Source organism: Krasilnikoviella flava (assembly GCF_900167525.1).
GTDB classification, from domain to species: Bacteria; Actinomycetota; Actinomycetes; order Actinomycetales; family Cellulomonadaceae; genus Isoptericola; species Isoptericola flavus.
In genome coordinates this window covers 284,297-341,807 of the sequence record NZ_FUZQ01000003.1, presented here as the reverse complement: position 1 = coordinate 341,807, position 57,511 = coordinate 284,297, and the positions used below count along the sequence as shown (strand labels likewise).

At 73.0% G+C, this 57,511-nt stretch carries 49 protein-coding genes (2 of these 49 cut by a window edge); 30 read left to right on the top strand and 19 right to left on the bottom strand.

What is annotated here, in order from left to right:
- The 4 genes from B5Y66_RS09540 to B5Y66_RS09525 form a co-directional block, all read left to right on the top strand.
- Positions 1-452, top strand: partial view of a basic amino acid/polyamine antiporter gene (locus B5Y66_RS09540; protein WP_079573851.1) — the 3' end only. 1,009 nt of this gene lie to the left of the window's left edge; only the last 452 of its 1,461 coding nucleotides appear in the window; its start codon lies off the left edge, out of view; it ends in the stop codon at positions 450-452.
- A 55-nt stretch (positions 453-507) separates the two neighbouring features.
- Complete coding sequence (locus tag B5Y66_RS09535; protein ID WP_079573849.1) at positions 508-1,770, top strand: arginine deiminase; 1,263 nt, start codon at positions 508-510, stop codon at positions 1,768-1,770.
- A 107-nt stretch (positions 1,771-1,877) separates the two neighbouring features.
- A complete protein-coding gene (locus B5Y66_RS09530) occupies positions 1,878-2,735 on the top strand; it encodes a cation transporter (protein ID WP_176168836.1) in 858 nt (285 codons plus the stop codon).
- 319 nt (positions 2,736-3,054) lie between these two features.
- A complete protein-coding gene (locus B5Y66_RS09525) occupies positions 3,055-3,522 on the top strand; it encodes a DUF2255 family protein (RefSeq protein WP_176168835.1) in 468 nt (155 codons plus the stop codon).
- Here the strand turns inward: B5Y66_RS09525 and B5Y66_RS09520 are convergent.
- Together B5Y66_RS09520 and B5Y66_RS09515 are read right to left on the bottom strand one after the other, a co-directional pair.
- Entirely contained in the window at positions 3,519-4,217 is a 699-nt protein-coding gene (locus B5Y66_RS09520) for an ABC transporter ATP-binding protein (protein WP_079573843.1), read from the bottom strand. The genes B5Y66_RS09525 and B5Y66_RS09520 overlap by 4 nt on opposite strands.
- A 20-nt stretch (positions 4,218-4,237) precedes the next feature.
- The gene (locus B5Y66_RS09515; RefSeq protein ID WP_079573841.1) at positions 4,238-5,326 is read right to left on the bottom strand and encodes an ABC transporter permease; all 1,089 of its coding nucleotides are present in this window, start codon (positions 5,324-5,326) and stop codon (positions 4,238-4,240) included.
- A 172-nt stretch (positions 5,327-5,498) separates the two neighbouring features.
- Here B5Y66_RS09515 and B5Y66_RS09510 point away from each other — a divergent pair, with 172 nt between their 5' ends.
- The 5 genes from B5Y66_RS09510 to B5Y66_RS09490 all read left to right on the top strand — a co-directional run bounded on the left by B5Y66_RS09510 (position 5,499) and on the right by B5Y66_RS09490 (position 9,670).
- Entirely contained in the window at positions 5,499-6,740 is a 1,242-nt protein-coding gene (locus B5Y66_RS09510) for a sensor histidine kinase (protein ID WP_245807025.1), read from the top strand.
- Positions 6,737-7,372, top strand: a complete 636-nt coding sequence (locus B5Y66_RS09505; protein WP_079573836.1) for a LuxR C-terminal-related transcriptional regulator — start codon at positions 6,737-6,739, stop codon at positions 7,370-7,372. Before B5Y66_RS09510 ends, B5Y66_RS09505 begins: the two co-directional genes overlap by 4 nt.
- A gap of 92 nt (positions 7,373-7,464) precedes the next feature.
- Complete coding sequence (locus B5Y66_RS09500; protein ID WP_079573834.1) at positions 7,465-8,505, top strand: S66 family peptidase; 1,041 nt, start codon at positions 7,465-7,467, stop codon at positions 8,503-8,505.
- 34 nt (positions 8,506-8,539) lie between these two features.
- Positions 8,540-9,196 (top strand): glutamine amidotransferase-related protein, encoded by a 657-nt coding sequence (locus tag B5Y66_RS09495; RefSeq protein ID WP_079573832.1) that lies wholly within the window; start codon positions 8,540-8,542, stop codon positions 9,194-9,196.
- A 78-nt stretch (positions 9,197-9,274) separates the two neighbouring features.
- Positions 9,275-9,670 (top strand): nuclear transport factor 2 family protein, encoded by a 396-nt coding sequence (locus B5Y66_RS09490; RefSeq protein WP_079573829.1) that lies wholly within the window; start codon positions 9,275-9,277, stop codon positions 9,668-9,670.
- A 4-nt stretch (positions 9,671-9,674) separates the two neighbouring features.
- Here the strand turns inward: B5Y66_RS09490 and B5Y66_RS09485 are convergent, their stop codons facing one another.
- A complete protein-coding gene (locus B5Y66_RS09485; protein ID WP_079573827.1) occupies positions 9,675-10,481 on the bottom strand; it encodes an isocitrate lyase/PEP mutase family protein in 807 nt (268 codons plus the stop codon).
- A 76-nt stretch (positions 10,482-10,557) separates the two neighbouring features.
- On the opposite strand from B5Y66_RS09485, the gene B5Y66_RS09480 reads away from it, so the two are divergent.
- Genes B5Y66_RS09480 through B5Y66_RS09470 form a run of 3 tightly spaced genes read left to right on the top strand, consistent with a single transcriptional unit; the run spans position 10,558 to position 11,972 of the window.
- Positions 10,558-10,920 carry a YidH family protein gene (locus B5Y66_RS09480; RefSeq protein ID WP_079573825.1) on the top strand — a complete coding sequence of 121 codons (363 nt, stop codon included), beginning with the start codon at positions 10,558-10,560 and terminating at the stop codon, positions 10,918-10,920.
- A 15-nt stretch (positions 10,921-10,935) separates the two neighbouring features.
- Positions 10,936-11,286: a DUF202 domain-containing protein gene (locus B5Y66_RS09475; protein WP_079573823.1), complete on the top strand. Its 351-nt coding sequence runs from the start codon at positions 10,936-10,938 to the stop codon at positions 11,284-11,286.
- Between the two features lie 23 nt (positions 11,287-11,309).
- A complete protein-coding gene (locus B5Y66_RS09470) occupies positions 11,310-11,972 on the top strand; it encodes a Pr6Pr family membrane protein (RefSeq protein ID WP_176168834.1) in 663 nt (220 codons plus the stop codon).
- Here B5Y66_RS09470 and B5Y66_RS09465 read toward each other — a convergent pair.
- The 3 genes from B5Y66_RS09465 to B5Y66_RS09455 all read right to left on the bottom strand — a co-directional run bounded on the left by B5Y66_RS09465 (position 11,962) and on the right by B5Y66_RS09455 (position 16,116).
- Positions 11,962-13,851 (bottom strand): alkyl/aryl-sulfatase, encoded by a 1,890-nt coding sequence (locus B5Y66_RS09465; RefSeq protein WP_079573821.1) that lies wholly within the window; start codon positions 13,849-13,851, stop codon positions 11,962-11,964. The genes B5Y66_RS09470 and B5Y66_RS09465 overlap by 11 nt on opposite strands.
- 44 nt (positions 13,852-13,895) lie before the next feature.
- Positions 13,896-15,560, bottom strand: coding sequence for a SulP family inorganic anion transporter (locus B5Y66_RS09460; protein WP_217700768.1), 1,665 nt, complete (start codon positions 15,558-15,560; stop codon positions 13,896-13,898).
- A gap of 109 nt (positions 15,561-15,669) precedes the next feature.
- Complete coding sequence (locus B5Y66_RS09455; RefSeq protein WP_079573819.1) at positions 15,670-16,116, bottom strand: Mce/MlaD family protein; 447 nt, start codon at positions 16,114-16,116, stop codon at positions 15,670-15,672.
- Positions 16,117-16,315: 199 nt separating this feature from the next.
- Between B5Y66_RS09455 and B5Y66_RS09450 the strand changes: the two genes are divergently transcribed.
- On the top strand, positions 16,316-25,129 hold the full coding sequence (locus tag B5Y66_RS09450; protein WP_139820817.1) for a DUF5979 domain-containing protein: 8,814 nt from the start codon (positions 16,316-16,318) through the stop codon (positions 25,127-25,129).
- Positions 25,130-25,260: 131 nt separating this feature from the next.
- On the top strand, positions 25,261-25,536 hold the full coding sequence (locus tag B5Y66_RS09445; protein WP_079573815.1) for a transglycosylase: 276 nt from the start codon (positions 25,261-25,263) through the stop codon (positions 25,534-25,536).
- A 7-nt stretch (positions 25,537-25,543) separates the two neighbouring features.
- Here B5Y66_RS09445 and B5Y66_RS09440 read toward each other — a convergent pair whose 3' ends face one another.
- Positions 25,544-26,623, bottom strand: a complete 1,080-nt coding sequence (locus tag B5Y66_RS09440) for an AI-2E family transporter (protein ID WP_176168833.1) — start codon at positions 26,621-26,623, stop codon at positions 25,544-25,546.
- Positions 26,624-26,718: 95 nt separating this feature from the next.
- Positions 26,719-27,138: a hypothetical protein gene (locus B5Y66_RS09435; RefSeq protein WP_079573811.1), complete on the bottom strand. Its 420-nt coding sequence runs from the start codon at positions 27,136-27,138 to the stop codon at positions 26,719-26,721.
- 177 nt (positions 27,139-27,315) lie between these two features.
- Between B5Y66_RS09435 and B5Y66_RS09430 the strand changes: the two genes are divergently transcribed.
- Positions 27,316-28,314: a LacI family DNA-binding transcriptional regulator gene (locus B5Y66_RS09430; RefSeq protein ID WP_139820816.1), complete on the top strand. Its 999-nt coding sequence runs from the start codon at positions 27,316-27,318 to the stop codon at positions 28,312-28,314.
- Between the two features lie 203 nt (positions 28,315-28,517).
- Positions 28,518-31,511 (top strand): fibronectin type III domain-containing protein, encoded by a 2,994-nt coding sequence (locus B5Y66_RS09425; RefSeq protein ID WP_217700767.1) that lies wholly within the window; start codon positions 28,518-28,520, stop codon positions 31,509-31,511.
- A 31-nt stretch (positions 31,512-31,542) separates the two neighbouring features.
- Here B5Y66_RS09425 and B5Y66_RS09420 read toward each other — a convergent pair whose 3' ends face one another.
- From B5Y66_RS09420 to B5Y66_RS09410, 3 genes are read right to left on the bottom strand one after another with little or no spacing between them, the layout of a single operon-like run.
- Complete coding sequence (locus B5Y66_RS09420) at positions 31,543-33,696, bottom strand: hypothetical protein (RefSeq protein WP_079573807.1); 2,154 nt, start codon at positions 33,694-33,696, stop codon at positions 31,543-31,545.
- A gap of 12 nt (positions 33,697-33,708) precedes the next feature.
- A complete protein-coding gene (locus tag B5Y66_RS09415; protein WP_079573805.1) occupies positions 33,709-35,709 on the bottom strand; it encodes a DUF6807 family protein in 2,001 nt (666 codons plus the stop codon).
- On the bottom strand, positions 35,706-36,971 hold the full coding sequence (locus tag B5Y66_RS09410) for an ABC transporter substrate-binding protein (protein ID WP_176168832.1): 1,266 nt from the start codon (positions 36,969-36,971) through the stop codon (positions 35,706-35,708). Before B5Y66_RS09410 ends, B5Y66_RS09415 begins: the two co-directional genes overlap by 4 nt.
- Before the next feature lie 266 nt (positions 36,972-37,237).
- On the opposite strand from B5Y66_RS09410, the gene B5Y66_RS09405 reads away from it, so the two are divergent.
- The gene (locus tag B5Y66_RS09405) at positions 37,238-38,182 is read left to right on the top strand and encodes a carbohydrate ABC transporter permease (protein WP_079573801.1); all 945 of its coding nucleotides are present in this window, start codon (positions 37,238-37,240) and stop codon (positions 38,180-38,182) included.
- A gap of 136 nt (positions 38,183-38,318) precedes the next feature.
- On the top strand, positions 38,319-39,089 hold the full coding sequence (locus B5Y66_RS09400; RefSeq protein ID WP_407656383.1) for a carbohydrate ABC transporter permease: 771 nt from the start codon (positions 38,319-38,321) through the stop codon (positions 39,087-39,089).
- A gap of 46 nt (positions 39,090-39,135) precedes the next feature.
- Here the strand turns inward: B5Y66_RS09400 and B5Y66_RS09395 are convergent, their stop codons facing one another.
- Entirely contained in the window at positions 39,136-41,268 is a 2,133-nt protein-coding gene (locus tag B5Y66_RS09395) for a bifunctional lysylphosphatidylglycerol flippase/synthetase MprF (protein ID WP_176168831.1), read from the bottom strand.
- Positions 41,269-41,366: 98 nt separating this feature from the next.
- Here B5Y66_RS09395 and B5Y66_RS09390 point away from each other — a divergent pair, with 98 nt between their 5' ends.
- From B5Y66_RS09390 to B5Y66_RS09380, 3 genes are all read left to right on the top strand, one after another.
- Positions 41,367-42,125, top strand: a complete 759-nt coding sequence (locus tag B5Y66_RS09390) for a GH25 family lysozyme (RefSeq protein ID WP_245807024.1) — start codon at positions 41,367-41,369, stop codon at positions 42,123-42,125.
- Between the two features lie 27 nt (positions 42,126-42,152).
- Positions 42,153-42,563 (top strand): nitroreductase/quinone reductase family protein, encoded by a 411-nt coding sequence (locus B5Y66_RS09385; RefSeq protein WP_079573793.1) that lies wholly within the window; start codon positions 42,153-42,155, stop codon positions 42,561-42,563.
- 88 nt (positions 42,564-42,651) lie between these two features.
- Positions 42,652-44,142 (top strand): mannitol dehydrogenase family protein, encoded by a 1,491-nt coding sequence (locus tag B5Y66_RS09380; RefSeq protein ID WP_079573791.1) that lies wholly within the window; start codon positions 42,652-42,654, stop codon positions 44,140-44,142.
- A 33-nt stretch (positions 44,143-44,175) separates the two neighbouring features.
- On the opposite strand, the gene B5Y66_RS09375 is transcribed toward B5Y66_RS09380, so the two are convergent.
- The gene (locus tag B5Y66_RS09375; RefSeq protein ID WP_079573789.1) at positions 44,176-45,285 is read right to left on the bottom strand and encodes a YihY/virulence factor BrkB family protein; all 1,110 of its coding nucleotides are present in this window, start codon (positions 45,283-45,285) and stop codon (positions 44,176-44,178) included.
- Positions 45,286-45,344: 59 nt separating this feature from the next.
- On the bottom strand, positions 45,345-46,292 hold the full coding sequence (locus B5Y66_RS09370; protein WP_079573787.1) for a sugar-binding transcriptional regulator: 948 nt from the start codon (positions 46,290-46,292) through the stop codon (positions 45,345-45,347).
- 179 nt (positions 46,293-46,471) lie between these two features.
- On the opposite strand from B5Y66_RS09370, the gene B5Y66_RS09365 reads away from it, so the two are divergent.
- Genes B5Y66_RS09365 through B5Y66_RS09350 form a run of 4 tightly spaced genes read left to right on the top strand, consistent with a single transcriptional unit; the run spans position 46,472 to position 50,228 of the window.
- Entirely contained in the window at positions 46,472-47,869 is a 1,398-nt protein-coding gene (locus B5Y66_RS09365) for an ABC transporter substrate-binding protein (protein ID WP_079573785.1), read from the top strand.
- Positions 47,866-48,819, top strand: a complete 954-nt coding sequence (locus B5Y66_RS09360) for a carbohydrate ABC transporter permease (RefSeq protein WP_079573783.1) — start codon at positions 47,866-47,868, stop codon at positions 48,817-48,819. Before B5Y66_RS09365 ends, B5Y66_RS09360 begins: the two co-directional genes overlap by 4 nt.
- A 2-nt stretch (positions 48,820-48,821) precedes the next feature.
- Complete coding sequence (locus B5Y66_RS09355; RefSeq protein ID WP_079573782.1) at positions 48,822-49,697, top strand: carbohydrate ABC transporter permease; 876 nt, start codon at positions 48,822-48,824, stop codon at positions 49,695-49,697.
- Between the two features lie 15 nt (positions 49,698-49,712).
- Entirely contained in the window at positions 49,713-50,228 is a 516-nt protein-coding gene (locus B5Y66_RS09350) for an LURP-one-related/scramblase family protein (protein WP_079573780.1), read from the top strand.
- A gap of 7 nt (positions 50,229-50,235) precedes the next feature.
- On the opposite strand, the gene B5Y66_RS09345 is transcribed toward B5Y66_RS09350, so the two are convergent.
- Entirely contained in the window at positions 50,236-50,976 is a 741-nt protein-coding gene (locus B5Y66_RS09345; RefSeq protein ID WP_079573778.1) for a GbsR/MarR family transcriptional regulator, read from the bottom strand.
- A 230-nt stretch (positions 50,977-51,206) separates the two neighbouring features.
- Here B5Y66_RS09345 and B5Y66_RS09340 point away from each other — a divergent pair, with 230 nt between their 5' ends.
- Positions 51,207-51,872 carry a DUF4097 family beta strand repeat-containing protein gene (locus tag B5Y66_RS09340; RefSeq protein ID WP_079573776.1) on the top strand — a complete coding sequence of 222 codons (666 nt, stop codon included), beginning with the start codon at positions 51,207-51,209 and terminating at the stop codon, positions 51,870-51,872.
- Between the two features lie 71 nt (positions 51,873-51,943).
- Positions 51,944-52,438 carry a pyridoxamine 5'-phosphate oxidase family protein gene (locus B5Y66_RS09335; RefSeq protein ID WP_079573774.1) on the top strand — a complete coding sequence of 165 codons (495 nt, stop codon included), beginning with the start codon at positions 51,944-51,946 and terminating at the stop codon, positions 52,436-52,438.
- 7 nt (positions 52,439-52,445) lie between these two features.
- On the opposite strand, the gene B5Y66_RS09330 is transcribed toward B5Y66_RS09335, so the two are convergent.
- Entirely contained in the window at positions 52,446-53,558 is a 1,113-nt protein-coding gene (locus B5Y66_RS09330; RefSeq protein WP_139820815.1) for an RDD family protein, read from the bottom strand.
- A 59-nt stretch (positions 53,559-53,617) separates the two neighbouring features.
- Complete coding sequence (locus B5Y66_RS09325) at positions 53,618-54,763, bottom strand: PEP/pyruvate-binding domain-containing protein (protein WP_245807023.1); 1,146 nt, start codon at positions 54,761-54,763, stop codon at positions 53,618-53,620.
- 61 nt (positions 54,764-54,824) lie between these two features.
- Between B5Y66_RS09325 and B5Y66_RS09320 the strand changes: the two genes are divergently transcribed.
- Positions 54,825-55,232, top strand: coding sequence for a hypothetical protein (locus B5Y66_RS09320; protein WP_079573770.1), 408 nt, complete (start codon positions 54,825-54,827; stop codon positions 55,230-55,232).
- The gene (locus tag B5Y66_RS09315; RefSeq protein WP_079573768.1) at positions 55,229-55,891 is read left to right on the top strand and encodes a transcriptional regulator; all 663 of its coding nucleotides are present in this window, start codon (positions 55,229-55,231) and stop codon (positions 55,889-55,891) included. The genes B5Y66_RS09320 and B5Y66_RS09315 overlap by 4 nt, the downstream gene beginning before the upstream one ends.
- A 26-nt stretch (positions 55,892-55,917) precedes the next feature.
- On the opposite strand, the gene B5Y66_RS09310 is transcribed toward B5Y66_RS09315, so the two are convergent.
- Both B5Y66_RS09310 and B5Y66_RS09305 read right to left on the bottom strand, forming a co-directional pair.
- The gene (locus B5Y66_RS09310; RefSeq protein ID WP_079573766.1) at positions 55,918-56,310 is read right to left on the bottom strand and encodes a YunG family protein; all 393 of its coding nucleotides are present in this window, start codon (positions 56,308-56,310) and stop codon (positions 55,918-55,920) included.
- Positions 56,311-56,364: 54 nt separating this feature from the next.
- Entirely contained in the window at positions 56,365-56,811 is a 447-nt protein-coding gene (locus B5Y66_RS09305) for a MarR family winged helix-turn-helix transcriptional regulator (protein ID WP_079573764.1), read from the bottom strand.
- A 182-nt stretch (positions 56,812-56,993) separates the two neighbouring features.
- Between B5Y66_RS09305 and B5Y66_RS09300 the strand changes: the two genes are divergently transcribed.
- A protein-coding gene (locus B5Y66_RS09300) for an MFS transporter (RefSeq protein WP_079573762.1) crosses the window boundary here: on the top strand, positions 56,994-57,511 show its 5' portion. Its footprint extends 676 nt past the window's final position; only the first 518 of its 1,194 coding nucleotides appear in the window; it begins with the start codon at positions 56,994-56,996; its stop codon lies off the right edge, out of view.

The window sequence follows — 57,511 nt, the reverse complement described above, 5'->3', positions numbered from 1 at the left end:
GCGACGTGCCCGTGAACGCGCTGCTGCTGAGCACGTCGCTGTCGCAGGTGGTGCTGATCCTCACCTACTTCTCCGAGGACGCGTTCGACTTCGCGCTCGACATGACCGCCGTCATGACGCTCATCCCGTTCCTGCTCGCCGCGCTCTATGCGGTCAAGCTGCGCGCCACCCGCGAGACGTACGACGGCGCGCCGCCGTCGACCCTGCGCGGCGACCTGGTGGTCGCCGTCCTCGCGACCGTCTACACGGCCTTCCTGGTCTTCGCGGCCGGGGCGAGCCTCGTGCTGGTCTCGTTCCTCTTCTACGCCCCGGCGACGATCCTGTTCGTCATGACGCGGCGCGAGCAGGGGCGCAAAGTCTTTGCCCCCGCCGAGCTGGCGCTGTTCGTCGTCGTGGTCGCGATCGCCGTCGTCGCCGTGACCGGGCTCGCCACCGGGTGGATCTCCATCTGAGGCGGATCCCGATCCGACCCGTCCTCTCCGTCGTTGCACCGAAAGGGAACCCTCCATGACCACCGCCTCGTCAACGCCGTCCGCCCCCGCCCACGGCGTCCACTCGGAGGTCGGCCGGCTGCGCAAGGTGCTGGTGTGCTCGCCCGGGCTCGCGCACGAGCGGCTCACGCCCACGAACTCCGACGAGCTGCTGTTCGACGACGTCATGTGGGTGGAGTCCGCGCAGCGCGACCACCTGGACTTCGTCAACAAGCTGACCAACCGGGGCGTGGAGGTCGTCGAGCTCCACGACCTGCTGGCGCAGACGATGGCGATCCCCGAGGCCCGGGACTGGCTGCTGGACCGCAAGGTGGTGCCGAACCACGTGGGCCTCGGGCTCGTCGAGGGCACGCGCGCGTACCTCGAGTCACTGACGCAGACCGAGCTGTCGCGGTACCTCATCGGCGGGCTGTCCACGCACGACCTGCCGGAGGACTTCCGCAGCGACTACGTGAACCTGGCGCGGGAGTCCACCGGCACCCCCGAGTACCTGCTGCCGCCGCTGCCCAACACGCTGTACACGCGCGACACGACCTGCTGGATCTACGGCGGCCTCACGCTCAACCCGCTGTACTGGCCGGCCCGCAAGGACGAGACGCTGCTGATGAAGGCGATCTACTCCTTCCACCCGGAGTACGTCGGCTCGAAGGTCTGGTGGGGCGACCCGGAGCAGGACTGGGCGCAGGCCACGATCGAGGGCGGCGACGTCATGCCCGTCGGGAACGGCACCGTGCTGGTCGGGATGAGCGAGCGCACGTCGCGGCAGGGCATCACGCAGTTCGCGAAGGCGCTGTTCGACGGCGGCGACGTCGAGCAGGTCGTCGTGGCGGGGATGCCGCGGCTGCGGGCGGCGATGCACCTGGACACCGTGTTCACGTTCGCCGACCGCGACCTCGTGACGGTGCACCCGACGATCGTGGACGGCATCCACGCCTTCACCCTGCGGCCGTCGGACACGGCGCCCGGCGTGGAGGTCACCGACGAGGGCGACACCCCCTTCGTGGACGTCGTCGCCCGGTCGCTGGGGCTGCCGAAGTTGCGGGTCGTCGAGACGGCGGGCGACGCGTACGCCTCCGAGCGGCAGCAGTGGGACTCCGGGAACAACGCCGTCGCGCTCGAGCCCGGCGTCGTCTTCACCTACGACCGCAACACCCTGACCAACGCGGCCCTGCGCCGCGCCGGCGTGGAGGTCATCACCATCGTCGGGGCCGAGCTCGGCCGCGGGCGCGGCGGCGGGCACTGCATGACCTGCCCGATCTCGCGCGACCCCCTCGACTGAGCACGCCGGGCCCAGGGATGACAGCTGAACCGGTGATACCAGGGGCAGGAGAGCACTCGGAACCCGATTCCCACCGGGACACCGACCGCAGGGTGCTCTTGTGGTCCTTGAGCGCCTCGGCCGTCCTCGGCTCGATGGGGCTGATCTGGGGACTGCTCGCCGGCGCGGACGTGATCGTGTTCGACGGCGTCTACACGCTGGCGAGCATCGCCCTGTCGGCAGGTTCGCTGCTCGCGTCGCGGGCGGCGAGCGCCGAGCCCACCCGTCAGTTCCCGTACGGCCTCTCCGCGGCGGTGCCGTTGGCGGTCGTCGTCCAGGGTGCCGCGCTGGCCGCCACCCTGCTGTACGCGCTCATCGGCGCCGTGCAGACCCTCATCGGTGGCGGTTCGGACACGACCCAGGTCGCGCTGCTGGCCTACGGCGCGGTCTCGGGGCTCCTGTGCTGCCTGGTCGTGTGGTTGCTCGGCCGGCTCGGGGTCGGCACCGACCTCACTGTCGCCGAGGTGGTCGGCTGGCGGGCCGGTGCGGTCCTCAGCCTCGTGGTCGCGGTCGGCGGCGGCGCGGGGCTGGTGATGGAGCGTGCCGGCCTGGACGCGGCGGCCGACTACGTCGACCCCGTTCTCGTCCTGGTCGCCGTCGCCGTCGTGTCGCCGATGCCGGCGCGCCTCGTGCGGGACGGGATGTTCGAGCTGCTTGAGGGCACACCGGAACCGGAGGTCCTCACGGACCTCCACGGCATCGTCGACGACGTCCGGCAGGAGTTCGGCCTCCCCGCGCCGACGGTGCGGGCCACCAAGCTCGGCCGACGGTTGTACGTCGACGTCGTGTTCGTCGTGCCGCACGGCGACTGGGACGTCGACGCCGAGGACGAGGTCCGACGGTCCGCCGTCGGCAGGCTACGGAGGATGCCCTTCGACGTCTGGGCGAACGTCGAGCTGACCGCCGACGTCGAGCTCGTCCCGTAACTCCTCGTGACCGTCGTCGCCATCGATCGCGAGGACGCGTCCTTCTTCACCCCACCGACCGTCTTTCGGTGTGAGCGGGCCACGCCCGATCCGTCGACCTTGCCGCCCGCGGCCTTCGGCGACGAAGGGCCGGCGCTCCTGCCCTCGCGTGCCCGCGCCAGCGTTCGGGCGCGACATCCGGGACGTCCGAACCCGGGTCTCGGTCCGGCAGCGCTCGTCCGCCGTGGTGCCGATGCACTGCACGACCTGTGCCCACTCCGACGATCTCTCGACGAGGGCTGCCGGAATAGAAGTGGCGCGGGTCACCGTTCGACCCGTCGTGACCCTGCTGACGCGCGCCGCCTCGTTCCTTCGCGACCTCGACTTCCTCGACGACCTCGGGGCCGCGACGGCCGTGCAGGTCGTCCCCGCGCGCGAACCCGGCCGGCCGCAGCGCAGCTGGGTGGTGCGCCTGGGCCACGACCTGTACGTGCGGTCCGCGCCGGGCTCCGTGGGGCGCGCGGGCGGCGGGCGGGCGCACCTGCAGGTCGACGGCACCCGCCGCCCGGTGATGCTCGCCGAGGTCGCGCCTGAGCTGCACTCCCTGCTCGACGACGCGTACCTCGCGAAGTACGGCCGCTGCGCGGCGGAGAAGGTCGCCACCGTCACTTCCGACCGCGCCGCCGCGACCACGTTCCGCGTGCGGCTCCGGCGGGCGACGTGGTCCGAGCAGGTCGCGGCCGCCGTCGACTCCGCGCGCGGCGCCCTGCGCCGCCGGCCCGCCGAGCAGCCCTGCCCGACCTGCTAGGCGCGCCCGGCGACCGTGTCGGCCCGCTCGAGACGGGCGTCGAGCATCCGCTCGGTGGCGTCGACGGTGGCCAGCGTGGACGCGTCGTGCGAGACCAGCAGGGTGGCCGCGCCGGTCTCGCGGGCCAGGCCGGTGATGAGCTCCACCACCCGGGTGCCGCGCTCGTGGTCGAGGGCCGACGTCGGCTCGTCCACCAGCAGCACCTCCGGCCTGCCGACCAGGGCGCGCGCGATCGCGACGCGCTGACGCTGCCCGCCGGACAGCTGCGCGGGCCGCTTGCCCGCGTGGTCGGCCACGCCGACGGCGTCCAGCAGCTCCATGGCGCGCTCGCGCACGCTCGCCGGCCGCCGGCCGCGCAGGTGGGCGTGCAGCTCCAGCTGCTCGAGCGCCGTGAGGGAGCCCAGCAGCTGCGGCGACTGGAACACCATGCCGATGCGGTCGAGCCGGGCGCGGGTCGCGTCCGCGACGGTCGTCGTGGGCGTGAAGACGACGTCCTCGCCGAACCTGACGGTGCCGCGCGTCGGGTTCGTCAGCCCGGCGGCGACGGCCAGCAGGCTCGACTTGCCCGCCCCGGACGGGCCGAGCAGGGCGGTCGTCGTGCCCGCGGGGACGGTGAGGTCGACGTCGTCCACGGCGGTGAGGGTGCCGTCGCCGTCCGGGTAGACGAGGGTGACGTGGTCGAGGTGCAGGTCCATCGGATCCTCCTGGGCGCGGGTCAGCGCGCCGCGAGCGCGGCGTGCGGGTCGATGCGGGTGATGCGGGCGACCGAGACGGCGGCCCCCACGAGGCCGAGCAGCACCAGCCCGGCGGCGGGCACGAGCGTCGTCGACGTCGTCACGACCACGGGGACGACGTCCGGCAGCAGCGCCGCGCCCGCGACCGTGAGGGCGGTGCCCACCGCGACGCCGCCGACCAGCAGCACCGCGGCCTGCCCGAGCGCGTCGCGCAGCAGGTAGCGGGTCGAGGCGCCCAGCGCCTTGAGCACCGCGATGTCGCCGGCGCGGCCGATCGTCCACACGGTGAAGAACGCGCCCACCACCAGCGCGGAGATGACGAGCAGGAACGCCTGCATCGTCGTCAGCGACGTGTTCTCCCCGGCGAACGACGCCACCGCGGAGCGGGCGTCCGACGTCGTGACCGTCGTCGTGCCGAGCGCGGCGTCGGCGTCGGTCAGCGCCGTCGCGTCCGCGGCGTCCGAGGTGGTGAGCGCGACGACGGTCGCGACGTCGTCGCCACCACCTCGCGCGCCGACGGCCTGCCAGTCGTCGAGCGTGGTCCAGACGACGGGGGTGTGCGAGAAGGACTCGTCGGCGTCGACGGTCGCGGCGACCGTGAGCCCGGTGCCGCCGAGGGTGACGGTGTCGCCGGTCCGCGCACCCAGCGCGTCCGCGGCGCCGGGGGTGAGCACCACCGTCCCCGGGTCGACGTCGGTCCCGCCCGGCACGAGGCCGGAGCCGTCGGCCACGCCCAGCGCGGTGACCGACGCCGTCGTGCTGTCCGACCCGGCGCGCGTCGTGGCCAGGCCCAGCGGCTCGGCGGACTCGACGCCCGGCACCTGCGCCCAGCCCTCCCACTGGTCGGCAGTCACCCGGGACGCCGTGAACTCGGGGGCGTCGCCGGCGGCGGGCATGGCGAACGCGAGGTGGTCGGCCGGCAGGTCCGTCACCGCCGACGTCGACTCGCGGGCCAGGCCCGCGGTGAGGGACGCCAGGAACGTGACGAGAAAGGTGATCAGCACGATCACCACGGACATGAGGACGAAGCGGCCGCGGGCATGACGCAGGTCGCGCAGGGCGACGAACACGGAAGGACCTCCACGGGTCGAGGGGGAAGGGCTGTCTGGGCTGGTTCCAGCCTCCGCGTCGGGGCGCCCGCGATCATCGGGATCCGGGGGGATCCTGCGGCGCCGAAGGGTGGCCCGCCCTTTCCACCTTTCGGACGATGCGGCGGCACCCGCCGCGGCTACCGTGGACGGGGTGATCCGCCACCCCCCGCCCTCGGCGACGCGCGCCCTGAACCTGGGGCTCGACGTCCTGCTCGGGACGCTCGCCGTGGTCGCCGTGGTCCAGGCCCCGCCGGGGCGGACCTGGGCGGCTGCCGCCGTCGCGGCCGTCCTCGTCGCCGTGCACGTCGCGGGGCGCCGGGCGGTGCGGGTGCACGACCGGTCCGTCGACACCCCGCGCGGGGCCTGGTGGCCCGACACCGCGTGGGTCGTGGCTCTCGTGGTCCCGTGGGTGGTGCTGCTGTGGCTCTCGCCCGCGGCCCTGTGGCTCGCGTTCCCGCTGATGCTCCTGCAGATGCACGTGCTCGGGCCGCACCGCGGGGTCGTCGCGGTCGCCGTGACGACGGCGCTCGCCGTCGCCGAGGGGCTGCTGGTCCAGGTCGACGCCGACGACCCGTGGACCGGGTTCGTGCTGGGCCCCGTGCTCGGAGCGGCCGTCGCCGTCGGCGTCGTGCTGGGGATCGAGGCGTTCGTCCGCGAGTCCCAGACGCGGCAGCGGACCGTCGACGAGCTCACGCAGGTGCGCCAGCATCTCGCCCAGGCCGAGCGGGAGCGGGCCGTCACCGACGAGCGGGCCCGGCTCGCGCGGGACATCCACGACACCCTGGCCCAGTCGCTGTCCGCCATCGAGCTGCTCCTGCGGGCGGCCGACGACGCCGTCGGCACCGACGACGAGCGGGCCCGCGCCCTCGTGGGCCAGGCGCGCGGCGCGGCGCGCGACGGCCTCGCCGAGGCGCGCCGTGTCGTGCAGGACCTCACGCCGCCCGACCTCGACCGCACCACCCTCGTGGCCGCGCTGCGTCGCGTGGCCGGGCGGCAGCCCCTGGACGTGTCCGTGCACACGGCCGGCGACGTCCGGCCGCTGCCCGTACCCGTCGAGACGGCGCTGCTGCGCATCGCCCAGTCGGCGCTGGCCAACGTCGTCCAGCACGCCGACGCCCGTCGGGCCCGGCTGACGGTCACCTACGAGCAGGACACCGTCACGCTGGACGTCGTGGACGACGGCCGCGGGTTCGACCCGGCGGCAGCGTCGGGAGGGGCGTCGGGCCGGCCGGACGGGCGGGGCTTCGGCCTGCCCGCCGTCCGGTCGCGCGCGCAGGAGCTGGGTGGCACCGTCGCGCTCGAGACCTCGCCCGGCGGGGGCACCGCCCTGGCGGTCACGCTGCCGGTGGGCGCGCCCGACCCGACCGCCCCGACGACGGAGGACGCCCCGTGATCGACGTCGTGCTCGCCGACGACCACCCCGTGGTGCGCGCCGGGCTGCGGGCGGTCGTCGACGGCCAGCCGGACATGCGCGTCGTGCACGAGACCGGCACCGCGGAGGACCTGCTCGCCTGGCTCGACGGCGGCGGCCGGGCCGACGTCGTGCTGCTCGACCTGCGGTTCGGCGACGCGGGGCCCGGCAGCACCCGGCTCGGGGGTGCCGAGGCGACGGGGACGGTCGTGCACCGGCACGCGACCCCGGTGCTCGTCGTGACCACCTACGGCACCGACGCCGACATCCTCGCCGCCGTCGAGGCCGGGGCCACCGGCTACCTGCTCAAGGACGCGCCCACCGAGGAGCTCGCCCGCGCGATCCGGTCCGCCGCCGCCGGGGAGGTCATCCTCGGCGCCGACGTGCAGCGCCGCCTGCTCGGCCGGATGCGGTCCCCGGGCGAGAACCTCAGCGCGCGCGAGCTCGAGGTGCTGCGCCTCGTCGCCGCCGGCCGGTCGAACGACGCCATCGCGCGCGAGCTCTTCGTCTCCGTCGCCACCGTGAAGTCCCACCTGGCGCACATCAGCACCAAGCTGGGCACGCAGTCCCGCACCGAGGCGGCCGCCACCGCCCGGGAGCGCGGGATGCTCTGACGCCGAGCGCCGCGAGCGACCGTGCGCCGCACAGCGGTGCCGAGGGCAGATTCTCGTTGCCGGGCGCACCCCGGCTCGGGCAGGGTCCGGATATGACGATCCGCTACCCCCGCCCCCTCCGGCCCGGCGACACGATCGGCGTGACCGCGCCGTCGGCGGGGGTCGCGCCCCCGCTCCACCGGCGGCTGCACCACGCGGCCGACGTCGTGCGGGCCAAGGGCTACGACGTGCGGGTCGGGGAGACCCCGTTCGCCGACGGGGTCGTCGCCGGCCCGGCGGAGGTGCGCGCGGCCGAGCTGACCGCGATGCTCACGGACCCGGCGGTGCGCGCCGTCGTGCCGCCGTGGGGCGGGGAGCTGGCGACGGACCTGCTCGGACGACTCGACTGGGACGCGCTCGCCGCGGACCCGACGTGGCTGGTCGGTTTCTCGGACGTGTCCACCCTGCAGCTGCCGCTCACGCTGCGCACGGGTGTCGCGACGCTGCACGGCCAGAACCTCATGGACTCGCCGTACGACGTGCCGGACGGCCTCCTGGGCTGGTGGGACGTCGCCTCCGCCCCGCAGCAGGGCGAGGAGCTGGTGCAGCGCTCGCCGCGCCGCTACCGCTCGTCCGGCTGGGACGACTACGAGAACGAGCCCGAGGTGTCGACGTGGACGCTCGACGCCGAGGGCTCCTGGCTGCGGCTCGACGGCGGGGACGCGGAGGCGCCCCTCGACGTCCGGGGCCGGCTGATCGGCGGCTGTCTGGAGACGGTCTCGCTCCTCGCGGGCACGCCCTACGGGGACGTGCGGCGGTTCGCCTCGGAGCACGCGCCGGAGGGCCTGGTCGTCTACCTCGACATCCTCGAGTGGGAGGCGCTCGAGGTCGGTCGGGCCCTGTGGGGGATGCGCCACGCGGGCTGGTTCGACGCCGCGCACGCGGTGCTGCTGAGCCGCACGCCCGCCCCGGACTCGGACGGTTTCACCCAGCACGACGCCGTGCGCGACGCGCTCGGCGACCTCGGGATCCCCTTGCTCGCGGACGTGGAGTGCGGGCACGTGCCGCCGTACCTCGCGCTGGTGAACGGCGCGCTCGCGCGCGTGCAGCACGCGCCGGCGGCATCGACGATCTCCCAGCGCCTCGTGCCGTGACCCGGCACGGGCGGCTCCCCGCTACGGTGCCGGCATGACCCTCGCGCTGCTCGGCGACCGCCGCGACCATGCCAGCCACCGGGAGCTCGACGCCCTCGTGCCGCGGCTCGCGGACGAGCTCGGCGTCGACGCCGTGTGGGTGCCGACCGACGCCCCGTTCGAGGTCGAGGACTACGACGGCGTGTGGCTCGTCCCAGGCTCGCCGTACGCGGACGACGCCGCCGTGCTGCGTGCCGTCACCGCGGTCCGCGAGGGCAGTATCCCCTTCCTCGGCACGTGCGGCGGTATGCAGTACGCCGTCGTGGAGCTCACGAGGGCCCTGCTCGGCCGGCCGGCGAGCCACGCCGAGTCGGACGGCGCGTCGGGCGACAACGTCGTGGCGGCGCTCGCGTGCTCGCTGTACGGCGAGGAACGGATGGTGACGCCGGTGCCCGGCACGCGGTTCGCGTCGTGGGAGGGCGAGCCGTTCGTCGGGATGCACTACTGCCGGTACGCCCCGACGCCTGAGGCCGTCGCGTCGCTGGAGGCTGCGGGCGTCGTCGTGGGCGCCGTCGCGGAGGACGCGGGGGCGGAGGTGCTCGAGCTGACGGGGCACCCGTTCTTCGTGCTGAGCCTCTTCCAGCCGCAGGTCGGGGCGTCGGCCGGGCGACCGATCCATCCGCTCGTGCGGGCGTTCGCCGCCGCGCTCTGAACGGGCTCGCGCCCGCTGTTCAGGGCGTCGCGCAGGGGCGATGATCGAAGGGTCGGCCCGGCGGGACGGAGGTCCGGGATGGGCGAGCCCGACGAGCACGGCAACGGCGACGCGGCGGTCTTCGCCGAGCTGCTCCGTCGCTGGGGCGCCGCGATCGTGGCCAACGATGCGGCGGCGATCGACGTGTTCCTCGATCCGGGCTGGGCGATCGTCGGGACGGACGGCGAGGTCCAGGAGCGCACCGGCTTCCTCGCTCTCGTGGCGTCGGGGGAGCTGGTGCACACGGCCCTGTCGTCCGAGCTCGTGGCCGTGCGTGTGCACGGCGACGTCGCGGTCACCCTGGCCCGCGGGCTCTCCGCCGGCGCGTGGCGCGGGATGCCGTTCCGCGACGAGGAGTGGTCGGCGGACACGTTCGTGCGGCACGGCACCGGGTGGCGCTGCCTCCACACCGCCGTGGTCCCGGCGGCCTCCTGAGGCGTCAGCCCCGGAATGCGCGCGCCATGACCTCGCGTGCGGGGCCGGTGCGGCCGAGGAAGCCGACCTCGCCGGCCTGGAGCTCGCGGGCGGCGTCGACCAGCGCGGACAGGGCGACCCAGGCGAGGGTGCCGCCCACGGAGATGCGCGCCACCCCGGCGTCGGCGAGCTCGGCGGGCGTGGGCCCGCCCGCGACGAGCAGCGCGTTGACGGGCCGGTCCACCTCGCGGCAGACGGTCGCGACGGCGGCGGCGTCGCGCAGCCCCGGCGCGTACAGCACGTCGGCGCCCGCCTCCTGGTAGGCCTGCAGCCGCGCGATGGTGTCGGCGAGGTCGTCGCGGCCGAACAGGTGGTTCTCGCAGCGGGCCGTCAGCACCAGGTCGCCGGCGGCCGCGGCCGCGGCGGCGACGCGCTCGACGGCGAGGCCCCGGTCGTAGACCGGTGCGTCGTCGCGGCCCGTGGCGTCCTCGATCGAGCACCCGGCGACCCCGGTGGTCCGGGCCTCGGCGACGGTGGCCGCGACGTCGGCGGGGGAGTCGGCGAAGCCGTTCTCCAGGTCCGCGCTCACGGGGACGTCGACGGCGTCGGCGAGCGCGGCGGCGTGCTCGAGTGCCTCGTCGCGGGTGGTCGCGCCGTCGGGCCGTCCGAGCGTCGCGGCGAACCCGCTGCTCGTCGTCGCGAGGGCGGCGAAGCCGAGGGCGGCGAGGATCCGCGCCGACCCGGCGTCCCACGCGTTCGGCAGCAGGAGCGGGTCGCCGGGACGGTGCAGGGCGAGGAACGCGGCGCGGGCGTCGGACGAGGGGGAGGCCATGCGCCGACGCTAACGACCCCCTCCGACGTCGCCCCGCCCGTGCCCGACGAGCCGGCGCTGGCTAGGCTCGGGCCTCGTGAGCCGCGAACGCTTCCCCCGGTGGGTGTACGAGAGGGGCACGGAGCCCGACCCGCGGTTCTCGCTGGCCAACGAGCGCACCATCCTCGCGTGGCTCCGTACCGCGCTGGGGCTCATCGCCGGCGGGACCGCGCTCGAGGCGCTCGACCTGCCGATGGAGCCGCACCTGCGCCTCGCGTCCGCGATCGTGCTGCTCGTCGCCGGCGCCGTCGTGCCGGTTGCGGCGGCGGTCGAGTGGGCCCGCTCGGAACGGGCGATGCGCGAGCACGGCCCGCTCCCGGGAGCGATCACCGGGTTCGTGCTGGTCGTGACCATCTCCGTCGTGGGCATCCTCGTGCTGCTCGCCCTGCTGCTGCACTGAGACGGCCGTGCTGACATGACGGACCGTCCCCCACCCCTCGTCGGGCCCGAGCGCGACCGGGGCCTCCAGGCCGAGCGCACCGCTCTGGCCTGGCGCCGCACGCTGCTGTCGTTCACCGCGGCGTGCGCGGTGGCGTGGCAGACGCTGCCGGGCGTGGACGGCGCGACGTCGTTCCTCCTGGCTGCCGCCGTCGGGCTGGTGCTCACCCCTCCGCTCTGGTGGTTCGCCCAGCGGCACGCCCGGCACACGCACCGGCACCTCGACACCGCGGAGCCGCGCCTCCGGCACGGCCGGCGGATCGTGCTGATGTGCGCGGGCACGGCCCTGCTCGGCCTCGGGGGGCTGGTGGCGGTCGTCGTGTTCTGACGGGGTCTGCTTCACTGACGCCCATGCGCGTCGTCGTGGGCCTGTTCCGGCTCTTCCTCGTGGTCCTCGCGCTCGTCGGCAACCGCGCCATCTGGCGCGACGGCGACGTGGAGGGCCTGGTCTACTTCACCAACCTCACCGGCTTCCTCGTCGTGGCCGTGTTCGCGTGGGCGGGCGTCGCGTCGCTGCTCCGCCGCGCCCAGCCGCCGGTGTGGGCCAAGGGCGTCGTGACGCTGGCGGCGTCGATCACGGGGCTCGTGGCGTGGCTCGTCCTCGCGCCGGAGGACCCGGACGCGCCCGCAGTGTTCCTCGGGCTGACGGACGGGCAGATCGAGCACCAGGTGGTGCCCGTCGCCGTCGCCGTCGACTTCCTGCTGCTCGACGAGCACCGGCGGATGCGGGTCCGCGACGCCGCGGTGTGGATGGCGTTCCCCGTGCTCTACTTCGGCTTCGTGCTGCTGCGCGGGCAGCTCAGCCCGGGCAGCGAGTACCCGTACGGGTTCGTCGACCTGGACGCCCTCGGGTGGGGCGGCCTCGGCCTCAACCTGGTGGTCTACGGCGGCGCGTTCTACGTGCTGGGCCTCGTCGTCGTCGGGCTCGACCGGCTGCTCCCCACGCTGGTCGAGCCTGTCGGGACGGCGTCTCGACAGGCTCGACCGGCGGGGGAGGGTGGCGTCAGGGGGTGACGATGGCGAAGTCCGGGTCGCCCGGGTCGAGGACGGCGGTCAGGCGGCCCAGGACCGACGCGTCGCCGGTCACCTCGAGCCCCGAGGCGGCGAGCGCGTCCGACGACCCGGCGGCGAGCGCGGGAAGGGCCTTCTGCGTCCCGGTGATCGTCGCGTCGGCGTCGCCCTGCTGGGCCGCCGCGCTGTAGGTGAGGACGCCGTTGGCGAGCCGCAGCCGGTACCGGGTGTCGACGTCGGTCAGCACGACGTCGATCGTCAGCCTCTCGTCCCACGCCCGCGGGCCGTTCACCTGGATGGCGATGGCGTCGAACAGCATCTCGGGGGAGAGGTTGGCGAAGATGTCGGGCGCGTTGGTCTCCGTCGGGGTGCCGAAGGAGCCGTCGCGCAGCTCGGTGGCGCCCGAGAGGTACACGCTGCGCCACGTGCCGTTCTCCGACCCGTAGCCGAGCTGCTCGTAGGTGTCGGCGAGCAGCTCGCGCGCACCGGCGTGGTCCGGCTCCGCGAAGACGGCGTGGTTGGCGGCCTCGGCCGCCCAGCGGAAGTCGCCGGCGTCGAACGCCTCGCGCGCGTTCGCGACCAGGGCGTCGACGCCGCCGGCGAGCTTCGCGTAGCGCTTGGCCCGCTCGACGGGGGTGTGCTCCCACAGGTGCGCCGGGTTGCCGTCGTACCAGCCCATGTACCGCTGGTAGATGGCCTTGACGTTGTGGCTCACCGAGCCGTAGTAGCCGCGGGCGTGCCACGCGCCCTCCAGCGCCGGCGGCAGCATGATCTCCTCCGCGATCTCGGCGCCGACGAGCCCCTTGTTGAGCAGTCGCAGGGTCTGGTCGTGCAGGTACGCGTAGAGGTCGCGCTGCAGCGACAGGTACTCGACGGCGCGCTCGCGGCCCCAGGTGGGCCAGTGGTGCGAGGCGAAGACGACGTCCAGGTCGCCGCCGAAGAGGTCGATCGTCTCGGTGAGGTACTGCGACCACACGTGGGGGTCGCGCACGAGGGCGCCGCGCAGGGTCAGGAGGTTGTGCAGGGTGTGGGTGGCGTCCTCCGCGGCGCACAGCGCCCGGTGGTCCGGGAAGTAGATGAGCATCTCAGACGGGGCTTCCGTCCCCGGCGCCATCTGGAAGACCATCCGCACGCCGTCGACGGTCTCCTCCTGGCCCGTCGTCGTGATGTGCACGGTCGGGGAGATCAGGGTGACGGTGGTGCCGGTCGAGGTGGTCTGGCCGAGGCCCGCGCCGACCTGGCCCTGGGGTCCGCGTGCCAGCGCCGCGCCGTACATGTAGCCGGCACGCCGGCCCATCGCGGTGCCCGCGTAGACGTTCTCCGACACGGCGTGCTCGGTGAACCCCTCGGGGGCGAGCACCTGGACGCGCCCGGCGTCCACGTCCTCCTGGGTGGTGACGCCCTTGACGCCGCCGAAGTGGTCGACGTGCGAGTGCGTGTAGATGATCCCGGTGACGGGGCGGTCGCCGCGGTGCTCGCGGTAGAGCTCGAGCGCGGCCGCGGCGGTCTCCTGGCCGATCAGAGGGTCGAGGACGATGACGCCGGTGGTGCCCTCGATGAAGGTCACGTTGGACAGGTCGAAGCCGCGCACCTGGTAGATGCCCTCGACCACCTCGAACAGTCCCTGCTCGGCGACGAGCTTCGACTGCCGCCACAGGCTCGGGTTGACGGTGTCGGGGGCGTCGCCGTCCAGGAAGTCGTAGGTGTCGTTGTCCCAGTACAGGGCGCCGCTCGGGCCGGTGATGGCGTTCGGCACACGGGCCGCGATCTTGCCGCGCGTCGCGTCCTCGAAGTCCTGAGTGTCGGAGAACGGCAGGGCGTTGAGGATCTCCTGCTGCTGGGCGGCGATCGAGGGCGTGGCTGGCTTCGGTGCTGTAGGCATGGCGCCAGGCTGGCACCGGTGGCGCGGGACCGCACGGTGAGCGTTCAGCCGCCGGCGGACGGCGCCCGGCGGGTGCGGCGACGCTCCGCGAGGTCGTACGCCTCGCGCACGGAGCCGAGCAGCACGTCGGTCTGCGGCACGACGGCGTCCTGGAGCCGCGTCGAGACGCCGCCGGTGGCGAACCGGCGCGCCAGCTCCTCGGGGACCCCGCAGACCACGACCTCAAGGCCGTGCTCGTGCCAGCGGTCCAGGAGGCGGTCGAGGGACTTGAGGAACGTGGTCGACGGGATGCCGGCCGAGCCGCGCAGCGAGATCACGAGGGCGGCGTCGCGGGTGTGCGCGGTGTGCGGCCACTCCTCCTCGAGGCGGTTCACCTCGGCGAAGAAGCCGGTGCCCACGTAGTGCAGCACGGTGGTGCGGCCGCTCGGCAGGTCGGCGGGGGCGTCCTCGACGCCGAAGTCCCCGTCGCCCGTGGGGACGAGCCGGACCAGCCGGCCGCGCTTCGCCGCCTGCACCGCGAACAGCACGATCGACAGGGCGGCACCCAGGAAGATCGCCTGCTGCAGCGGCAGCTGGGTGGTGGCGAGGAACGTCACGACCAGCGCCACCGCGGACATCCACGACGTGCGGAACACGAGCACGACGTCGGCCCACCGGCCCACGATCAGCTCGCCGCCGATGACGAGCAGCAACCCGCCGATGACGGCCATCGGGATGGTGCCGGCCAGCGGACCGACGGCCAGCACGATGACGATCAGCCAGACGCCGGAGAAGATGCCCGCCCAGCGGGTCTGCGCGCCGCCGCTGGTCGCGACCCCCGTGCGCGACAGCGACCCGCCGGTCGGCAGCGCGCCGAAGAAGCCGCCCGCCATGTTGGCGAGGCCCTGTGCGGTGAAGTCCTTCGAGACGTTCGTGCGCGACCCGTCCGGGTTCGGCACGGCGGCGCCGATGCCCGCCGCCTGCGCGAGCGCGATGAGCGCGATGGCGAAGCCGCCGGACACGAGGTCCGGCAGCGCGCCGACGTCGGGCAGCGTGAACGGCGGCAGGGAACGGGGGATGGCGGCGATGTCGGAGACCAGCTCGACGTCGGTGCCGAGCAGCGCGACGACCACCGTGACCACCACGAGAGCCAGCAGCGTCGCCGTCTTGCGCAGCCGCGGCACGAGGCTCAGCGCCGCCCACGCGGCGACGGTCGCGACGGCGACGGCGACGGTCGGGCCGTCCCAGTCGCCGACGTGCGCCACGGCCTCGACGAGCTTGCCCACCGTGTTGTGCGACTGCGGCACGTACCCGGTCGCGTCCTTCACCACGCCGGCCACGATCTGCACCGCGATGCCGGCGGTGAAGCCGGTCATCACCGCCGTCGAGACGAACGACATCACCGACCCGAGCCGCAGCACGCCCAGCAGAGCCATCCACAGGCCCACCATCACCGTGAGCGCCGCGACCGCGCCCAGGTCCGACGGATCCAGGCCGGCGTCGGTGAGCACGCTCTTCGCCGACAGCGCGATGGCGCTGGTGAGCGTCGTGACCATGAGGACGGTGCGGGAGAAGATCGAGCCGATCACCGTCGGCACGGCGCCGGACCACAGGCCCATCGGCGCGGAGAACCCGCCCACCGTCGCGTACGCCATGCCCTCGGGGATGGAGAACAGGCCGGTCACGAATCCGGAGACGACGTCACGCGGGGTGGGCTTCGACAGAGGCACCCCAGCACAGTGCCGCACCGCGAAGGAGGCCGCTACCGGGCGAGACACGGGCGAACCGTCCCGGACGGCACGCGCCGATCGAGCCGCATCCCGGGGCGGCGGTCGCGGCTCAGCCGCAGTCGAGGTCCTCCCGCACGGACGCCGTCGCGTCGACGACGCCCTCGGCCTCGTCCTTGAGGGAGTCGGCGGCCTCGGCGAGCGTCGCGTCGTCGTCGACCTGGGAGAACGCCGTCGCCAGGGCGTCCCAGCTGCGCGCGATGTCGTCCGTGCGGTCGTCGGTCACGCCGGAGATGCTCTCCTCCAGCGCCTGCTGGGCCTCTTCGGCCTGGTCGCGGGCGGCCTGCACGTCCTCGACGGTGGCGTCGGGACCGATCGTGCTCGCGAGGTTCCGCAAGGCATCGGTGTACGCGGTGAGGTCCGCGCACGTCTGCGTGGTCCGGTCGCCCATGGCGTCGGTGCTGCTCTCGCCGCACCCCGCCAGCAGCAGCGCCGTCGCGGCCAGCAGCGCGCACCCGTGCCAGGCCGCCGTCGGCCGGCCCTTCGTCGATGGGGACATGTCGGCTCCTTCGTCGCGCCCTGACCTGCACCCTCTCCTCGAGGGTCGCCGACACCGGGCCCGCTCGCGCGGGGGAGGTGGCGCCCGAGAAATCACCCTTTCGACGCGCCAAGTCCGTCTATGTCTGGCAACTTCGGAGAGGGTGCCCGCGCACAGCGTCGCGCGCGGGCGGTTTGCACCGATGTGTGGAGGGGCACTGATGGTGAACGGTCGCAGGACTTCGGGAGCACGGCAGCGCCACAAGGCGCTGCAGCAGCGAGCACGACGGCGGGTGCGTCGCGGCGCGTCCGTGCTGGGCGTATTCGCGCTCGCGCTCGCCGGGGCGGTCATCCCGGCGACGACGGCGTCCGCCGCGGAGTGGGGGATCCAGAAGCAGGTCACCAGCGGGCCGGGGCCGTACGAGCCCGGGCAGAACGTGACCTACTCGATCCAGATCTCCTGCTCCGACCCGAACCTCGACCCGTGCGTGAACGCGGTGATGACCGACGAGCTGCCCGACGAGCTGATCCTCGTCAGCGCCACGGTGAGCAGCGGCGGCGGCGAGGTCACGACCGACGGCAACACGGTGACGTACACGAACCCCTCGGTGCCCAACGGGCAGCAGGCGCTCGTCACCGTCACCGCCCAGGTGGACCCCGACCTGCCGTACAGCCAGAACGGCGTCCCGATCCCCAACACGGCGACGGTCGACGCCGACAACGCCGAGCCGGTCTCGGACGACGTGGAGATCACCCCGGTCGTCGAGCTCGAGCTCGACTCGGACACGGCCAAGACGATCGAGCCGGAGGGCGCGCTCGCCGAGCCGGGCACCCCGGCGACGATGACGCTCGAGGGCACCAACACCTCCAACGCCGCCGTCGACACCCTTGTCGTGCAGGACCCGGTGGACCCGACCGCCGACCCGAACCCCTTCACCTACCTCGAGTACTCGGGCACCGGCGACATCACGCTGCCGCCGAACGCGGACACGGTGGAGGAGGAGTACTGGGACGGCGACTCGTGGGAGCCCCTGGACGACACCGTCGACCCCACCACGGTGCAGGGCGTGCGCTACACGTTCAGCGGCGACATCCAGCCCGGGGCCACCGCGACGATCCCGGTGGACGTGCAGCAGAGCGAGGCGGTCACCGAGCTCAACGACCCGACCACCGTCACCAACGACACGTCGTCGTACGTGACGCTCGACGACGCAGAGTCCGAGCCCACGACGGACAGCGACACCTACGTCATCACGCCGCCGAACACCAGCGTCACCGCGTCCAAGACCTTCAGCCCGGCCGAGGTGAGCGCGGGCGACCCGACGACCGTCACCCTGGGCGCCACCAACACCGGCACGCCCGTGGACACGATGACGATCATCGAGCCCGCGCCGGGGACCGACAGCCCGTTCGAGGGCGAGGACCCGATCACCTTCACCGGGTGGGGCACCGACGGGGCGGGCGCCGGGGTGGTGTGGCCCACGGGCGCCACCGAGGCCACGGTCACCTTCACCTGCGCCGACGGCTCGACGCCGAGCGACAGCACCACGACGGCGAACACGCTGCCTGACCCTCCCGTGGGCTGCGAGGTGGTCGGGTTCACCATCGAGTACACCGGGAACATCGTCAACGGCGGGGCGGCGACCGTCCCCTTCACCGCGGACACCGATCCCGACCAGACCCCGGACAACGTCTCGCACCCCAACGAGATCGAGGCGGACGTGCCGAGCGCCGAGCCGGCCACCGCCGACGCCGAGCTCGTCACGCTCGTCGACCGGCTCGCGACCGACATCGAGAAGATCGTCACGCCGTCGACGATCCCGGCCGTGCCGGGGCAGAGCGTCGTGGTGCAGCTGCCGAGCCAGCTCCTGCCCTTCGGACCCGACGGGTCGACGACCGAGGCGAACACCTTCGTCGTCCAGGAGCCGGTCGACCCGGCGAACCCCGGCGAGTTCTGGGAGAACTTCGCGGCCACCGGCGTGCGGAGCACGGACGTGCCCGCGAACGCGACCCTCACGGTGAACTACTGGGACGGCGACTCCTGGGAGCCGGCGCCCGGCTGCGGCCCGACCGACGGCCCCGCCACGGTGAACTGCGACCTGCCCGCGGGAGCCGAGGGCGTCCAGTTCGTCTTCACGTCCGACGACGGCTTCCCGCCGGGCACGGAGTTCCAGCCGAACTTCACCGCCGACTACACCGGGCCCACCGACCGCGACGACCCCATCGAGAACTGCGGCTACTCCGCGGCGTCGGCCGACACCGTCGACCCGACCGAACCGGTCGAGGGCTGCGACACGGTCGACCCGTTCCCCGTGGACGGCGAGGGGCCGGGCGACTTCATCGACAAGACGATGCTCGGGGACCCGGCGACGGTCCGGGCCCGCACCGACGACCAGGTGACCGCGCAGATCACCTGGTCCACCGGCGGCTTCTCGGGCGTGGACCCGATGGTCATCTCGGACATCGAGAACCCCGAGACCACGGCGATCGCGGACTCGTTCTACGACGCCTTCAACCTGGTGAGCGTGGACCCGATCGACGCGTCGGTCGACCCGATGATCCCGTACGACCAGGTCGAGAGCGTCGAGCTGTTCGTCGACGGGGCCTGGGTCGAGGCATCGGGGGACCCCTGCCCGGAGGCCTGTGACGGCACGTTCCCCGGCTACACGCTGACCGCGGAGGAACAGGAGTCGGCCACCTCGGTGCGGCTCACGTACACCGAGTCCCCGTCGCGGTCCGCGAACCCGACCGACCCGACCGCACCGGCGGCGGGCGACGGCGTCGCGCGGTCCACGCAGGACGACGGCCGCCACCTGGACCTCACGTTCCAGGTGCGCGACTTCAAGCGCAGCGCCCCGACCGAGGCGGTGCTCGGCGCGACCTCCGGGACCATGTACAACACGGACACCGCGGGCGTCGTCAACGACACCGCGGAGGGCACGGCGACGTACGACGGCGAGGAGTTCACGGACGCCGACGCGGACACCGCCGAGATCCTCGACGTGCCGCTCAACGTCACCGTGGACAAGGAGTGGACCGGCGGCCCGCTCTCGGTGCCGCCGCCCGGCACCCCGAACGAGTTCTACCCGTCGACCACGGTGACGGTGACGGGCACCAACAACTCGGCCGCGAAGATCGAGGAGCTGCGGCTCGCGGACCCGGGCGCCGTGGACTCCGACGACGTGCAGACGGCACCCGGCACCCCGCCGTTCGACGCCTTCACCCTGACGGCGATCGAGCTCTCCCCGCCCGCGGGCACCGAGACGACGACGGTCACGCTGACGAACGAAGCCGGCGAGACCGCGACCTTCACCGAGGCGGAGGCCGAGGCCCTCGGCCCCGACGTGCTGGCCCAGGTCGTCGGTGTCGAGGTCGCCTACGACGGCCTCGTCGAGCCCGGCGCGGCCGGCACGATGGACCTCACCCTCCAGCTGCGCGAGACCGACCGGTACACGGACGCCCCGATCACGGTCGCGGACTACAGCCCGGTGCCGAACGGCGCCGTCGCGACGCTCGACGACCCGGGCGGCACGGGCGGCGACGTCCGCCAGGCGTTCGACGACGCGAACATGGTCCTGCAGGACGCCGCGATCGCGCTCGAGGTGGGCAAGTCGTTCGACCCCGACACGATCGTCGAGCCGAACAACGGCGTGGGCCCGGACGGTGACACCCCCGTGGTCATGACGCTCACGGGGCAGCCGCTCGGCCCGTCGCGCAGCGTCGAGATGGTGCTGACGGACGACGACCCTCAGTTCTGGAACCAGTACGACTTCGTCGGCTTCGACCCGAGCGCCGGCCTGGTGAACCCGATCGACCAGGTGCAGGTGGATGTCTTCACCGGTGGCACCTTCGTCGGCGAGCCGGACTCGCCCGACCCGGTGACGGTGACCGGCGGCGCCTGGGTCGAGGGGACCCCGTCGAGCTCCTTCACGCTCCCCGACGGTGTGGAACCGGCGGACGTCCAGGGCCTGCGCTTCACCTTCACCCGCGCGGACGGCGCCATCTGGGAGAACCCGGCCACCCCGACCCAGTCGGTGCCGATCCAGATCCTGCGCCGCGACGAGATGCGTTCCGGGGGCGAGGTGCAGCACGACCTGGCGGGCAACCCGGTGGCCCCGGGCGAGTCCGCCCCGGGCGTCGCGAGCAACTCCGTGCAGGGCAGCACGACCGGCGCCGACCTCGTGGTGGACCCGGAGTCCGGCGACCTGGTGCCCGTCTCGGGCACGGACGAGGCCGAGTCGTCGATCCTCTACCAGCACGCCACCAACGGCGTGACGATCGAGAAGGACTTCGCCGGCACGCCCAGCGGCAGCACCCAGGCCCCCGACGCGACGTTCCCGATGAACATCACGTTCACCAACACCGGCGACCGGCCCATCATCGACCCGGTGGTGACCGACGCCATGCCGGTGGACGACGAGGGCCCGCAGCTCACGCTGGCCGAGGACGCCGACGAGCCCTTCAGCTACGCGCTGGGCGGCGTGGACGACCCCGACACCAGCACGCCCGACCTGCCGACCGACGCCGCCCAGGTGACGGTCGACCAGACGGGCGACATCGAGAGCCTCGGGTTCAGCTTCCCCGAGGGGTCGGTGCTCGAGGTGGGGCAGAGCTACACCATCACGGTGCAGGTCAACTTCCGGTTCGCGATCGAGCCGCAGACGCTGGTGGAGAACACGGCGGGCGTCACCGGTGACCGGCCGTGGGACGAGTGCTCGCCGCGGCTGAACGAGGAGACCGGCGCCTGCGAGGCGGATGCCGACGTCACCCCGACCGGCACCGCCGTGCTGCAGCAGCAGAAGTTCGTCAAGGCGACCGACGACGACGAGCTCGACGTGATGATCGACCCGGACTACACCGGCCCGATCACCGAGTGCGAGACGAACGCCGCCGGTTTCTACGCCTACCCCTGCACCCCGGTCATCGCGCCGGGGCACGACGAGACGTGGCGTGTCCGGGTGGACAACGTCGGCAACCTGCCGATGAACAAGGTGGTCCTGTACGACCGGTTCCCGACGCCGGGGGACACCGGGTCCCTGCCGACCTCGACGACCCAGCGCGGGTCGCAGTGGACGCCGATCTTCACCGACGACCCGCTGCCGCGGGTCGTCAACGCCCCCGCCGGCAGCGAGGTCGAGTATTTCTACACGACGGTCGACGACTACTGCGGCGACGACATCCAGGACCCCCAGAACGAGCCGATCTGCTCCACGGACCCGGATGCCGGAGGCTGGGCGCCCCTCACGCCCGACCTCAGCGACGAGGTGCTCGAGTCGATCACGGCCATCAAGAACGTCATCACGTTCCCCGAGGACGACCTGTTCCAGCCCGGGCAGTTCATCGCGCTCGAGGCAACCTCGACCACGCCGCCGGTGGCTCCGGAGGCCGGTGACCGGTCGATCGCCTGGAACTCCGCCGCGGCGTCCGGCGTCGTCGTCTCGAACCAGGGCGAGTTCAACCTGCTGCCCACCGAGGGCGTCAAGGTGGGCGTCGCCACGGCGACCGGCCCGCTCGAGGTGAACAAGGTGGTCACGGGCGAGGGGGCCGAGTACGCCCCGGACTCGTTCGACCTCACGGTCGAGTGCACCTCGGCCGTCGGGTCGTGGGTGGAGACGGAGCTCGACCCGATTCCCATCACCGTCACGCCAGGAACTCCCGTGACGGTGCCGAACCTTCCGTACGGCGCGGAATGCACCGTCACGGAGGACCCGGCCGCCGGGCAGACCGAGCTGATCGTCGGCAGCGTCACCATCGGTGAATCGCCGGACGTCACCGAGCTCACGGCGGTCAACGTGTACGACCTGGCGAGCATCGACATCTCGAAGGAGGTCGTGACCGACGCGGTGGACCAGGACGGCGAGCCGGTGCCGTTCGGCCCCTTCGAGGCCACGGTGGAGTGCACGTTCCTCGGTGAGGACGTCTACGCCGAGGGCTATGGGCCGGACGACCCGATGGTGGTCGCGCTCGAGGACGGCGAGACGGTGACCCTCGACGGGCTGCCCGTCGGCTCCGAGTGCACCGTGACCGAGACCGGCACGGGCAACGCGTCGTCGGTGTCCATCACGGTCGCGCAGGCAGGCCAGGACCCCGTCGTCACGGACGGCCCGTCGGCGGACCTCACCCTGGAGCCCGACGTCCTGGGGGAGTCCACGAACGACGTCACCCTGAGCAACGTCTACGACGTCGGCTCGATCGAGCTCACCAAGGTCGTGGACGGTGACGGTGCCGACGAGTTCGGCGACGGCCCGTTCACCTTCGACGTCGTGTGCACGTACGACGACGACGGCGACGGCCCGCTGGAACCACGGACGGTCTACGACGACTCCGTGAGCCTCGGCGGCGACGACCCGCTGGTGCTGACGATCGACGACCTTCCCGCGGGGGCGGTCTGCGACATCACCGAGACGGACGACGGCGGGGCGACGGACACCGTCGTCACCCCGAACCCGGTGACGGTCGGTGCTGACGAGACGGCCGAGGTGACGGCTACCAACACGTTCGACCTCGGGTCGGTCGCGGTGGACAAGGTCGTGACGGGCGAGGGGGCCGAGCTGTACGGCGCCGGTCCGTTCACTGTCGAGATCGCCTGCACGTACGAGGGCGACGAGGTCGCGATCGACCCCGCGTCACAGACCTTCGTCGGGGGCGAGACTGTGACCTTCGCCGGCATCCCGATCGGCGCGGAGTGTGACATCACGGAGACCGACGACGGCGGCGCGACGTCGAGCGACGTCTCGCCGAGCACCGTCACGGTCGGCGGCGAGGACGGCTCGACCGACCCGGTCGAGGTCACCGCCACCAATACCTTCGACGTCGGCGAGATCGCGGTCGACAAGGCGGTGGACGGCGACGGCGCGGCCTACGCGCAGGGGCCGTACGAGGTCACCCTGGCCTGCACGTTCAACGGGCAGGAAGTCGAGATCCCCGAACCCGGTGCGACGCAGACGCTCAACGCCGGCGACACCGTCACCTACGAAGACCTGCCGATCGGCGCCGAGTGCACCGTGACGGAGAGCGACCAGAACCAGGCGACGTCGGTGACGATCGAGCCGGAGAACGTCGTGGTCGGGGGTGAGGACGGCACCGAGACGAGCATCGCGGTGGACGTCACCAACACCTACGACCTCGGTCAGTTCACGGTGACGAAGGACGTCGTCGGCGACGGCGCGGACTTCGGCGTCGGTCCGTTCACCGTCGAGGCCGCGTGCACCTTCGAGGGTGCAGAGATCGACATGGGCTCCGGCACCATCGGCGGCGCGACCCGCACCGTCGAGCCGGGCGGCACGGTGACCTACTCGGGCCTGCCTGTCGGCGCAGAGTGCACCGTCACGGAGACAGCGGACTACGGAGCCGCCGACGTCACCATCGACCCGGAGACGGTCATCGTCCCTGCAGCGGACGGCGACCCGGTCGCAGTCACCGTGACCAACCGGTTCGACGTCGGCACGATCGAGGTGGACAAGGAGCTCGCCGGTCTGGGTGCCCTCTATGGTCCGGGTCCGTTCGAGGTCACCCTGGAGTGCACGTACCAGGGCGACCCGATCGAGATCCCGGGCGGCGGCGTCCGGACGTTCACGCCTGGCGAGCCCGCGGTCTACGACGGGCTGCCGGTCGGTGCGGAGTGCTCCGTCATCGAGACGAACGACTTCGGCGCCTCGTCGACCACGATGTCCGTGGACGGCGGCGACGCGGTCGACGGCACCACGGTGGACGGCGTCGTCGTCCCGCCCAACGACGGGGGCGACCCGACGTCGGTGACGGTCACGGCGGAGAACACGTTCCTCACCGCGCCGCTGGTGGTGCGCAAGACGGTGGACGGCGACGGCGCGGCGTTCGCGCCGGCGATGCCGGACCTGCCCGGGCTCCCGGAGCTCCCGGACCCGCTGCCCACCGACCCGGAAGAGATCGCCGCCCTGCTCGACCAGGTGAACGACTACGTGGACCAGGTGGGCGCCGCCTACCAGGAGCTGCCGTACTCGGTCACCCTGGAGTGCACGGACAACCAGGGCGCCCCGGTGGGCACGATCCCCGGCGGGCCGGAACGACGGTTCGGTCCGGGCGTGCCCGCGCTCTACTTCGGGCTCCAGCACGATGACGAGTGCACCATCACGGAGACGGAGGTCGGCGGCGCGACGTCGACGACCATCGACCCGAACCCCGTGACCATCGACGGGGAGGCGACGATCACGGCCCCGAACGAGGCCGCGGTGACCAACACCTACGACGTCGGTGAGTTCACCGTCGAGAAGGCCGTGGACGGTGACGGCGCATCCTTCGCCGCCGGCCCGTACGAGGTCAGCGCGGCGTGCACGTTCGAGGGCACGCCGATCGACATGGACTCGGGCGACATCGGCGGGGCCACCCGCACGGTGACGCCGGACGAGCCGGCCGCCTACGACGGTCTTCCGATCGGCGCCGAGTGCGTCGTGACGGAGACGGACGCCGCGGGAGCGACGTCGTCGACCGTGTCGACGGCCGTCGAGGACGGCGAGCCGGGCCAGGTCGTCGTGCCGGGCGCGGACGCCGATCCGGCGGTGGTCACGGTGACCAACACGTTCGACGTCGGGTCGCTCGCCGTGGACAAGGTGGTCGACTTCGAGGGCGACGCCTATGACGTCGGGCCGTTCGAGGTGACCCTCGCCTGCACGTTCCAGGGCGAGGACATCGAGATCCCGGGTGGCGCGGCGCGCGAGATCGCGGCGGGCGACACCGTCACGTACGCCGGGCTGCCGATCGGCGCGGAGTGCGTCGTGACGGAGACGGACGACGGGGGCGCGGCGTCGTCCACGGTCTCGAGCGTGGGGGACGGCGACCCGGGCGCGGTCACCGTCGCGGCGGAGGCGGCGTCGGTCACGGTGACGAACACGTTCGACGCCGTCCCGCCGCCGATCGATCCGGGCGACGACGGTGACACCGGCGGGGGCGGCTGGTTGCCCACGACGGGCGCGGACATCGCCTTGTGGGTCGGCCTCGCCGTCCTGCTGGTCGCCGGCGGGATCATCCTCGTGGGGGTGCGTCGCCGGCACCAGCACTGACGGACGCACCGACGGCGCCGACCCTGGTCACAGGGCCGGCGCCGTCGGCATTCCGGGCGCGTGCAGCGGGAGTCCGCCGTAGGTTCGAGGTAAGCGCGACCGTGCGCCGTCGTCGAGGAGGGAGCAGTACCGTGACCGCAACTGGCATCATCACCGCGATCATCATCGGCGCGATCATCGGGGCCCTCGGACGCCTGGTGGTCCGAGGCAGGCAGAACATCTCCATCATCGTGACGATCATCGTCGGGATCATCGCGGCGCTGCTCGGCACCTGGGTCGCGAGCCTCTTCGATGTGAGCGACACGGGCGGCATCGACTGGATCGAGCTGCTCTTCCAGATCGTCCTCGCCGCCATCGGCGTGTCCATCGTCGCCGGGATGGGCGGCCGCAAGCAGACGACGCCCTGACCGGGGGTCAGCCCTGCGTGACGTCCTCGGCCACGTCCGCCCTGCGCGCGTGACCGAGGACGTCGCGGACCATGACGGTGACGGGCGCCGACAGCATCGCGCCGAGCAGGCCGGCGAGCAGAGCGCCGACGATCGTCGACCCGAGGTTGACGATCGGGTGCAGCCGGAGCTGGTCGGACGACAGCTTGGTGAGCATCAGCGTCTGCACCACGTTCTGCACCACGAGGATCACGCCGAGCAGGACCAGGGCCGCGGTGGGGCCCTGCGAGCCGAGCGCGATGAGCACGGCGAAGGCGCCGGAGAAGATCGCCCCGAGGTAGGGGATGTACGAGGTCACGAACGTGACGAGAGCGATCGAGAACGCGAGCGGCACGTCGAGCAGGATCGCGGCGATCCCGATGAGCACCGCCGTGACGAGGCTCGACGACGTGAGCGCGCCGAAGTAGCGGCGCAGCGTGGTCGTGGCCTCGTCGACGACGACGCGCCCGGGCGTGCCCCGGACGGACGCGTGGTGCCTCGCGAACTCCTCGATGCGGGGCCAGTCGGCCATCACGTAGAAGAGGAAGAAGACGGCGACGAACGTGCCGACGACGAACGCCGCCGCGCTGGAGAACACACTCCCGAACAGGGTGGCGACGCCGCCCGCGAGGGAGCTCGTGGTCTCGCTCAGGTCGACCCCGGACAGGTCGAGGGTCGTGCCGGCGAGCTGCTGCTGGAGCGCGTCGAGCCCGCTGCCCAGCCGGTCGGTGATCTCGGCCGACTGGTCGACGACGCCGTCGGCCGTCACCCAGACGGCGAGGCCGAGGACGCCGATGAGCGCGACCAGGACGGCGAGGGAGCCGAGGCCGCGGCGCAGCCCGAGCCTCTCGAGGCGGTCCACCAGGGGGTGGAGCAGCACCCCCAGGACGGCCGCGACCACCAGGGGGACGGCGAGGCCGCTGATCGCGGACACCGCGGCGTAGACGACGACGGCGGCGGCGGCGATGCCGACGACGGCCCACCCGATCCGGCCCAGCCGTAGCACGCCGTCACCCGGGTGTCGTGCGGTCTCTGCGGTCTCGGCGGTCTCGGGAACGTGGTCCGGCACGGCACTCCTCGGGTCGGTCCCGTGCATCATCCCGCGCCCGGCCCCCGAGCGCGCGGCGCGGGAACGGCGTCCGCCCAGGTGGGGCGGGGGTGGCGTCAGGCCGCGGTGCCGAAGTCCCCGCGGCGGCGCGTGCCGTGGGCGGTCTCGCCGTCGGGGACGATCGCGTCGGGCGGGACGACCACGCCCGCGGGGACGCGGCTGTCGGTGCCGAGTCGGCTGCCGGAGCCGACGCGGGCGTCGTCGCCGACGACGCCGCGCATGCCGACGTGCACGTTCTCGTCCACGCGGGCGCCGCGCCCGACGACGGCGTCGACGTCGACCCAGCTGAACCGGCCCACCTTGGCGTGGGCGCCCACGCGGGCGCCGGCCTCGACGTAGGCGCCGGGCCGGATGGTGGCATCGGGGTGGACGGTGGCGTGCGGCGAGACGAAGCCTTCGCCGTTGTCGTGCCGGAGGTAGCGGGTGAACTTCCCCGGCTCGTGCTCGACCTCGACCTTTCGGGGGATGCGTCGCAAGAGTGCTCCTCATGGGTGCGGGTGAATCTTGTGACATAACGCGCAAGCGGTCGCTGGTGTTCCCGGTCGCGGCGTCCTCGGCCGGGGCGCTGGGCCTGGCCGTGTGCAGTACGGTCAGGTCCACAGCGAGGCGAGAGCTCGCATCTTCGTGGCGCGTGGACGAAAGGGAGCGCTGGCGTGCGCAGACACCGTGCGAGGCTGGCGGACGTGGCCGAGGCCGCGGGCGTGTCGATGTCGACCGCGTCGAAGGCCATCAACGGGCGGGGTCGGATCAGCGCCGCCACCCGCCGGAGGATCCTCGACAGCGCACGCGAGCTGGGGTTCGTCGCCAGCAGCGGACCGGGCCGGCAGCCGGTCACGTCCGTGGGCGTGCTCGCTGCCGACCTGGAGTCCCGGTTCTCGCTGCCCGTCCTCGACGGCCTCGAGGACGGGCTGAGCTCGTACTCGTCCTTCGTGCACCTCTGCAACGCGCGCGGCGACGGCCTGCGCGAGCGCCACCAGCTCAACGCCCTGCTGGACCGCCGGGTCGACGGACTGATCGTCGTGGGCGGGCGCACCGAGGAGCGTGAACCGGTGGGCGAGGACCTCGCCGTCCCGGTCGTCTACGTGCACAGCCGGTCCCGGAACCCGCAGGACACGTCGTTGGTCGTGGACGACGCGCAGGGCGGGCGCCTCCAGATCGAGCACCTCGCCGCGCTCGGGCGGACCCGCGTCGCGCACATCAGCGGCCGGCCGCAGTACCGGGTGGCCGCCGACCGCAAGACCGGGGTCGCCCAGGGGGCGGAGGCGCTGGGGATCCGGCTCGTCGCCGAGCTCGCCGACGGCCCGCGGACCGCACTGTGGGGCCGTTCGGCCATGCACCGCATCCTCGAGAGCCACGACGTCGACGCCGTGGTGTGCGACTCCGACGCCATCGCGCTCGGCGTCATCGACCAGCTGCGGCGTGCGTCCGTGCGCGTGCCGGAGGACGTCGCGGTCGTCGGGTACGAGAACTTCGGCCCGCTGGTCTGGAACTCCGACCCGAGCATCACGAGCGTCGACATGAAGCTGGAGGCGATGGGGCGCGCGGCGGCGCGGCGGCTCCATGACGCGGTCACGGGCCGCGGCCTCGAGCCGGGGGTCGTCGCGATGCCGTGCGAGCTCGTGCCGCGCGGGTCGACGACGCCCGGCCTCTGACGCGCGTCGTTCCCCCGCTGGCCGCCCGCGGTCCGAGGCCGCCGTGCCGAGGCCCGGCACCGTGCCGCGCCGCCCGAACCCACCGTTCCTGTTGACGCGCCTGGCCCCGGGCGCTACGTTCAGGAAACCGCATTCCCATAATATTGCGCACGTACAGAGAGGTACGGACGATGAGGGCACGACGGTCTGCAGCGCGATCAGGAGTGGCATGGCTCGCCGGGTTGGCGGCGGCTCTGACGGCCGTCGCGGTCCCCGCGGCCCCGGCGTCGGCGGGCTACGACGCACTCCCGGCGTTCCCCGGGGCGGAAGGATTCGGGTACGCGGCCACCGGCGGACGCGGCGGCGAGGTGTACCACGTCACGAGCAAGGAGCTGACGGGCCCGGGCACCTTCCACGACGCGCTCACCACGGCGGGCGACGTGCCCCGCACGATCGTCTTCGAGATCGCCGGCGACGTGACCGTCCCGCAGATCGTCGTGCGCGGCAAGAAGGGGATCACGATCGCCGGCCAGACCGCGCCGGGCGACGGCGTGACGATCCAGGGCAACACGGTCCGGTTCGTCGACAGCAGCGACATCGTCATCCGCCACATGCGGTTCCGGCTGGGCTCGGGGTCCACCGACGACGCGATGTACCTCGAGGACACCCAGAACGTCATCATCGACCACTCGTCGTTCTCCTGGGCGGGTGACGAGGTCCTCTCGATCAAGAGCAAGGACTACGACGACCCGAGGTCGAAGAACATCACGGTGCAGTGGTCGATCATGTCGGAGGGCAGGCTGACCCACTCCATGGGCGGCCTGGTCGAGATGAACACGATCTCGATGCACCACAACCTCTACGCCCACAACAACGACCGGAACCCGAAGACCAAGGGCGTCATGGACTTCGTGAACAACGTCGTCTACAACTGGGGCGACTTCCCCTACGTGGCCGGCGGCGAGTCCGGCACCAAGGGGTACGGCAACGTGGTGGGCAACTACTTCGTCGCCGGAGTGAACTCCGCGAACCCCACCGAGGCGGTCGTGCGGGGCAACGAGAACTACCAGGTCTTCCTCGACGACAACCGGATCGACAGCAACCGGGACGGGGTGCTGAACGGCAGGAACACCGGCTCGGGGATGATCGAGGCCGCCCGCCCGGCGGTCCGGGTGCCAGAACGGTTCGAGTACCCACCGGTGCACACGCAGAACCCCCGCCGGGCGCTCGGCCTGACGCTCGACCACGCCGGCGCCTCGGTCGCGCGCGACGCCGTGGACGCGCGGGTCGTCGACGAGGTGCGGCACCAGACCGGCGCGATCATCGGGCACGAGTCGGACGTCGGGGGCTACCCGGAGCTCGACGAGGGCACCCCGGCGACCGACGTCGACCGGGACGGCATGGCCGACGACTGGGAGCGGGCGCGTGGCCTCGACCCGGCCGACCCGGCGGACCGCAACGGCGACGACGACGGCGACCGGTACACCAACCTCGAGGAGTACCTCAACGAGCTCGCGGCGCCGGGCTTCCCGAAGGGCTACCCGATGGAGCCGGTGTCGTGGTCGGGCGAGCCGTTCGAGCCCCCGGCGCCGGAGGTCCCGGAGGCCGCCCCGGCCGCGCCGCTGGACGGCGACGCGATCCGCAGCGCCGTCGTCACCGACTCGAGCAGCAACGGCGCCGCCAACGCCGCGCTGTGGTCGATCGAGCAGAACCTGCAGGTCGGGGACTACGTCGCCGGAGACCGGATGACCGGCAGCAAGGCCTACCGGTTCACGTCGGTGCCCGCCGAGATCCAGGGGCTCGAGTGGGTGCGGTCGGCCGTCGAGTCGCGCGGCGCCACGAACGACGACCTGCTCTCCTTCTACCTCCCCGTGGACGCGGAGGTCTGGGTCGCGCACGACTCGCGCATCTCGCCGCGTCCGGCCTGGCTGACCGAGGGCTACGAGGCGACGGACCGCACGGTCGCCGACGACCACGGCGGGTCGTGGAACCTCTTCAAGGCGCGGCTCCCCGCCGGGTCGCACGTGGTGACCGGCGCCAACGCGGGCGGCACGGTCCTCAACTACTTCGTCGCCGTGGACCCGGTGCCGGGCGACAGCGAGCCCGTGGCCGACGCGCCGGGCGAGGTCCGTGCGGAACCCGCGGGGGCCACCGGCGACACGGACGTGGCGGTCTCCTGGGCGGGGTCCGCCGGCGCGACCGCCTACCTGGTGGCTCGTGCGTCGTCGTCCGAGCGCGAGATGCGGATCGTCGCCACCACCACGGACACGACGTTCCGCGACGCCGACGTCGAGGCCGGGGTCCCGTACCGGTACCAGGTGACCGCGGTCGGGCCGGGCGGGGCCTCCGCGGCGTCCGCCGACGCGCGTGCGCTGGTCACCTCGGGGTCGACGACGGCGCCCGCGCCCGGAGACCTCGACGTCACCGCCGAGCGGAGCTACTCGGTCGACCTCGGGTGGTCGGGCGTGGACGGCGCGACCGCGTACGGGGTCTACCGGGCGCCGGCCGAGGGCGGGGACCTCGAGCTGCTCGGTCACGTGGCCGAGCCGGGGTTCACCGACGACACCGCGGAGCCGTCGTCGACATACCGCTACGCCGTCACGACGGTCTCGCCGGGCGGCGAGTCGGAGCCCTCCTCCGAGGTCGCCGCCGCGACGGGGGGCCCGTTGGACCCGGCCAGGGCGCCGGAGCAGGTGCAGGCCACGGAGGTGTCGGCCGCCGCGTTCACGCTGGGCTGGGAGCCCGTGCCCGGGGCGGAGTCCTACCAGGTGTACCGCCGGGACGGCGAGGGGGCGTTCGCCCGCGTCGGCACCACCACCGACCCGCGGTACACCGACGACACGATCGGCTCCTCGGTGGCGTCCTACGACTACGCCGTCACCGCGGTCAACGAGCTCGGCGAGTCGGAGCGGAGCGAGCCCGTCACCGTTGAGCTGCCCGTGCCCGCGGCGCCCACCGACCTGCGCGTGGGGCTCCAGGGCGCCACGTTCACGGGGCTGATCTGGACGTCGGGCGGGGGCGCGTCGGAGTACCGCGTCCTGCGGTCCGAGGCGGGCGGCGAGCCCCAGGAGGTCGGCGTCGCGAAGGTCCACACGACCTACGACCGGACCGCCGAGCCCGGCACCGCGTACACGTACCGGGTGGTGGCCGTGAACGCGGCCGGCACGTCGGAGCCATCCGCGCCGGTGCGGGTCCGCACGCTGCCGGGGGCGCCGTGAGGTGACCCGCCACGGTCTGACCGCGCGGCGGTCAGACCGTGGCGGGGAACCCCTCCAGCTGGACGTCCCAGTCGGACGGGAACCCCGCCCCGCCGTCGAGGTGGGTGCGCGCCATCAGCGCGACGGCGGAGAGCAGGCCACCGTTGCCCGGCAGGTACAGGGGCAGGGACTCCGTCTGGTGGTTGTGCCCGTTCGGGAGCACGACGTTCTTGCCCGTCGTGTCCATGAGCGCGTCGACCGCCCACCCGGGTTCACCGAGGCGCGTCGCGGTCATCGCCATCATGGGGTAGTCCCAGCCCCAGGTGGAGCCCCAGTCCCAGTCGCGCAGCACGTCCTGGTAGGTGGCCCGCATGACGGCGGGGTCCACGAGGCCGACGTCCGGGACGATGCCCAGCGCGCCGAGCACCGACGGGTGGTCGGCCCGGATCGTGTAGGGCTCGACGTCGACGCCGGTGTAGACGCCGTCGCGCACGTGCGGCGCGACCATGCCCTCGGCGACCTCGGCCCACCGCTCCTGCACGGGCAGGCCCAGCCGCTCGCGCCACGCGTTGGCGGTGCGCAGGGCCCAGCGCCAGTACGCCAGCTCGAACGGCGGGTTCGACATGCGGTCCCGGACTCCGGCGTAGCTCTCCTGCGCGGGCACGAGCGGGGGGCCGAGCGTGAACCCGTCGGGGCCCTCCTGCGCGAAGGCGGCCATGAACTCCGCCGACGCGAAGACGACCTCGGCCTGCTCGCGCAGGAACGCGTCGTCGCCGGTGACCCGGTGGACGAGCTCGGACATATAGACGACGTGGGGCTGCTGCCACACGAGGTGGACGCCGATCGAGCTCGGCGTCTCGCGCAGCACGGAGCCGAGCTGCTTGGGCCAGCGGGCCCCCGCGTACCCCTGGTCCTGCGCCGTGGCCCGGGCCAGCGGCAGCGCGTGCCGGTACCACCCGAGGCTGGGCCGCAGCAGCTCCGGGCGCCCCCACATCGGGAAGTGCGCGGCGTGCCACCAGTGCATCTCGAGGTGGAACTTGCCCCGCCAGGAGTTGCACACCAGCCCGGTCTCCTGGGGCGGCAGGGACCCCGCGCAGTTCACGGCGGTGACGTACTGCGACAGCACCACCCGTCGTTCGAGCTCGCTGGCCCGCGGGTCGGCGGACCCGGCGAGCTGGACGGCGGCGCCGGACTCCCAGAACCGCTGCCAGTGCTCGCCCGAGGCCCGGAGCACCTCCTGCGCGTCGCCCGCCTCCGGGGCCGTGTCCTCGTGCCCGGCCCGGCCGGGCAGCAGCACCATGTCGCCCCTGCCGTCGGTGGTGAACTCCAGGACGGCGTCCACGACGTCCGACGTCGGCCGCAGCACGACGCGGTGCGGCTCGACGTGCGACAGCTCGGCGCCGGTGGCGGCGACGTGCACGCGGTACGCCGAGTCGTCGAGGCGGCGCTCTACGAGCCACCCGCCCGGCGCCGCGGTGACGGTCGTCGAGTGCGCGTCGGGGGAGTCCCAGTCGGCCGCGTTGTGCCAGTCCGACGAGCCGTACGGGAAGTCGACGGCGATCGCGAGGCCGGCGGCCAGGGCGGAGCGGACGGTGACGCCCACCCGGTCCCGGGTCGGGTGGACGGCGGTGCGGACCTGGACCGGCGCACCGCGGTGGGAGAACGAGCTGTCCACCGTGCCCGTCCAGAGGTCGAGCACCTGCCGGGTGTCCGTGAGGTCGGTCGGGCGCAGCGCGACGAGGCCGTCGCCGTCGTCGTCGCCCTCGTCCCCGTCGGCTCCGTGGACCGGGGTGGCGACGAAGCCGATGCGGCCGAGGTCCAGACGGTGCGGGTTGGCCCGGAACCACCGGTTGGCGTCGTACCCCGGGGTGCCCCGGCGGCTCTCCTCGACGTACGGGACGAGTCGTCCGTCGACCTCGTACCGGCGGGTGGTCTCCTCCAGCGAGTACTCGCGCTCGCCCGCGATGGAGTGCCAGGCCCACTGCGACTGCGTGCCCAGCAGGGTGCCAGGCACCTCCCGGTCGGGCTCGTGGCCCCGCTTGTGCACGGGGTACTCGGCCGGCAGCGACTGCAGCCCCGTGAGGTCCACGGTGACGGCGAACTCGCCGTTGCCGACGGTCACCGGGCTGCGCGGGTCCAGGGTGGTCTGCTCGACGGTGTGCCGGCGTACGAGCGCTCGGCGGTCGACGGGGGACGACGGGTGCAAGGTGGTGCCCCTTCAGGCGTGACGGGCGGCGAGCGGTGCGGGCGCGAGGTCGCCCGCCAGGGCGTCGGCGGCGAGCCGGGCGACCCGGTCGTCGTCGAGGACGCCATCGGCGACGAGCACGCGGACGCGCCGCCGCAGGGGCTCGTCCACGGGCGCGGTCGTGCGGCGGTCCCACGCGAGCGCGAGCCCGACGCCGGGGTAGCCGGCGGAGCGGACGAACCACGGGTCGGTGTCGTCGTCGTGCACGGTGACGAAGACGAGCGTGGCGGTGCCCGACGCGAACTCGGCGGTCCAGGCCAGCCACGACGACGTGGTGCCGTGCACGGCCTGCTCGCCGTCGGCCTCCGCGGTCCGGACGTGGACGTCGGTGCAGGGCGCGACCCGCCAGAAGAACCCGCCGTAGCCGCCGCCGGCCCGACCGTTGCTGCCGGGGCCGCCGAGCGGGACGGGGGAGCCGGTCGCGCTGCGGAGCTCGGTCGACAGGTCCAGCCACCAGCCGTCGCGCGCGGGCGACGCCTCCCACCGGCGGCGCTCGGTCAGCAGGGGAGCGCCCGACGGGGCGCACCAGGTGAGGACCTGGTCGGCGACGCCGTCCTGTCGCGCGTGGTGGTCGAGCCGGACGCGGCCGTGGTCGTCGCGCCAGACATAGGCGCGGTCCTCGGCGGTGTAGGTGCGGCCGCCCCAGAGGTTCGTGCCGTCCACGTCCTGGATCGCCAGCCCGGCGCCGAGGTGCCAGGCATGGTCGGCGGGCAGATGGTCGGTCGTGACCACGCCGCCGAGGGTGGAGACCGGGTGCAGGTAGGGCCGTGGGGAGAGCGTCGGCGCCACGTCCGAGCCGTCGCGGAGCTCGGCCACGGGCATGCCGCCGACGTCGAGCACGTCGCGGGCGGGCCGCGTCCTCGCCCAGGGCACGCCGAGCTCGGCGAGCGTCGCCTGCGCGGTGACCGCCCGCGCCAGGAGCGCGTCGACGTCGTGCACCACGGGACGGCGGTCGCGCCCCGTGCCCGTCCACGTCACGGCCTCCGGGGGGATCTGCCGGGGCGGGTCGGCCACGCGCACGGCCTCGAGCACGCGCATGAAGGCGCCGGAGTCGGCCAGGGGGCTGAGCAGGTCCGCGCCGGTCGCGCGGTGCGTCAGCAGGTCGTCGAGCAGGTGCGCGCGGCCCGCGGTGAGGGTGCGCCGTCCGTCGACGCCGTCCACCGTGATCTCGTCGGTGGTATAGCTCAGCTCGATCGTGCCGAGGGTGCCGCGCACGCGGATGGTCGGCGCGGTCTGCTCCTGCGCGCACAGCGTCAGGCCGAGGGTCACGGCGACGCCGCTCGTCGTGCGCACGCGGATGAGCGACGTGTCGTCGCTGTCGATCGTGTGCGCGTGATAGAGGTCGGCGTCGACGTCGAGCACGTCCTCGGCGCGCCGGGCCCCGGCCAGGCGCAGCGCCGTGACGACGGCGTGCGCGAGCGGGTTGGTCGCCACGCCGTCCACCACGTCGACGCCGTCGAGGACGCGCCGGCCCGCCCACGGGGACCGGTCGTAGTAGCCGACGGTGCGCGACCACGTCCCGACGGCGCCCACGGCGAGCACGTCGCCGATCTCCCCGGACCGGACACTGCGGTCGATGATGCCGAGAGCCTCGGAACCCAGGCTCTGGAACCCGACCTGCACCACGCGGCCGGAGTCCCGGGCGGCCTCCTCGAGCGCGACGAACTGCGCCCAGGAGGAGACCGGCGGCTTCTCGACGTAGACATCCGCGCCGGCTGCCATCGCGCGCAGCGCGAGGGGTGCGTGGGTGTGGGGCGGCGTCGAGACCACCACCACCTGGGGCGCGACGCCCGCGTCGAGCAGGTCGTCGAGCGAGTCGAACCAGGGGACGCCGCCGGCGTCGTCCTCGGGCGGTCGGGGGTCCGCGACACCGAGCAGCCGGGCCTCTCCGGAGCGCTCCGCGCTCCGCAGGTGCTCCAGGTGACGGGTCGCGTAGCCGTGGCCGCCGACGAGGACGACGCCGGGGGCGGTCACTTCAGGGAGCCTTCGACCTCGGAGATGAACTGCTCGGCGGCGTCGTCCGGGGTCGTCCGCTCGAAGAGCACGTCCTGCATCAGGCGGGTGAAGATGTCCCCGGTGCTGCTGGCGCCCTCGGGGGCGGGCATCCGCGCGCCGGCGTCGGACGCGGTGATCTCGTCGATGAGGTCGACCTCCTTCTGCTGCACGGTGCTGAGGCTGCCGCGCAGGTGCTCGCGCACGTCCTCGTTCGCCGGGACACCGCGGTCCGTGCCGACCTCGTCGACGACGCGCGTGTCGTTGACGAGGTAGTCGAGCAGCATCGCCGCGGCCTCGGGGTGCTCGGTCTTGGAGGTGATGGCGTACTCCATCGTGGAACCGACGCGGTTGCCGCGCGCCTCGGCCTCCCCGGGCAGGTTCGCCTCGACGACGGCGTCGCCGAGCGCGTCGACCTTGAAGTTGCTCCAGGCGAAGGTGATCCCGGACCTGCCGGTACCGAACAGGGACTGCTCGGGCACCGCGGTCGAGTCCTCCACGAAGATGCTGGCCTCCGGGGTGGCGCCGTTCTTCTGGGAGTCCAGCCAGAGCTGGAACCACGCGGAGACGGTCTCGGGGCTCACGCCCACGGTGCCGTCCTCGGCGAAGATGGCCTCGCCGTGCTGGTGCGCCCAGGCGTCCAGCATCGACGAGTTGGCGAACGGCACCGTGCCGAACGTGCCCTTCGGGCTCTTCTCGGACAGCTGCTGCGTGATCTCGGCGAAGTCGTCCCACGTCCAGGTCGACGTGTCCGGGAGCTCGACGCCGGCTGCCTCGAAGACGGCCGGGTTGAGGAAGGTCGCCAGGGCGTTGACGCCGGACGGGACGGTGTACTGCTTGCCCTCGATCTCGCCGATCTTGAGCGTGTCCGCGGGCACCTTGGAGGTGTCGAGGTAGTCGGACACCGTGGCCAGGTCCAGCAGGGCCCCGCGCCCGGCGTACTCGCTCGGGTAGGACCCGCCCATCGTGATCAGGTCGGGCGCGTCGCCGCCCGCCACCTGCGTCGCGAGCATGTCCCAGTAGCTGCCGAAGTCGCTGCTCTGCGTCTCGACGGTGATGTTCGGGTGGTCCTCCTCGAACCCCTCGATCGCCGTCTTGGTGATCTGGTTGCGCTCCTCGCCGCCCCACCAGGCGAAAGTGATCGTGACCTTCTCGTCGGGGTCGTACGGAGCGGCGTCGGTACCCGGCTGGTCGACGGCGCAGCCTGCGGTCGTCGTCAGCACGACGAGGCCCGCAGAGGCCATCGTGGCAACGGTCCGGAAGTGGTGTCTGAGCATGGGGTTCGTACCTCCCTGTACGAGCAGCCCGTCCCGAGGTAGCTCGCGACGGTCGGTGTCGGCGAGTGGGAAGGCGCTTCCCAGACTACGGAGAGTTCGATACTGTGGTCAACGGTTACCCCAAAAGTTGCGCGAAGCTGCGCAGCAGTCCGTGGCCAAGGGAGGTCCGCGATGAATCGTTCCATAGCTCCGGCGGGAGCGAGCTCGCCCCGTACGAGAGCGGTGTCGCGCGGATGAGCGCGATCACCGAGCTCTCGAAGCTGAAGGGAGGTCGGCGTCCGCTCGACCCCCGCGAGCGGAAGGCCGCGCGACGGGACAACAAGGCGGCGCTCGTCTTCCTGCTCCCGTGGCTCCTGGGGCTGGTCGTCATCACGGCGGGCCCGATGATCGCGTCGTTCTACCTGTCGTTCACCGACTACAACCTGCTCGAGGACCCGAACTGGGTCGGCCTGGAGAACTACCTCCGGATGCTGACCGACGACCGCCTCCACCAGTCGCTGCGCGTGACCCTCACCTACGTCGTGGTGGGCGTGCCGCTCCAGCTCGTGGTCGCCCTCTTCATCGCCGTGGTCCTCAACCGGGGGATGCGCGGGCTGTCGTTCTACCGCTCCGTCTTCTACCTGCCGTCCCTGCTGGGCGGGTCCGTGGCGATCGCCATCCTGTGGCGGCAGATCTTCGGCACCACCGGCCTGGTCAACCAGGTGCTCGGCCTCCTCGGCATCGAGGGGATGGGCTGGATCTCCAGCCCGGACACCGCGCTCGGCACGATCATCCTGCTGCACGTGTGGACGTTCGGCTCGCCCATGATCATCTTCTTGGCCGGGCTGCGACAGATCCCGACGATGTACTACGAGGCCGCCGCGGTCGACGGCGCCACCAAGGCCAAGCAGTTCTGGCGCATCACCATGCCGATGCTGACGCCGATCATCTTCTTCAACATCGTGCTGCAGACGATCGGCGCATTCCAGTCCTTCACCCAGGCGTTCATCATCTCGGGAGGGATCGGCGGGCCGTCCGACTCGACGCTCTTCTACACGATGTATCTCTACAACACGGGGTTCAAGGACTTCGAGATGGGATACGCGTCGGCGATGGCGTGGCTGCTCGTCCTCATCGTCGGTGCTCTGACCGCCGTGAACTTTATCGCGTCCAAGTATTGGGTCTACTACGATGACTGAGACCATTCAGAGAGAAGTCGACGCCGTCCCGGCCGCGCAGGAGCCCGTGCCGCCCGGCGGCCGCCGGCGGCACGTACCCCGCCGCCCCCTGAAGAGCCTGGCCAAGCATCTCGTGCTGATCGTCACGGGCGCCGTGATGATCTACCCGCTGCTGTGGATGGTCGTCTCGTCCCTGCGGCCGGACGACCTGATCTTCAGCCAGCCGGGCCTGTGGTTGAGCGACGTCGACCTGTCCCACTACCCCGACGGCTGGAACGCGCTCACGCATCCCTTCGGTCGCTACATGCTCAACTCGGCGATCGTCGTCCTCGGGTCCGTCCTCGGCACGCTCGTCTCGTGCTCGATGGCGGCGTACGCGTTCGCGCGGATGCGGTTCTCGGCCAAGACGCTCCTGTTCGCGATCATGCTCATCACGATCATGCTCCCGGGCCACGTCACGCTGGTGCCGCAGTACGTGCTGTTCTCGCAGCTCGGCATGGTGAACACGTTCTGGCCGCTGGTCGGCCCGAACATGCTGGCGACCGACTCCTTCTTCATCTTCCTCATGGTGCAGTTCATCCGAGGGCTCCCCAAGGAGCTGGACGAGGCGGCGCGGATCGACGGCGCGGGCCATGCCCGGATCTTCCTCCGCATCATTCTTCCGCTCATGACCCCGGCCCTGGCGACGACGGCGATCTTCACCTTCATCGGCACCTGGAACCAGTTCTTCAGCGCCCTGATCTATCTCACCGACACCGACATGATGACGGTGCCCGTGGCCCTGCGGCTGTTCGTCGACTCGCAGGGGGAGAGCAACTGGGGGTCCATGTTCGCGATGTCGATCGTGTCGCTGCTGCCCGTGTTCTTCGTGTTCCTCTTCGGCCAGCGCTTCCTGATCCGCGGCATCGCCACCACGGGGATCAAGTGAGTCGCCAGCCTGCCTCCGGCGCCGCGCGCCCGAGGCCGAGGCGGCGTCAGCCGCGGGCGGAGCGGGACGACCGGGCCGCCGCCACCAGCTCGCGCGCTCGCACGTCGGGTAGGTAGCACCGCACGAGAGCAAGGCCGACCAGCGTGAGGGTCGCGGGCTCGGTCACGACGAGATAGAGCGGCACGCTCCGCGGCTGGAACTTCATCTTGAACCGGTGCAGCGAATCGAAGCCGTACCAAGGTTCGAGCGTCTCCGCGAGGCGGTCGAGGACGGCGTCGAGACCCGCGGGGGACCGCTCGTCGCCGTGCGCGAGCGGGCTCCCGGACAGCGAGGCCTCCAGGGCGCCCTCGTCGCGGAACGCCGTGAGGGCGGACGCGATGAGCAGCTCCATCGTGTAGCGGAAGGAGTTCGGCGCGCGCCGCATGACGTCGAGGGTCCAGCCGACGACCTGCCCGCCGGGCGCGTGCACGGGCAGCCAGCTGGTCACCCCGTGCACGCGGCCCTCCCCGTCGACCGCGAGGCCCACGCGCACCTCCGGGTCGAGGGCCTCGCGGACCCCGCCCAGCGTGAAGGCCATCTCCGGCAGGTCGCTGTCGCCGAGCCACGCCTCGGAGATGGCCCGCACCTGCGCGAGGGTCTCGGGCGGCTCGTCGACCAGCCGCACCAGCCGGTGCTCCATGCCCTGCTTCGCGGCCTGGTTGAGCGCCGTGCGCACGTCCTGCCACTTCTTCCCCCGGAACTCCAGCCCGGGCAGGTCGATCACGGCCTCCTGGGCCACCGGGACGAGCGTCCATCCGCGCGCCCTCCCGATCGACGCGACCTCCTCGCTCGAGGAGAAGAAGCACGACCCGGCGCCCGCGGCGGAGGCCGCGTCGACGAAGGCGTCCACGAGCTCCGCGCGCCCCTCGGGCCCGTCGCCGACCGGGTCGGTGAGGACGACCGCGACGCCCGCGTGCGCCTGGTACGCGACGTAGCCGCCGCCCGCCGCGGCCTCGTCCGGCGGTGCCCAGCGCTCGCTGCCGTCCCACGTCGTCATCCACGCGAGCCGCTGGCCCGCGCCGAGGCGTCGGAGCTCGGCACGGGCGGCGTCCTGGTCCAGGTGGCTCCCGGCGGCCGGGCGGGCGGCGCGGCGGGCGCGGAACGAGGACCGGCGCACGAGCAGCAGGGCCAGCGCGCCGCCGTCGAGCAGCAGCATCAGTACGTACAGCAGCAGGTCGCCGCGCCCCAGGCCTTCGGCGGCGGCGAGCGTGAGCACCGCCTCGGCGAGCACGCCCACGCCGGTGAGCACGACGGCCACCCGCCACCAGGTGCGGCGTCCGCGCAGCAGACCCACGGCCAGCACCAGGTCGACCGTGACCGCGATGATCCCCGTGGGCCAGTCGTCGCCCGACATCGTGCCGAGCGGGCCGGCGCTGGGCCCGGCGGCGAAGCTGGTGAGCACCACGAGGAGGGCCGAGATCGCGAAGTACCCGGCTGCCGTCGCCCGGTCCCGCTGCACCCGTCCGGCGCGGGTGCGGCGGCCCAGCCTCGCGCCCAGCACGGGGCGGGCGATGACGAGCCCGGCCAGCCAGCCGACGAGGTGCTCGACGTCCGCGATCCCGCCCCACGCCACGAGGGCGACGAGCACGTAGATCGCGACCAGGGCGCTCACCCGGAACCGCCACGGCGGGGCCAGGCTCAGGGCGGTCACGGTGACCGTGCCCACGACGCCCGCGCTGAAGCCGACGTCGAGCACGCCGGCGAGCCGGTCCGCCCAGGCCCAGTCCGTCCGGGCGAGGAGGGCGAGCCCGCCCGCGGTGCCGACGACGCCGACGAGCTGGCAGGTGACCGCCGTGACGGCGGCGCGGCGGGTGCCGAGCCGGTGCTCCGTCCAGCCGACGAGCAGCAGGAAGACCCCTGCGACGGCCAGGTACTCCCACGGTTCGAGGGCGAAGAACGAGCCGGTGACGGGCGTCCACCAGCGGCCGTCGGCGAACGCCGGGGCACCGAACGCGACGTTCTCGAACCACGGGTGGTCCTCGAACGGGGTCCACAGGGCGCCGGTGACGCCGCCGAGGACGAGCATCAGCCCGACGACGCCGAGCGTGAACGGGACGCGGCGCGCCGTGCGGAGCAGTCGGGCGGGGGCCGTCGCGGCGGCTCGGGGCGCTGCCGCAATGTCGCTGGTGACGTCGGGCACGTCGCTCCTCACCTCGGATGGGGACATCATTCCGTGGCGCTCGGCGTCCGGCGCGCGGGACGCTGGCCGCGCGGGGGCCGATCAGGGATCATCGGCGGGTGAGCAGCGGAGGGACCGGCGGACGCCGGCGGGGCCGGGTCCTGGGGATCGTCGCCGGGGCCGTCGTCGTGCTGCTGGCCGTGCTGGCCCTGCTGGTGTGGAACGGCGTGCTCTGGCCCAACCGTCTGACGGCGGACCGGTACGCCGTGCGCGGTGTCGACGTCTCCGCCTACCAGGGCGAGATCGACTGGCCCGTGCTGGCCGCGCAGGACCTGGACTTCGCGTTCGTCAAGGCCACCGAGGGGTCCGGTCACGTGGACGAGCGGTTCGCCGCCAGCTGGGCGGCCGCCCGCGACACCGACCTGCTGGTCGGCGCGTACCACTTCCTCTCCTTCGAGAGCCCCGGCGCCGACCAGGCGGCGCACATGATCGACGTCGTGCCGTCCGAGCCGGGCAGCCTGCCGCCGGTGGTCGACGTCGAGTACTACGGCGAGTTCGCCGCCGACCCGCCCGGCGTCGACGAGCTGCGCGGGATCCTCGACCCGATGCTCGACGCGCTCGAGGAGCACTACGGCGTGCCGCCCATCCTCTACACGACCCAGCAGATCCGGGCGGACTACCTGGGCGACGACTACGACCGGTACCCCCTGTGGATCCGGTCCGTCGCCTCGAGCCCCGACCTGCCGCGCCGCGACTGGGAGTTCTGGCAGTACTCCGACCGCGACACCCTGCCCGGCTACGAGGGCGAGGAGGAGCACATCGACATGAACGTGTTCGACGGCACCCTCGAGGACCTCCGCGCGCTCACCCAGCCGTAGCTCGCCGGCGTCGTCCATACTGCCTGCATGGCCGACTGGAACCAGCAGATCATCGACGAGTTCCGCGCGAACGACGGGACCGTCACGACCATGGGGTTCGGGCGCGGGCTGGTGCTGCTGCACCACCTGGGCGCGCGGACGGGCGTCGAGCGGGTCACCCCTCTCGCGGCGATCGGGGACGGCGAGAAGTCGTGGCTGATCGCCGCGTCCGCGGGCGGGCACCCCGCGAACCCGGCGTGGTACCACAACCTCCTCGAGCACCCGGACGTCAGCATCGAGGCGCCCGACGACGGCGTGGTCGACGTTCGCGCCGAGGAGCTCCTGGACGACGACCGCGACGAGGCGTGGGCCCGCTTCAAGGCGCACTCCGACGGGTTCGCCGATTACGAGCGCAGGACGTCGCGCATCATCCCGGTGTTCCGGCTGACCCGACGCTGAGCTCACCGGTTCTCGCTCATCTGTGACGGCGCACGTGCTCGTTTGCTACGTTGGGTGCTTCCCGCACCCGACGGAGCAAGGACGCACCATGACCGCACTCAACGCCGAGACCGTGGCCTCCCTGGCGGGCGGTGACCTGCCGCTCGCCGTCCCGGAGTACGACCGCACCCGCCTGCGCGCCGGCATCGTGCACCTCGGCGTGGGCGGCTTCCACCGCGCGCACCAGGCGATGTACCTGGACCGGCTGATGAACGCCGGCAAGGCGCTCGACTGGGCGATCTGCGGCGTCGGCGTGCTGCCCCACGACGCGCGCATGCGCGACGCGCTCATGTCGCAGGACGGGCTGTACACCCTGGTGCTCAAGCACCCCGACGGCACCCTCGAGGGCCGCGTGATCGGCTCGATCGTGGAGTTCCTGCTCGCCCCCGACGACCCCGAGGCGGTGCTGGAGAGGATGGCGTCGCCCGAGATCCGGATCGTGTCGCTGACGGTCACCGAGGGCGGCTACAACGTCAACCCGGTCACGGGGGAGTTCGACGCCGCCGATCCGGCCGTGCGCGCCGACCTCGAGCCGGGCGCCGCGCCCGCCACCGCCACCACGTTCGGCCTGGTCACCGAGGCGCTGCGCCGCCGTCGCGACCGCGGCGTCCCGCCGTTCACCGTGCAGAGCTGCGACAACATCCAGGGCAACGGCGACGTCGCGCGCCGCATGTTCACCGCCTTCGCGCGCCTCAAGGACCCGGAGCTCGCCGCCTGGATCGAGGAGCATGTGCCGTTCCCGAACTCGATGGTCGACCGCATCACGCCGGTCACCACGGACGACGACCGCGCCATGGTGGCCGAGCGGTTCGGCGTCGATGACGCGTGGCCGGTCGTGGCCGAGCCGTTCACGCAGTGGGTGGTCGAGGACCGCTTCGCCGCCGGCCGCCCGCCGTACGAAGAGGTCGGTGCGCAGCTCGTCGACGACGTCGAGCCCTACGAGCTCATGAAGCTGCGGCTGCTCAACGCCAGCCACCAGGCGCTGTGCTATCTCGGCTACCTGGCGGGCTACCGGTACGCGCACGAGGTCTGCGCGGACGAGACGTTCGTGCGCTTCCTGCGCGACTACATGGCGCGCGAGGGCGCCCCGACGCTGCGGCCCGTGCCGGGCGTGGACCTCGAGGGGTACCAGGCCACGCTGATCGAGCGCTTCGCCAACCCGCACGTGCGCGACACGCTCGCGCGCCTGTGCGCCGAGTCGTCCGACCGCATCCCCAAGTGGCTGGTCCCTGTGATCCGGGCGAACCTCGCGGCCGGCGGGGAGGTGCACCGGTCGGCGGCCGTCGTCGCCGCCTGGGCCCGGTACGACGAGGCCGTGGACGAGCAGGGCGAGCCCATCGCGATCGTCGACCGCCTCGCCGACCGGCTCAAGGCCGCCGCGGCGCGGAACCGCAAGGACCCGCTCGCCTTCGTGCGCGACGAGGAGCTGTTCGGCGACCTGGCCACCGAGCCGCGGTTCGTGGAGGCGTACACCGCCGCGCTGGACTCGTTGCACACGCTGGGCGCGCGGGCGACGGTGGAGAACCTCGTCGCTGGCTGAGCGTGTCGAGACCCGGGGGTGGTTCCGACATGCTCAACCGTCGGCGTCGCGGGCGGCGGCCTCCCGGACGGCGCGCGCCTCGGCGACCGCGTCGCGGCGCTTGCCGGCCTTCTTGTCGCTGGCCTTGGTGTCGCGGGGCGGGAGCTGCACCCTCTCCTCCGCGGGCAGTCCGTCGTTGAGCTCGCGGCTCCGCTCCACCTCGGCGTCGAGCTCGGCCCCGAGCAGCAACACGAGGTTGACGATCCACAGCCACAGCAGCAGCACGATGACCGCGGCGAGGATGCCGTAGGAGCCGTAGTTCGAGAAGCTGCTGCCGACGTACCACCCGAACGCCGCGGAGGCGATGCCGGTCACCACGATGGCGACCATGGCGCCGACGCTCAGCCAGCGGAATCGCGGCCGCTTCACGTTGGGGGTGAAGTGGTACAGCAGCGCGACGGCCACGATCACGAGCAGCAGCGCCACCGGCCACTTCGCGATGCCCCACACGGTGATCGCGACCTCCCCGAGCCCGATCGCCTCGCCCACCGACCGTGCGATCGGCCCGGAGAGCACCAAGCTCGCGACGACGACGGCCGTGATGATCAGCACCACCAGCGTCACGGCGAACATCGCGGGGCGCAGCTTCCAGATCGGGCGCCCCTCCTCGATGTCGTAGATGCGGTTCATCGCGCGGCCGAACGCTCCCACGTACCCGGACGCGGACCACAGTGCGAGCACGAGGCTGAGCACGAGGGCGACGCCGGCGCCCGTGTTGCCGACGGCGTTCTCGATGAGCGGCTCGACGATGCCGATCATGTCCTTCGGGAGGAACTCCGAGAGGGTGTTCAGCACGGAGTCGAGGGCCTTCTCGGCGTCCCCCACGAACCCGAGGAGCGACACGAGCGCCAGCAGGGCGGGTGCGGATGCCAGGACGGCGTAGTAGGTCAGCCCGGCCGCGAGGTCGGTGCACTCGTCGGCAAGGAACTCGCGGAAGGTGGCCTTGAGTGCCCGGCCCCAGGACGGCTTCGGCGCGTCCGAGGGGGCGCGCGGGGTGTCGGGGGCCTCGGTGCCGGAAGCCTCGGTGTCAGGGGCCTCGGAGTCGGGGGCGTCGGGCGACCTGCCGTCGTCGGGCCCGGTCTTCGGCGTGCCGGTCTCGGCCATGGTGTCCTCCTCGCGTCCCCCTCAGGCTCGACGGCGCAGGTCATGCCCGCAAACGGACGTCACGCGGTCGCGGCGTCCAGCAGGTCCTCGAGGGCGCTCGCGGCGGCGTCGTCGCACACCACGGTCGTGGCGATGCCGCCGGCGACGGCGGCGCGCAGGCCCGGGGCGGCCTCTCGCCCGTAGCCGGCGGTGACGACCTCGGGGGTGCGCACGAGCTGGTCGAAGGTCACGCCGACCACGCGGGCGTCGAGCGGCGTGACGACGCGGCGTCCCTCGGCGTCGAAGAGGCGCCCGGAGCACTCGGCGACCGTGCCGGCGGCGGTCGCGGCCCGGCGTTCGTCGCCGGTGACCTGCGGGAACACGGTGGACCCGGTGGCGGTCCAGGCGCCGACGGCGACGACGGCGAGGTCGAGGCCGTCGGCGCGGTCGAGGGCCGCGGCGATCTCGGGCTGGCGCCGCATGCCGGCGGCCGTGCCCGGGTCGGAGACGAGCAGCGGCGACCACACGGGCCACGTGCGCACGCCGGGCATCCGCCGGAAGGCCTGGATCATGTCGAGCGAGTCGCCCGAGCCGTCCACGGGCAGCGCGCCGACCAGCTGCACGACGTCGCACGCGGGCAAGGGGGCGAGGTGCCGCACGGCCAGCTCGATGGTGCGGGACCAGGAGACGCCGAGCGTCGCCCCTTCGCGCACGTGCTCGCCCACGACGCGGGCGAGGGTGCGGGCGACGGACTCGCGCGTCGCCGCGGTGGAGCCGCCCGAGCCGACGACCACGACCTCGCGGGCCCCGAGGCGGTCGGCCAGGCGCCGTGCCCGGTCGGAGTCGAGGTGGGCGGGCGGCGAGATCTCGATCCGCACGACGCCGCTCTCGCGCGCCTCGGCGAGCAGCCGGGCCACCTGGAAGCGGGAGATGCCGTGGCGGGCGGCGATGTCCACCTTGGACTCGTTGTCGAGGTAGTAGTCGCGGCTGACGTCCACGAGGAGCCGGGCGTGCTCGACATCGGTCACGGGATCATCCTCGCTGGCTGAGTTCGTCGATACCCTCGTCGGGTGAGCAGCGGGCCTTGCTCACCTGAGCATAACGAACTACTGTCCAGACAGATGAGCGCAGCGCCGCATCTCATCTGTGCGCGCTGCGGCTCGTCGAGGCACCACCGATCGAACCGACCAGCGACGTGAGGACAGCGATGTTCCGACCACGAACCCGGCGGCTCGCCGCCGCGGGCAGCGCCGCCGTCCTCGGGCTCTCCCTGGCCGCGTGCGCCGGCGCGGGGGCCGTCGGCGGGGGAGACGGCGAGCAGATCGTGGTGGCGATCGTCTCGAACCCGCAGATGCAGGACGCGATCTCCCTGCAGGACGAGTTCCGCAAGGAGCACCCCGGCGTGGACGTGCGCTTCGTGTCGCTGCCGGAGAACGAGGCCCGCGCCAAGATCACGGCGTCCGTCGCCACGGGCGGCGGCGAGTTCGACGTCGTGATGATCTCCAACTACGAGACGCCGATGTGGGCCGAGAACGGCTGGATCGAGAACCTGCAGCCGTACGCCGACGCCACCGAGGGCTACGACCCCGACGACTTCGTGCCCAGCGTGCGCGACGCGCTGTCGGTGGACGGCGACCTCTACTCGGTGCCGTTCTACGGCGAGTCGTCGTTCCTGGCGTATCGCAAGGACCTCTTCGAGCAGGCCGGGCTCACCATGCCGGACCGCCCCACCTGGGACGACGTGCGGGAGCTGGCCGCCGAGCTGAACGACCCGGCCGAGGACTTCGCGGGCGTCTGCCTGCGCGGGCTGGCCGGGTGGGGCGAGGTCATGGCCCCGATGACCACCGTGATGAACACCTTCGGCGGGCAGTGGTTCGACGAGGACGGGAACGCACGCCTCGACTCGCCCGAGGTGCGCGAGGCGGTGGAGACGTACGTCGACACCGTGCAGCGGTACGGCCAGCCCGGCGCCGCGACGTCCGGCTTCGGCGACTGCCTCACGCGGTTCGCGCAGGGCCAGGCGGCCATGTGGTACGACGCGACGTCGATGGTCTCGTCGATCGAGGACCCGGCGTCGTCCACCGTGGCGGGCAAGACGGGCTACGTGCCCGCGCCGGTGAGCGAGACGGACGCGGCCGGCTGGCTGTACTCCTGGTCGCTGGCGATCCCGTCCACGAGCGAGCACAAGGACGCCGCCTGGGACTTCGTCTCGTGGATGACCGACAAGGACTACATCAAGCTCGTCGGTGAGCGGCTGTCGTGGGAGCGGGTGCCGCCGGGCAGTCGGCTGTCCACGTACGAGATCCCCGAGTACGCGGAGGTCTCCGAGGCGTACGCCGACGCCACCCTCACGGCGATGGGCGAGGCCACCCAGGAGAAGACGATGGTGGCGCCCGCGCCGTACCCGGGCATCCAGTTCGTCGGCATCCCGGAGTTCCAGGACCTCGGCACCCGCGTGGGGCAGCAGATGTCCGCCGCGATCGCCGGCCAGAAGTCCGTGGCCGAAGCCCTCGAGCAGTCGCAGCAGTACGCGGAGACCGTCGCGGAGACGTACCACGAGCAGCAGGACGCCGCCCCAGGCAGCGAGGCCGGAGGAAAGCCATGACCGCCGTCGCCACCCAGGCCGGGAACCTCCGGCGCGCCCAGGCCCAGCGCGCGGCGCGCGCCGACAAGCACCGGTACTCCCGGGCCGAGCGGTGGCGCCGCCGCGGCCCGCTGCTGCCCGCGCTGGTCTTCACGATCGTCGTCACGCAGATCCCGTTCCTCGTGACGATCTGGTACTCGCTGCACTCGCGGAACCTGCTGCGTCCGGAGTCCGACCTGTTCGTCGGGCTGGCGAACTACGTGGACATCGCGCGCGACTCGGTGTTCCGCCAGACGGCGCTCAACTCGGTGATCATCACGCTGGGCTGCGTGCTCGTCGCGATGGTGCTGGGCATCGTGCTCGCGATCCTGCTCGACCGGCCGTTCCGCGGCCGCGGCGTGGCCCGCACCCTGCTCATCACACCGTTCCTCATCATGCCGGTGGCCAGCTCGGTGCTGTGGTCGATGGCGATGCTCAACCCCACGTACGGGCTGTTCAACTGGACGCTCGGGCTGGTGGGCATCGACCCGGTCGACTGGACCTCGACGTACCCGATCGTCGCGATCCTCATGGCCCTGGTGTGGCAGTGGACGCCGTTCATGATGCTGCTGGTGCTCGCCGGCCTGCAGGCGCAGCCGAAGGACGTGCTCGAGGCGGCCGCGATGGACGGCGCCGGCTGGTGGCGCACCTTCGGCTCGATCACGCTGCCGCAGCTGCGCCGGTACATCGAGCTGGGCGTGCTGCTCGGGATCATCTACGTGGTCAACACGTTCGACCAGATCTACCTCATGACCGCGGGCGGCCCCGGGACGGCCAGCGCGAACCTGCCGTTCTACATCTACCAGCGCGCCTTCCTCGGCTTCGACGTCGGGCAGGCCGCCGCGATGGGCGTCGTCGTCGTCATCGCCACGATCATCGTCGCCTCCGCCGCGCTGCGGCTCATCTTCCGCAGCTTCGACGTCAAGGAGTGAGCATGACCGCCACCACCACGGCTCCGCGCACGACGACGGCGGCCGCGCCCGTGCGGCGCGAGGCGCGCCGCGGTCGCGTCACGGGCGGCCTGCTCACCAGCCTCACCTGGATCCTCGCGCTCGGGTTCTTCTTCCCCGTCCTGTGGATGGCGATGACGGCCTTCAAGCAGGAGAACCAGGCGTCCTCCGACCCGCCCACCTGGTTCTTCAGCCCGACGCTCGACCAGTTCCGGGCCGTGATCGGGGAGTCCGGGTCGTACGTCGCGAACTCGGCGATCGCCACCGGCGTCTCCACCGTCCTCGTGCTGCTGCTCGGCATCCCCGCCGCGTACGCGCTGTCGATCCGGCCGGTGGAGAAGGTCAGCGACGTGCTGTTCTTCTTCATCTCCACCAAGATGCTGCCGGTCGTGGCCGTCATCGTGCCGATCTACGTCATCGCCGGGCAGCTGAGGGTGCTCGACAACATCTGGACCCTCGTCGTGCTGTACACGGCGATGAACCTGCCGATCGCGGTGTGGATGATGCGGTCGTTCTTCCAGGAGATCCCGGCCGAGGTGCTCGAGGCCGCGGCCGTCGACGGCGCGGGGCTGATGAAGACCCTGCGCTCCGTGCTCATCCCCATGGTGGCGCCCGGCATCGCCGCGACGGCGCTCATCTGCGTGATCTTCGCGTGGAACGAGTTCTTCTTCGCGCTCAACCTCACGGCGTCGCGTGCCGCCACGGTGCCGATCTTCATCGTCTCGACGATGACGAGCGAGGGCCTGTTCCTCGCCCGGCTGAGCGCGGCGGCCCTGCTCGCGTCGCTGCCGGTGATCCTCGCCGGGTGGATCGCGCAGAAGCAGCTGGTGCGCGGCCTGTCGATGGGTGCCATCAAGTAAGGCATCCTGGGCGGCATGGCACTCCCTCCGCCCCCGGCCGGCTGGTCGCGGTACGTCGTGAAGTCGAAGTTCGTGTCCATGGGGCGCGACTTCACCGTCACGGACCTCGCGGGCGCCGACGCCTTCGTCGTCGACGGCAAGATCGGGCCGCGCGAGCGCGCCGACGTGCTCGACGCCGCGGGGACCGTCGTGTACCGCGTCACCGGCCGCGTGCTCAACGTGCCGAAGCGCATGACGATCGCCGACGCCGCGGGCACCGAGGTCGCGTCCCTGCACGGCAAGCTGTTCTCGCCGATCCGCTCGAGGATGACGCTCACGGTTCCCGGCAGCCCGGAGTGGGAGCTGCAGGGCAACCTCATCGAGAAGGAATACACGGTCACCGCAGGTGGCGCGCCCGTCGCCCTGATCACCCAGAAGTGGGTGACGGTCCGCGACACGTACACGATGGACGTCGCCGACGGCACCGACCCCGGGCTCGCGCTCGCCGTGCTGTGGGCCGCCGACCGCTGGGTGGAGCGCGACCCGGGCTGATCGAGGCTCAGCCCTCCAGCGCGTCGTCGTCCGGTGCCGGAGCAGGGCCGGTGTGGAGCAGGTCGCGCGCCTGCTCCGCCGCACGCGTGATGCTGTCGGCCACGAAGTCGATGAATCGCGCCATGTTCTCCAGGCGCGCGCCTGCGGGGGACTCGCGGCCCAGGACGTCGACCCCTTGGCGGGCAGTGGCCGCGAGCGCAGCGTTGGCGCGGGCGGCGGCGATCATCGACTGGTACCAGGCGTCGCCGTCGGCGGCGTAGCGCTCGCGGCGGCCGTCCTCGCGCTCGCGGCGGATCAGGCCCAGGTTCTCCAGGAGGCCGACGGCCTTGGACACGGACGCCGGGCTCACCTGCAGCTGCTCCACGAGCTCGGCCGCGGTGAGGCTCCCCGAGTCGGCGACGTAGAGCCGGGTGAGCACGGCGGCGGCCATGCGGGGGAGCCCCGACTGCATGAGCAGGGTCGTGAACGTCTCCTCGTACTCGCGCAGGGCCGCGTCGTCGGGGCGGGCGAGCTCCGTCGCGGCGCCGCGATGCGCCGCGGAAGGGCGGCGACGGTGGGCGCGCTGCTGGGTGGCACGCTGCGCGAGGTCGGCGCGGTAGCCCCCCGGCCCGCCGTTGCGCATCACCTCGCGCGTGACCGTCGACGTCGGGCGGTCGAGCCGTCGCGCGATCTCCGCGTACGCGAGGTCGTCGGCGAGGCCCAGGGCGATCTGCTGGCGCTCCTGCGCGGTGAGCCGGCCTCCCGGCATGGCGTCCTCCCTCGGTCGTGACGCGCCCACGTTACGTTCACTCCGGACCGGATGCAACGCGCGCGACATCGGTGGTTGCGTTGAATTCTCACACCGATGCAACGATCTATGCCCAGTGACCTGCGAGAACGTCTCTGATGTGCAACATTGCTCTTGCCCAGTCTGCGAACGCAACGTAGCGTTTCTCTTGTCAGAAACACTCGCACCGATCACCGCAGGAGCTGAACGCGATGCAGACCTACCCCACCACCACCCCGGTGTCCGCCGTCGTCGACGTCCCCGCCGGGCGCCTGACCTTCATCGCCGCCGATCGCGCCGACACCACCGTCGAGGTGCGGCCTGCCGACGCCTCGAAGAGCCGCGACGTCAAGGCCGCGGAGCAGACCACGGTCGAGTACGCCGACGGTGTCCTGCGCGTCACGGCCCCCGACGGGCACCGGGCCTTCGGCCCCTCCGGCTACGTCGAGGTCACGGTCCAGCTGCCCGCCGGCTCGGGCGTCGAGGTCAAGGCCGCGAGCGCCCCGCTGCGGGGCGTCGGGCGCCTCGGCGACGTCGTCGTAGACACCGCGCACGGCGACATCAAGCTCGACGAGGCGGCGAGCGCGCGCCTCACCACGCAGGCCGGAGACATCGCCGTCGGCCGCCTCACCGGCCCCGGCTCGCTGAGCACCGCGAAGGGCGACCTGAGCGTGGACGAGGCCGTGCAGGGTGCGCTCGACCTGCGCACCCAGGCCGGCGACGTCACGGTGGGTGTCGCGTCCGGCGTCACGGCGTCGCTCGACGCCGGCACCACGCTCGGCCGCGTCAGCAACGCGATCACCAACAACGGCGGCGACGTCGCCGTGGCGATCCGCGCCACGACCACGCTGGGCGACGTGTCGGCGCACAGCCGCTGACCGCTCCCGGTCGCAGGTTCCCGGACCCGCCGGGCCGACGAGTTTCGTCGGCCCGGCGGGTCTGTCCTGGCATGACACCTACCGGAACCCTCGACTCCCGCTTCAGCGAGATCGCCGTGCCCACGCCGTGGGAGGAGGTCGAGGCCGCGCTCTCGGCCGCCACCCTGTACCGGCTCGTCACGGTGCGGGCGGACGGGCGACCGCACGTCACGCCGCTCGTGGGCCTGTGGACGGACGACGGCTTCGCGTTCTGCACCGGCCCTGACGAGCAGAAGGCCCGCAACCTGGCCGCCGGCCCGCAGGTGGCGGTGACGATCGGCTCCCCGGCCTGGGACGACGGGCTCGACGTCGTCGTCGAGGGTGCCGCCGTCCGCGCCACCGGCGAGCCCGGGCTGCGCCGCCTCGCCGACGGGTTCCGCGCCAAGTACGGCGACGCCTGGGACTTCGAGAACGACGACGAGTCGTTCGACCCGCACGGCCAGCGGGCGCTGGTCTATCGCGTCGTCGCCGACAAGGTGCTCGCGTTCGCCAAGTCGCCGCACGGGCAGACGACGTTCCGGCCCTGACGGCCGGTCACCACAGGTCCGCGGGGTCCGTCTCGATGGCCGGGACCGGAGCGGAGCACTCGGCCACGACCGCCCCGTCGTCGAGCAGCTCCGCGCGCGCCGTCCAGCCCGTGGGTTCCTCGGGCACCGTGACCACCGCGGACGCGACCTCATCGGCGAGCGAGATCCACGGGTCGCCGGCGACCTCGTCGAACCCGTCGCCCGCCTCGTCGAGGCCGGTCGCGCCGGGGGACTCGGCCCAGGAGTGGGACCGCCCGTCCGGCGAGGTCGCCGTGAGCCGGGCGCGGAGGTCGCCGACCTCCGGGTTGTCGCTCGAGTCGATGCCAAGCCCGGTGGACCACGCCACCGCGACCTGCCAGCGTGTGACGTCGACGCGCGTGATGCCGAGTCGGGAGTCCATGTCGAACGACCGGGCGCTGCCGATCACCGCCGTCGGCGCGAAGTCCCCGGTGCTGAGGCACGACGTCTCCTGCTCGGACATCTGCTGCCCGCCGCCGCTGCTCGCGGTGATGCTCATCGTGGCAGCCGCGGCGCAGAGCACGAGGGCGACGGCCGAGGTGACGCGGCGCGGCCAGCGCAGCCACGGCGCATGCGTGTCGCGGGCCGTGCGGAGCCGGGCGACGAGGGGATGCGGCTCGGGCGTCGTCGTGCGCACCGCGACGGTGCCGAGCAGCGAGTCCGCGAACGTGCGCCCGTCGCGGCGGAAGGCGGCGCGCAGGTAGCCGATCAGCAGGATCGCGTCGAGCACGTGGGCGAACCAGCGCACCATCGTGCCGGGCAGCCCGATCGGGCGGCCGGAGCCGTCGTCGACCACCGCGATGCCGGCCACCCGCTTGCCGGGCGTCATGCCCGTGTATGCCTGGAGCGCCCCGAGCACCAGCAGCGTGCCCACCGTCCACCCCGCGCCGCCGCCGCCGCCGGGCTTGCCCAGCACGGGCAGCGCGGCCAGGGTCGGCCCGCCGCCGGTGGCGAGGAAGGCCACCGACGCCACGAGGGCCGAGTCGAGGAGGGTCGCCAGCACGCGCAGTACCCACGCGGCCGGAGGGCGGGCACGCGTGAACGGGCCGAGGGCGTGCTCGACGGCCGGTCGTCTCCCGGCAGGGGGTGCCGTCGCAGTCATGGCCGGATGGTTCCACGACGGGCCGTGGGCGTCCACGGGTCGTCCAGCCCGGTCGCAGGTCAGGTGGGTGTGACCGTCCCGGCGTCGCCGTCGACGGCGACCGTGCCGGCGTCGCGCAGGACGTCGGTCGCGGCGGCCACACCGAGCACGGCGGGCAGGCGGAGCTCGCGCGCGACGATCGCCGCGTGCGACAGCAGCCCGCCCGTCTCGGTGACGACGGCGGCCGCGACGCCGAACAGCGGCGTCCACGCCGGGTCCGTCTCGCGGCAGACCAGGACGTCGCCCGGCCGGACCGTGCCGAAGTCGTCCGGCCCGCGCACCACCCGTGCCGGTCCGGTCGCCCGTCCGCCGCTCGCCCCTGTGCCGCGCAACGCCCCTGGCCGGTCGTCGTGCGCCCGGTCCGAGGGGAGGTCGGCCGTGACCGGCCGGGACTGCAGCAGCCAGACGGCGCCGTCGTGGTCCACCGCCCACTCCACGTCCTGCGGCCCGCCGAGGAGGCTCGCGGCTCGCTCGCCCAGCGCGGCGAGGCGCAGCACCGCGTCGTCGTCGAGGCTGGGGCGGGCCCGGTCGGCGGGCGGGACGTCGCGGGTGGTGGTGCCGGCGGCGGAGCGGTCGACGCGCGTGCGCTTGTCGCCGGTGCGGCGCTCGACGACGCGCCCGCCGGTCACCGTGAACCGGTCGGGGTCGACGGCGCCCTGCACGACGCTCTCGCCCAGGCCCCACGACGCCTCGACCACCGTGCGCCCGGCGCCGGTGAAGAGCACGCCTGCCGCCCGGGCGCCGACGAGCCGTTGCACGAGGACGGCGACCTCGACGCCGGACCCGTCGGCGCCGCCCCCGCCCGCGCCCGCCGTCGCCGCCCGGTAGGCGGTGGCCCGTGGTCCGGCGGCCGACGCTCGGCAGGTCGCGACCGCCCGGACGACGTCGGCCGTGCCGACCACGCCGAGCACCGTGTCGTACTGCCCGGCCGCCGACGCGCGCGCGCCGTCCTCGTCCGCCGCGGACGACCGCACCGCCACGGGCCCGGGCCGGTCGAGCCGGTCGAGCCCTGCGGCGACGGCTTCCGGCAGGTCCCGCTCCGGGACGCCGGCGGGCACGACGTAGCCGTCCGGGACGGGCAGCCCGGCGCGAAGCAGCCGGCCGATGGTGGCGGCCTTGCCGCCGTGCGCCGACGAGGCGGCGTCGAGCGGGAGCACCGCGGGCACGAGATCGCCTCACCTTCAACATGATGTTGACAACAATTCGTTGATGGTCCACCGTCGCGGGATGGAACGCAAGCCCCACGACGCCGACCAGGGTGCCGCCGACGACGAGGCCCGCGCCCGCCGTGTGCTGCTCGACCTCGGCGCCGACGCGCTCATGCCGCGCCCCTGGCAGCCGGCATCCGTGCCGCCGTCGGCGACCGACCTCGTGCGCCACTACCTGTGGCGCTCCGCGCGCGGGGAGCTCACCCCCGCGCAGGACGCCGCGGGGGCGCTCGCCGCCCTCGCGCTCGCGCCCTCGGCGCGCGCCGAGGCGGAGCAGCTCGAGGTCGCGGCGCTGTTCTCCGCCCGCGCCGCCGGGCACACGTGGGGGCGCATGGCCGGGGCGCTCGGCCTCGGCTCCCCGCAGGCGGTGCAGCAGCGGCTCGACCGGCTCGTCGCCCGGTCGGCGGGGGCGGGGGAGGCGTCGTGAGCCGCGCGTCGGAGCCCGAGCTGCTCGTGCTGCACGCCGTCCGCGTCCGGGGCACGGCGGACGACGCCGCGGTCGCCGAACGGGCGGGAGTCGCGCCCGACACCGCTCGCGAGCTCCTGCTCGACCTCGAGGCGTACGGGCACGTGACCTGGGCGGAGTTCGCCGGGTCGGGCGGATGGTCTCTCACGGACCGAGGCCGGGCCGAGGGCGAGCGTCGCCTCGCCGCGGAGCTGGCCGCCGACCCGAGCGGCCGCGCCGCCACCGTCGTGCGCGAGGCGGTCGCCGCGTTCGACCCGCTGAACTCCCGGCTGCTGCGGGCGTGCACCGACTGGCAGCTGCGCCCCGGCGACGGCGGGCGCCTCGACGTCAACGACCACCGGGACGCGGACTGGGACGCCCGCGTGCTCGACGAGCTCGCCGCCGTCGTCGACGGCGTGCGACCGGTGCTCGCCGCTCTCGCGGGCGAGCTCGCTCGGTTCGCGGGCTACGACCGGCGGCTCGACGACGCCCTGACGGCGGCTCGGGGCGGTGACGGCGCGCGCGTGGCCGGCCTCGGCGCGGCCTCCGTCCACGGGGTGTGGATGGAGCTGCACGAGGACCTGCTCGCGACGGCGGGCATCCCGCGAGGCGCTGCGAATCCGGTCGACCGGCCCTGCTGAACTGCGGGGCCTCCGCGGACCGCGCCTCAGCGCCGGGGCGCGGCGCCCAGCGCTTCGAGGACCCGGTCGCGGAGGAGCTCGTACTGCTCCCGGTGGTAGCGAGGCGCGTCCGGGGGCCGGGCCACCACGGTGCCGCCGACGACCGTCTCCTCCGGCCGGAACTGGTCCGCCGTGAGGTCGACGTCCGTGCCGTCGGGCAGCCGGTTCCAGTAGTGGTGGCCGATCTGGGCCCCGTCGACGTGGACCTCGGCGAGGACCAGGTCGCCGCCCAGGATGTCCTGGACGACCAGGGCGGTCATGCCGCACTGGTCGCGTGACGGGTTCTCGCGGGACCACTCCAGGCTCATGTGCGGATAGCAGGTGTCGGGACCCCAGGCGGCGAGGAAGTGGTCACGCAGCTCATCGACGGTGATCGGCATGCGGGCAGCATGGCACCGCGCGCCGACACGCCTCGGGCGAGGGCGGCGCCGCCGTCAGACCGCCGCGACCTCGTGCAGCGACGACGCCAGCGGGGCGATCTCGGGGATCTTCTCGGCGCGCGTGAGGGCGTCCTCGAGCGCGCGGTCGTGCGTGGGCCGGGCCTTCTCCAGGAGGGCGCGGCCGCCGGGCGTGAGCTCGGTGTAGATGCCGCGGCGGTCGTCGGCGCACAGGATGCGCGTGAGCAGTGCGCGGTCCTCGAGGCGGGTCACGAGGCGCGTCGTGGCGCTGCTGGACAGCGCGGCGGCACGCGCGAGCTGCTGCATGCGCATGTGCCAGCCGTCCTGGCGGCTCAGCGCGTCCAGCACGGTGAACTCCACGACGGACAGCTGGTGCTCCTTCTGCAGCGCGCGCTCCAGGTCGGTCTCGATCAGCCCGTGCAGCGCGGCGAGCGTGCGCCACCCGCGTGCGCGGATCTCGACGGCGTCGTCGGCGATTCCCATGTCGGCCTCCTCGCGGGCTCGTGGCAGCCCGTCGTCCGGGTCACAGCATAGCGCCTTGCGCCTATATAGCGCGTGTGCAACTATCTAGAACGTTGCGCGTGCAACTAATGCACGCGCCGGTAGTTGCGTCCGGCCTCACACCGGGCCGGACGCGTCCCCACCCTCACCCTCATGGAGGCACGATGCCTGCCGCGCTGTACGCCCTCGCCCTCGGGGGCTTCGGCATCGGACTCACCGAGTTCGTCATCATGGGCCTGCTGCCGGAGGTGGCCGCCGACTTCGGCGTCACCGAGACGGTGGCCGGCTACCTCATCTCCGGCTACGCCCTGTCCGTCGCCGTCGGCGGCATCGCCCTCACCGCGGCTCTCTCCCGGGTGCCGCGCAAGCAGGCGCTCATGCTGCTCATGGTCCTGTTCATCGCCGGCAACCTGCTGTCCGCCGTCGCGCCCACCTACGGGATGACGATGGCCGGGCGGGTCGTCGCCGCCCTGTGCCACGGCGCGTTCTTCGGCATCGGGGCGGTCGTCGCGGCCGACCTCGTGCCCGCGAACCGCCGTGCCGCCGCCATCTCGTTCATGTTCGGCGGGCTCACCGTCGCGAACGTGGCGGGCGTGCCGCTCGGCACGTTCCTCGGCCAGGCGGCCGGGTGGCGCGCCACCTTCTGGGCCATCACCGCCATCGGCGTGCTCGGTCTGATCGG

What these genes read in the sequence shown, in the direction of transcription:
- B5Y66_RS09535 (WP_079573849.1), top strand. Translation starts at nt 508, where the DNA reads ATGACCACCGCCTCGTCAACGCCGTCCGCCCCCGCCCACGGCGTCCAC.
- B5Y66_RS09520 (WP_079573843.1), bottom strand. Translation starts at nt 4,217, where the DNA reads ATGGACCTGCACCTCGACCACGTCACCCTCGTCTACCCGGACGGCGAC.
- B5Y66_RS09500 (WP_079573834.1), top strand. Translation starts at nt 7,465, where the DNA reads ATGACGATCCGCTACCCCCGCCCCCTCCGGCCCGGCGACACGATCGGC.
- B5Y66_RS09495 (WP_079573832.1), top strand. Translation starts at nt 8,540, where the DNA reads ATGACCCTCGCGCTGCTCGGCGACCGCCGCGACCATGCCAGCCACCGG.
- B5Y66_RS09490 (WP_079573829.1), top strand. Translation starts at nt 9,275, where the DNA reads ATGGGCGAGCCCGACGAGCACGGCAACGGCGACGCGGCGGTCTTCGCC.
- B5Y66_RS09485 (WP_079573827.1), bottom strand. Translation starts at nt 10,481, where the DNA reads ATGGCCTCCCCCTCGTCCGACGCCCGCGCCGCGTTCCTCGCCCTGCAC.
- B5Y66_RS09475 (WP_079573823.1), top strand. Translation starts at nt 10,936, where the DNA reads ATGACGGACCGTCCCCCACCCCTCGTCGGGCCCGAGCGCGACCGGGGC.
- B5Y66_RS09470 (WP_176168834.1), top strand. Translation starts at nt 11,310, where the DNA reads ATGCGCGTCGTCGTGGGCCTGTTCCGGCTCTTCCTCGTGGTCCTCGCG.
- B5Y66_RS09465 (WP_079573821.1), bottom strand. Translation starts at nt 13,851, where the DNA reads ATGCCTACAGCACCGAAGCCAGCCACGCCCTCGATCGCCGCCCAGCAG.
- B5Y66_RS09455 (WP_079573819.1), bottom strand. Translation starts at nt 16,116, where the DNA reads ATGTCCCCATCGACGAAGGGCCGGCCGACGGCGGCCTGGCACGGGTGC.
- B5Y66_RS09450 (WP_139820817.1), top strand. Translation starts at nt 16,316, where the DNA reads ATGGTGAACGGTCGCAGGACTTCGGGAGCACGGCAGCGCCACAAGGCG.
- B5Y66_RS09410 (WP_176168832.1), bottom strand. Translation starts at nt 36,971, where the DNA reads ATGGCCTCTGCGGGCCTCGTCGTGCTGACGACGACCGCAGGCTGCGCC.
- B5Y66_RS09405 (WP_079573801.1), top strand. Translation starts at nt 37,238, where the DNA reads ATGAGCGCGATCACCGAGCTCTCGAAGCTGAAGGGAGGTCGGCGTCCG.
- B5Y66_RS09400 (WP_407656383.1), top strand. Translation starts at nt 38,319, where the DNA reads ATGATCTACCCGCTGCTGTGGATGGTCGTCTCGTCCCTGCGGCCGGAC.
- B5Y66_RS09385 (WP_079573793.1), top strand. Translation starts at nt 42,153, where the DNA reads ATGGCCGACTGGAACCAGCAGATCATCGACGAGTTCCGCGCGAACGAC.
- B5Y66_RS09380 (WP_079573791.1), top strand. Translation starts at nt 42,652, where the DNA reads ATGACCGCACTCAACGCCGAGACCGTGGCCTCCCTGGCGGGCGGTGAC.
- B5Y66_RS09375 (WP_079573789.1), bottom strand. Translation starts at nt 45,285, where the DNA reads ATGGCCGAGACCGGCACGCCGAAGACCGGGCCCGACGACGGCAGGTCG.
- B5Y66_RS09365 (WP_079573785.1), top strand. Translation starts at nt 46,472, where the DNA reads ATGTTCCGACCACGAACCCGGCGGCTCGCCGCCGCGGGCAGCGCCGCC.
- B5Y66_RS09360 (WP_079573783.1), top strand. Translation starts at nt 47,866, where the DNA reads ATGACCGCCGTCGCCACCCAGGCCGGGAACCTCCGGCGCGCCCAGGCC.
- B5Y66_RS09355 (WP_079573782.1), top strand. Translation starts at nt 48,822, where the DNA reads ATGACCGCCACCACCACGGCTCCGCGCACGACGACGGCGGCCGCGCCC.
- B5Y66_RS09350 (WP_079573780.1), top strand. Translation starts at nt 49,713, where the DNA reads ATGGCACTCCCTCCGCCCCCGGCCGGCTGGTCGCGGTACGTCGTGAAG.
- B5Y66_RS09345 (WP_079573778.1), bottom strand. Translation starts at nt 50,976, where the DNA reads ATGCCGGGAGGCCGGCTCACCGCGCAGGAGCGCCAGCAGATCGCCCTG.
- B5Y66_RS09340 (WP_079573776.1), top strand. Translation starts at nt 51,207, where the DNA reads ATGCAGACCTACCCCACCACCACCCCGGTGTCCGCCGTCGTCGACGTC.
- B5Y66_RS09335 (WP_079573774.1), top strand. Translation starts at nt 51,944, where the DNA reads ATGACACCTACCGGAACCCTCGACTCCCGCTTCAGCGAGATCGCCGTG.
- B5Y66_RS09330 (WP_139820815.1), bottom strand. Translation starts at nt 53,558, where the DNA reads ATGACTGCGACGGCACCCCCTGCCGGGAGACGACCGGCCGTCGAGCAC.
- B5Y66_RS09320 (WP_079573770.1), top strand. Translation starts at nt 54,825, where the DNA reads ATGGAACGCAAGCCCCACGACGCCGACCAGGGTGCCGCCGACGACGAG.
- B5Y66_RS09310 (WP_079573766.1), bottom strand. Translation starts at nt 56,310, where the DNA reads ATGCCGATCACCGTCGATGAGCTGCGTGACCACTTCCTCGCCGCCTGG.
- B5Y66_RS09305 (WP_079573764.1), bottom strand. Translation starts at nt 56,811, where the DNA reads ATGGGAATCGCCGACGACGCCGTCGAGATCCGCGCACGCGGGTGGCGC.